The following is a 57,671-nucleotide window of genomic DNA, read 5'->3' as shown; positions in this document are numbered from 1 at the left end:
GCTCGCCGGATGTGCCCTTTGGTCGCTCCATCAACCCCTATCAGGGGTGTGAACATGGCTGTATCTACTGCTATGCCAGACCCAGTCACGCCTATCTGGAGCTCTCCCCCGGCCTCGATTTCGAGAGCAAGCTGTTTGCCAAACGCAATGCAGCCGATCTGCTGCGTCGGGAGTTTGCCAAACCGGCCTATCAACCACAGACCATCGTCATTGGCGCCAATACCGACCCCTATCAACCCATCGAGCAACGCTATCGCCTCACCCGCCAGTTGCTGGAAGTGATGCTGGCCCACCGCCATCCGGTCGGGCTCATTACCAAGAGCGCCATGATCTTGCGCGACCTTGATCTGTTGACCGAGCAGGCCAGAGAGGGACTGTGTCAGGTGATGGTGTCGGTGACGACCTTGAACGAAACCCTGCGCCGACAGCTGGAGCCCCGCGCCAGCACGGGCACCGGCCGCTTGAAAGTGATCGAGAAGCTGGCCAACGCTGGTGTACAGGTGGGGGTATTGGCCGCCCCCATGATCCCGCGGCTCAATGAGCCGGAGCTGGAGCAGATCATCAAATCGGCTGCCGAGGCAGGCGCCAGCTGCGCCGATTACATCCTGCTGCGGTTACCCCACGAGCTGGCGCCGCTATTTGGTGGCTGGCTCGATACCCACTATCCGGGCCAGAAGGAGGCTATTTTGAATCAGTTGCGAGCCAGCCGCGGTGACGGGCTCAACAGTACCGCCTTCGGCACCCGCATGCGCGGTGAGGGACACTTTGCCGATCTGCTGGCCCAGCGCTTTCGCCTGATCAGCAAGCGGCTTGGTATTGGCAAGCGCCATGTTCAACTAAGGGAGGATCTCTTTATCCGCCCGGGCGAGCAGCTGACACTCTTCTAAAAAGCCATGGACTGCGAGATGTATCTTGCAACCTTCAGGGTGCGCGATCATCCCTGCCCTGCTCCAACAGTTCTGCCGGGAGTCGTGATGGCTCATGGGCCACTTCCAGCGACTCTTCACCACGGGTTGGCAACTCTGCTTCACCCCATACCCGACTCCACCAGATCTCCCAGGTTATCCAACTGGTCATATGCAGCTCCTGTTCGGTCAATGTGAACCACGTTGAGTGTGATGTCAGGATCCATCACTCGCCGGACAAGATAACGCGCAGTGATGACAAGCCAGTGACAAACAAATTACTAAAAAACGTCACCTCGGCGGCATAACAACCAGAGCCATTGAAATCTGAAATTGCTCACAACTTCAGCGAACTCACCTTGAAATCCATCACAAATCCACCGGAATGCGATTGCGATTGACCCTGGTTGTGCCAAAGCTGCTCTGCCCATTCAGGCATCTATAAAAACAGGGACACAATAATGAAACACACAGCGGGAATATGGGCGATCGCAGGCATGCTGATCGCCCCCTTGGCGCACGCCGACGTCATACTGCACGCCTTTAACTGGAAGTACAGTGAAGTGACGGCCAAAGCCGACCTTATCAAGTCGGCCGGTTACAAACAGGTACTCATCTCACCACCCCTGAAGTCCTCAGGCAACGAGTGGTGGGCACGCTATCAACCGCAGGATCTGCGCCTTGTCGACTCCCCTCTTGGCAACAAGCAGGATCTCGAGCAGCTGATCGCCGCCATGAAAGCGCGCGGTATCGCTGTCTATGCCGATGTGGTGCTCAACCACATGGCCAATGAAAGCTGGAAACGCCAGGACCTCAACTATCCCGGCAACGAGCTGCTGCAAAGCTACGCCAGCAACCCGGCCTATTTCGAGCGCCAGAAACTGTTTGGCGATCTCGGGCAAAACTTCCTCTCCGGTCAGGATTTTCATCCCGAAGGGTGCATCAGCGACTGGAGCGATCCGGGTCATGTCCAGTACTGGCGACTCTGTGGCGGCGCGGGTGACAAGGGGCTACCGGATCTGGATCCCAACAACTGGGTGGTGAGCCAGCAGCAGGCCTATCTCAAGGCGCTCAAGGGGATGGGGATCAAAGGTTTTCGGGTCGATGCGGTCAAACACATGAGCGATTACCAGATCAATGCCGTGTTCACCCCCGAAATCAAACAAGGGATGCACGTGTTTGGCGAGGTGATCACCACAGGGGGCGCTGGCAGTACCGATTACGAGCGCTTCCTCAAACCCTACCTCGACAGCAGCGGCCAGGGAGCCTATGACTTTCCGCTCTTTGCTTCCCTGCGCGGCGCCTTCAGTTACGGTGGCAGCATGAACCTGCTGGCGGATCCGGGTGCTTATGGTCAGGCGCTGCCGGGCAGTCGTGCCGTCACCTTTGCCGTGACCCACGACATCCCCACCAACGACGGCTTCCGCTATCAGATCTTAAGCCAGACTGACGAGAAGCTGGCCTATGCCTATCTGCTCGGCCGCGATGGTGGCTCGCCACTGGTCTATTCGGATCACGGCGAGACCCAGGCCAAGGATGGACTGCGCTGGCAGGATTACTACCAGCGCTCCGATCTCAAGGGGATGATCCGCTTCCACAATGCGGTGCAGGGTCAACCGATGCAGCTGATCGGCAGCGGTGACTGCTTCGTGCTGTTCAAACGGGGCAAACAGGGGCTGGTCGGCATCAACAAGTGCGACTATGAGCAGGAGTATTGGCTCGATACCGCCAGGTTCGAGATGAACTGGTATCGCAACTATCGGGACGTGCTCGACCAAGGGGCCGTGGTCAACGTGCAGAGCCAGTGGGTACGGGTCGCCATTCCCGCCCGCAGCGCCAGAATGTGGCTGCAGGAGTGATCAGGCCAGCACCCTGCCCGACTTTCAGCTGCCTGTCATAAAAAGCAGACAAATAAAAAGAGCGACCACCAGGGTCGCTCTTTTTGCTCAGAGACGTAGCTCGGGTAACAGGTGACAATTTTACTCGTCGCCCGCGTCCCCTGCATCGACTGCATCAGTGCCGGTCGCGGTATCGGTACCTTCAACCTCACCGTCAACGGCCAGTGCGTCGTTCTCGTCTTCGTCGCTCTCAGCGATGCGCTGCAGGCCAACCACGGTCTCGTCTTCACCGGTACGGATCAGACGGACACCGCCGGTGTTACGGCCAATGACGCTCACCTCGGCAACACGGGTACGCACCAGGGTACCGCCGTTGGTGATCAGCATGATCTGGTCGGTATCTTCGACCTGGATCGCATCGATCACCTTGCCATTGCGCTCATCCACCTTGATGGAGATAACGCCCTGGGTACCACGGCTCTTGGTCGGGTATTCGGCCAACGCAGTCCGCTTGCCGTAACCGTTCTCGGTGGCGGTGAGGATGGCACCTTCGCCGCGCGGAACGATGAGGGAAACCACCTTGTCACCGGCGCCCAGCTTGATGCCGCGCACCCCGGCTGCGGTACGACCCATCGGACGCACGCCCTTGAAGGTGCCCTTGCTTTCGGTGCCTTCGCCGTTGTCGCTGCCATCATCGTCATTGCCGGCATCGTCGTCGGTTTCAACGTCATCGCTGACATCGGCATCGGCGCGACCGCTGCCTTCCGCGAAGCGAACGACTTTGCCCGCGTCGGAGAAGAGCATGATCTCGTTGCTGCCATCGGTGATATCCACCCCGATCAGCTCATCACCCTCTTTGAGGTTGATGGCACGAATACCGGAGGAGAGCGGACGGCTGAAGTCAGAGAGGCTGGTCTTCTTCACGGTACCGTTGGCGGTGGCGAAGAACACATACTTCTCGGCGTCATATTCCTTCACCGGCAGGATAGCGGTGATACGCTCACCCTCTTCCAGCGGCAGCAGGTTGATGATCGGACGACCACGGGCGCCACGGGACGCTTCCGGCAGCTGGTAAACCTTGAGCCAGTAGACCTTGCCACGGGTGGAGAAGCACAGAATGGTGTCGTGGGTGTTGGCCACCAGCAGACGCTCCACAAAGTCCTCTTCCTTGATCCGGGTGGCCGACTTGCCACGACCACCGCGGCGCTGGGCCTCGTAGTCGGAGAGCGGCTGATACTTCACATAGCCCTGGTGAGACAGGGTAACCACCACATCTTCCGGGGTGATCAGATCTTCGATATTGATCTCGGCACTGGACATGCTGATCTCGGTGCGACGCTCGTCGCCATACTGCTCGCGCACGGCCAGCAGCTCATCGCGGATCACTTCCATCAGGCGAACCGGGCTCGCCAGGATGTGCAGCAGCTCGGCGATCAGATCCAGCAGAGATTGGTACTCTTCCAGGATCTTCTCGTGCTCGAGGCCGGTCAGCTTGTGCAGACGCAGGTCAAGGATGGCCTGGGCTTGCTGTTCGGTCAGGAAGTATTGACCTTCACGGATACCGAACTCGGGCTCCAGCCACTCTGGCCGAGCTGCGTCGTCGCCCGCTTTCTCCAGCATGGACGCCACGTTGCCGAGTTCCCAGCCCTTGGCAACCAGGCCCGCTTTCGCGTCGGCCGGGGTCGCGCTGTGACGGATCAGCTCGATGATGGGATCGATGTTGGCCAGCGCAACCGCCAGACCTTCCAAAATGTGTGCCCGATCCCGCGCCTTGCGCAGTTCGAACACGGTCCGGCGAGTCACCACTTCACGGCGGTGCAGCAGGAACGCATCCAGGATCTCTTTAAGGTTCATCACCTTGGGCTGGTTGTTATCGAGCGCCACCATGTTGATGCCGAACGTGGTCTGCATCTGGGTGTGCTTGTAGAGATTGTTCAGCACAATCTCGCCGGACTCGCCGCGCTTGATCTCGATAACGATGCGCATGCCGTCTTTGTCAGACTCATCGCGCAGGGCACTGATGCCTTCGATCTTTTTGTCTTTGACCAGCTCGGCGATCTTCTCGATCAGACGAGCCTTGTTCACCTGATAGGGAATTTCGTGAACGATGATAGTCTCGCGACTGGTCTTCTCGTCCACTTCCACTTCAGCTTTGGCCCGCACATAAATGGAGCCACGACCGGTACGGTACGCCTGCACGATGCCGGAACGACCGTTGATAATGCCGCCGGTGGGGAAATCCGGGCCGGTAATGTAGGTCATCAGCTCGTCAATGGTGAGGTCGCCGTTTTCGATCAGCGCCAGGCAGCCATTGACAATCTCGGTGAGGTTGTGAGGCGGAATGTTGGTCGCCATGCCCACCGCGATACCGGAGGAGCCGTTGACCAGCAGGTTGGGAACCTTGGTAGGCATGACCGCCGGGATCATCTCGGTGCCGTCATAGTTCGGCACCCAGTCCACGGTCTCTTTGTCCAGATCAGCCAGCAGCTCGTGGGAGATGCGGGCCATCCGCACTTCGGTATAACGCATCGCCGCGGCGCTGTCGCCGTCGACTGAACCGAAGTTGCCCTGACCATCGACCAGCATGTAACGCATGGAGAAATCCTGCGCCATCCGGACAATGGTGTCATACACAGCGCTATCGCCGTGCGGGTGATATTTACCGATTACGTCACCGACCACACGGGCCGATTTTTTATAGGGCTTGTTCCAGTCGTTCCCCAACTCGTTCATAGCAAACAGAACGCGGCGGTGAACCGGTTTCAAGCCATCACGCACATCCGGCAGAGCTCGTCCTACGATCACGCTCATGGCGTAATCAAGATAGGAACTCTTGAGCTCTTCTTCGATGTTGACCGGCGTGATCTCTCTGGCCAGATCGCTCATAGAAAGCCTTATCCCTAATTAGTTGTTCTTTGGCTTAAACAGCGCGACATGGTAACACACTGAGCCAAATACCTTAAGCCACAAATCGGGTATCAGATCGGGCTGGTGTGACAAAGTCCGTCCGTTATAATGCCCGCCAGGACAATAGATTGCGCCCATGACTCAGAAGCGGGCGCCCTGCCACAGGATCTTCGAAAAATGAACAGTGATGCCAATGTCGATCTGACAGAAATCGCCAAGTTTGAAGCCATCGCCTCCCGCTGGTGGGACATGGAAGGTGAATTCAAACCCCTGCATCAAATCAATCCGGTACGCCTTGACTGGATCACCGACAAAAGTGGCGGTCTGTTTGGCAAGCGCATTCTCGATATCGGATGTGGTGGCGGCATTCTCTCCGAGAGCATGGCCCGCCGTGGTGCCAAGGTCACCGGCATCGACATGGGCAAGGAACCCCTCGGCGTCGCCCGCCTGCACGCCCTGGAGCAGGGTGTTGAGCTCGAATATCACCAGATCACTGCCGAAGCCCATGCCGCCGAAGTGCCGGGCCAGTATGACGTGGTCACCTGCATGGAGATGCTGGAGCATGTGCCGGACCCCGCCTCCGTGTTGCGCGCCATCGCGACTCTGGTACGCCCGGGCGGCCGGGTGTTCGTCTCCACCATCAACCGCAACCCCAAATCCTATCTGATGATGATCATCGGGGCCGAATACCTGATGAAGATGGTGCCCAAGGGTACCCACGACCACAAAAAGTTCATCACTCCGGCCGAACTGTGTCGCATAGGGGAAGCAGCTGGCCTGCTGGTGCGGGACATGAGCGGCGTCCACTATGCCCCCCTCACCAACCAGTTCAAGCTCGGCAAGAATGTCGACGTCAACTATATGGTGGAGTTTGTCCGCCCGGAGCACGGTTGATGAGCGCCTCTCACCCGCAGCCCCTCGGCTGCGTGCTGTTCGATCTGGATGGCACCCTGCTCGACACAGCCCCGGATCTGGGAGCCGCCGTCAACCATGTACTGATCAGCGAAGGCTTTGCGCCGCTCTCTGACGATATTATTCGTCAGACCACCTCCCACGGAGCGCTCGGGCTGCTGAAAGCGGGCCTCGGCGACGAATTGCTTGAGGAGCTGGGGGCCACCCGCCTGCGCAATGCCCTGCTCGACTACTACGCGGCCAACCTCTGTGTCGGGACCCGTCCCTATGAGGGAATGGTGGATCTCATCGAGTGGCTCGACGAGAAACAACTCCCCTGGGGCATAGTCACCAACAAGCCGGGCTTTCTCACCGAGCCGCTGCTGGCGGCTCTGCCACAGCTTGCCAGTTGCGGCGTAACGGTCAGTGCCGATACCCTGCCGGTACGCAAGCCCGACCCCGCTCCCATGTATTTTGCCTGCGAGAAGCTGGGGGTCGATGCGGCTCACTGCCTCTATGTGGGGGATCATGTGCGGGACATCGAAGCGGGCCGCAATGCGGGCATGCGCACTGCGGTCGCTGGCTGGGGCTATCTGAGCGATAACGAGGATCCCGCCGGGTGGGGCGCCGATCTGCACTTCGATACCGTGCAGGCCCTGCACCACTGGCTGCGCTATGAGCTGACGGCCAAGGTGTGACGCGCAGCCTGACCGGCTGACATCCGATAACGGGGCGGAGATAGACTCCCCGCCCCCTTGAACCTCTTCCTTTACGCTCTCACAACCTGCACCGCCATCACGCGTCCATTCATGGATAATAAAGGCAACTTACAACCAACTTGATACCCATTTGACAAGCACGCAGCCGTCACAGAGAGGCCACACACCGCCATCGTCAGATGCAAAGCCCTTGCCACGCTGAGCCCGCGGCAGCGACAACTGGACAGCTTTTGACCCTTGTTGCATAAGGGATAATCAGCCGCCGTTTGCTAGTAAAAAGCCCCCCGTTTCGCAAGCAAAAAAAAGTTATTTAAATTTTCCATCTTCGATCGGGAGACTTGCATTTAGCGGAGCGGACGAATGAAAACCCGCTCACTGTGAGCGGTCACTAACTGACGGAACAAGACTCACAATTTATCCACAGCTCGTCACTTATCCACACATTGCAATGGCGGGCTGACCTCACTATCTTGTAGCTCGAACTTAAAATAACACTACATCTTGTGATTCATCGCACAATCTCTACCCAAATCCCGCACACCGCCGGAGCCTGGGTGGCGCTATTGTGCGATGGTTTTTCGGGAATCAACTGAAGGTCATCAGCCAATGAACTTGTTTGTGACGAAGCGTAACGGACACAAAGAACCCATCGATCTGGATAAAATTCACCGCGTGCTGGACTGGGCCGCCGAGGGTCTCGACAACGTGTCGGTCTCTCAGGTAGAGCTCAAATCCCACATCCAGTTCTATGACGGTATCCGTACCGCCGACATTCACGAAACCATCATCAAGGCGACGGCTGACCTCATCTCCGAGCAGACCCCGGACTACCAGTACATGGCAGCCCGTCTGGCCATCTTCCACCTGCGCAAGAAAGCCTACGGCCAGTTCGAACCGCCCCACCTCTACCAGCACGTGGCTCGTCTGGTGGACATGGGCAAGTACGACAAGCACCTGCTGGAAGACTACACCCAAGCCGAATTCGAAGAGCTGAACACCCATCTGGATCACTGGCGCGACATGGATTTCTCCTACGCGGCAGTCAAACAGCTGGAAGGCAAATATCTGGTCCAGAACCGCGTTACCGGCGAGATCTACGAGAGCCCGCAGTTCCTCTATATGCTGGTTGCAGCCTGCCTCTTCTCCAAGTACCCGAAAGATACTCGTCTGGACTACATCAAGCGCTTCTATGATGCGGTCTCGACCTTCAAAATCTCCCTGCCGACCCCAATCATGAGCGGCGTGCGCACCCCGACCCGCCAGTTCAGCTCCTGCGTGCTGATCGAGTGCGATGACAGCCTGGACTCCATCAACGCCACCGCCAGCTCCATCGTGCGTTACGTTTCCCAGCGCGCCGGTATCGGCATCAACGCCGGGCGCATCCGCGGTCTGGGCAGCCCCATCCGTGGTGGCGAAGCATTCCACACCGGTTGCATCCCCTTCTACAAATACTTCCAGACTGCGGTTAAATGCTGCTCCCAGGGCGGCGTGCGCGGCGGTGCGGCTACCCTGTTCTACCCGCTGTGGCACACCGAAGTAGAAAGCCTGCTAGTACTGAAAAACAACCGCGGCGTGGAAGAGAACCGTGTTCGTCACATGGACTACGGCGTGCAGATCAACAAGCTGATGTACCAGCGCCTCATCAAGGGCGGTGACATCACCCTGTTCTCCCCGTCCGATGCGCCGGGCCTGTACGATGCCTTCTTCGCCGATCAGGACAAGTTCGAAGCGCTCTACGTCAAGTACGAGCAGGATCCGGCCATTCGCAAGAAGACCCTGAAAGCGGTAGATCTCTTCTCACTGATGATGCAAGAGCGTGCCGGTACCGGTCGCATCTACATCCAGAACGTGGATCACTGCAACACTCACAGCCCGTTCGACCCGAGCGTGGCGCCGGTACGCCAGTCCAACCTCTGCCTCGAAATTGCGCTGCCGACCAAGCCGCTCAACAACATCGACGACGAGAGTGGCGAAATCGCTCTGTGCACCCTCTCCGCCTTCAACCTCGGTGCCATCGAGAAGCTGGAAGATCTGGAAGAGATGGCCGATCTGGCCGTGCGTGCCCTCGACGCCCTGCTCGACTATCAGGACTACCCGATTGCCGCCGCCAAGAAGGGCAGCATGGGTCGTCGCACCCTGGGGATCGGCGTCATCAACTACGCCTACTACCTGGCCAAAAACGGCGCTCGTTACTCTGACGGCTCCGGTCTGGCCCTGACTCACCGCACCTTCGAGGCCATTCAGTACTATCTGCTGAAAGCCTCCGTGCAGCTGGCCCGCGAGTTCGGCCCCTGCCCGCTGTTTGGCGAGACCACCTACGCTCAGGGCATTTTGCCCATCGATACCTATAAAAAGGATCTGGACGTACTGTGCAACGAGCCGCTGCATCTGGATTGGGAAAGTCTGCGTGAAGAGATCAAGTCCGTGGGCTTGCGCAACTCAACCCTGACCGCCCTGATGCCGAGCGAAACCTCCAGCCAGATATCCAACGCCACCAACGGCATCGAGCCGCCACGCGGCCTGGTCTCGGTCAAGGCCTCCAAAGACGGCATTCTCAAACAGGTAGTGCCCGAGTATGATCGCCTGAAAGATCAATATGAATTGCTCTGGAAGCAACCGAGCGTTGACGGCTACCTGCAGCTGGTCGGTATCATGCAGAAGTTTGTGGATCAGGCGATCTCCGCCAATACCAACTACGACCCGGCCCGTTTCGAAGGCAACAAGGTGCCGATGAAACAGCTGCTGAAGGACTTGCTGACCGCCTACAAATACGGCCTCAAGACCCTGTACTATCACAACACCCGTGATGGTGCAGACGATGCCCAGACCGATCTGCAAGATGACGGTTGCGCTGGCGGGGCTTGCAAAATCTAAGTCACGGCAAGAACTGATAACCGGGCGGGAGCATGAAGCTCCCGCTCTCCTGTTTTCTCTATTCACATATTCTGGTAACCATGGCCTATTCAACTTTCTGCCAAACCCAAAACGACCAGCTCAAAGAGCCGATGTTTTTTGGCCAATCGGTCAACGTAGCCCGTTATGATCAACAAAAGCACGAAGTGTTCGAGCGGCTGATCGAGAAGCAGCTCTCCTTCTTCTGGCGCCCGGAAGAGGTGGATGTCTCCCGTGATCGCATCGACTATCAGGCCCTGCCGCCCCACGAGCAGCACATTTTCATCTCCAACCTGAAGTACCAGACCCTGCTGGACTCCATTCAGGGTCGCAGCCCCAACGTGGCGCTGCTGCCGCTGGTCTCCATTCCGGAGCTGGAAACCTGGATTGAGACCTGGGCCTTCTCCGAGACTATCCACTCTCGCTCCTACACCCACATCATCCGCAATATCGTCAACACCCCCTCCCAGGTGTTTGACGACATCGTGACCAACGAGCAGATCTTGAAGCGCGCCGGCTCCATCAGCCACTTCTACGACGACCTGATCGAAGCAACCGCCCTCTACAACCTGCATGGTGAAGGGACCCACACAGTCGCGGGCCGCGAGGTGACCATCACCTTGCGCGAGCTCAAGAAGAAGCTCTATCTCTGCATGATGAGCGTCAACGCACTGGAAGCAATCCGCTTCTACGTCAGCTTCGCCTGCTCCTTTGCCTTCGCCGAGCGTGAACTGATGGAAGGCAACGCCAAGATCATCAAGATGATCGCCCGCGACGAAGCGCTGCACCTCACCGGCACCCAGCACATGCTGAACCTGATGCGTACCGGCCAGGATGACCCGGAGATGGCCGAGATCGCCGCCGAGTACGAACAGGCCTGCTTCGAGATCTTCAAGGAAGCGGCCATTCAGGAGAAAGAGTGGGCCGAGTACCTGTTTCAGGACGGCTCCATGATCGGCTTGAACAAGGACATCCTCTGCCAGTACGTGGAGTACATCACCAACCTGCGCATGAGTGCGGTCGGCCTGCAGCCAGCCTTTGCCGGCACCAAGCAAAACCCGATCCCCTGGATCAACACCTGGCTGTCATCCGACAACGTGCAGGTCGCCCCGCAAGAGGTAGAGGTCAGCTCCTATCTGGTCGGTCAGATCGACAGCGAAGTCAATGCCGACGACCTGGGTGATTTCGAGCTGTGAGTCAGCGACCTGATATGCTGGTCGGCCAGATCGACAGTGAAGTGAATCCCAATGAGTTGGGTGACTTCGAGCTGTGAGTGACGCCACCAACACGCTGACCCCTGCCCCGCACGCAGCTGCCGAACAGCATGCGGTCGTGGCACCACGGGTACATACCCGGGATGGTGCCGTGCTGCACGCCCATCCCGGCGAAAGCGTGTTGGAGACCCTGGAGCGCCACGGTCATCATGTGGAGTTCCAGTGTCGCAGCGGCTATTGCGGCGCTTGCCGCACTCCGCTGATGGCTGGCAAGGTTCACTATCCTGCGGTGCCGCTGGCATTTGTCGCCCAGGGGGAGTGTCTCCCTTGCTGCTGCAAACCGGTCGGCGCCATCCGGCTGGATATCCAGAAGAGCTGACGCAGCCACAGACTGGCAACTCGCACAAAATAGAAAGCCGCCGGAGCAATCCGGCGGCTTTTTTTGTCTCTTCACATTACTCGGGCGCCCGATGACAGACGCCCACCCCCTCAGAGGATTACAACCAGGGGGCAGCGGTCGGCCCGTGGTGCAGGCCCAGCTTCCAGACCCGGCCAAAGTGCTTGTAGTGACCGGCCGCAACACCGGCCTTCTCACCCATGCCGTGGTAGAGATCGAGGTGGCCCTTCTTCACCGCCCCGCCCACATCCAGCGCAATCAACAGCCGCAGCTGGTGCTTGCCGGTCCAGTTGCCCTCTTTGTCGAGCAAAGGGACTTCGGCAAGGATCGGGGTGCCCATCGGCAGCAGGGTCTTGTCGGCAGCGACAGCCGCCATCGGCAGCAGCGGGATACCGGCGGCACCGATCACGTCATTGGTGGGTCGACGCTCGAAGAAGACATAGGAGGGGTTCTGCTCCACCAGCTCCTTGACGCTCTCCTCCGGCTGTCGGTTGGCCCACTCCTTGATGGCCTTCATCGACATCTGCTCTTTGGGCACTTCACCGCGGTCAATCAGTACCCGACCGATACTCACGTAACCGTGGCCGTTCTTGCCGCTGTAGCCCAGATATTGCAGCCGATCGTCATCCCCGTAGTGGACAAAGCCCGAGCCCTGCACATCCATCAGGAAGTTATCGATAAGGGATTTGCTGTAACCCAGCTCCAGCCCGCGGTTGGCCAGTGCTCCCTGATGGATCTCGGCCCGGGTCGGACAGCGACCGCCACATTTGGGCATGGCATAGATGGGATATTTATACTTGGCATCCGGGCGGTGGCGCACTTCCAGCACTGGCGAGTAGTAACCGGTAAAGAGCACGTTACCCATGCGATCAGCACCGCCCAGCTGAGCCAGGCTGATACCGTAACGGGTGATGTCGGCAGGATTGCCGCCACCCGCCACCCAGCGGGAGAGCTGATGATAGAGCTCGCCATAACGGCGGGTCATCTTGCCGGAGCGTTCCAATACCAGTCGGCTTTGCGGGCCAAACTTGCTGTAGTCGGCACGCGCACGGCTATTGACCCGATCTACCCTCACCAGATCCTCTGGCAAGGTCCCGTCCAGATACTGCTTGCCCAGATTTTCCGGCACCTCGCAGTTAAGAAAACATCTGTTGTCGGTCTGTTTTTTGGGCACTTCTGCTTTGTCAGAGTTGCCCGCACAACCGGCCAGTCCCAGCACTGCGGCGGTCAGCCAGTACGCGTGTTTGTTCATATGTCCTCATATAACGCCAAGAGCCATGCTCGGCGGGGAAGATGCCAAATTTGCAGGGGGAAAGCAAACGACATCAATCACTTGAAGCAGGATTTCTCCAAAGGGGATCCGCTGGGTTATAACAAGGTGACAGGATGTGCGAGGTGATGGATGGAACAGCTCGAAATATTCCCGCTTCAGAGCCCCTGCATCGGGGTCTGCGAGGTAAACAACAAGGGCTACTGCAAGGGGTGCCTGCGCAATCGCGAGGAGCGTTTCAACTGGCTCACCATGACCCCTGCCCAACAACAAGAGGTGATGCGCCTGTGCCGGGATCGCAAACGCCGGGTCGAGGCTGCCCGCCGCAAGGCTTATGAAAGCGATCAACCTGAACCGATGCCACAATCTGGCTGGGATTTCTGACCCGCTCCTAACATCCCTGCAAGCCATATTCCTGCGCTCACGAGACACGACCTATCCAGCATATAAAAAAAGCCGCCCGATCTTTCGACCGGGCGGCATTGTCATTGTGATGCGCGTTATGAACGCGGCAGATCAACCAAACAGATGGTGGCTGACGATAAACAGCCCGCCGGAGAGGAGCATGGTCAGCGGTAGGGTCAGCACCCAAGCCATCAGGATGGTCTTGATAGTCTGGCTCTGCAGGCCGGATTTATTGGCAATCATGGTACCCGCCACCGCAGAAGAGAGGATGTGGGTGGTGGAGACCGGCATACCGGTCAGACTGGCGACCCCGATGGAGGTTGCAGCCGTGATCTGGGCCGCGATACCCTGGCTGTAGGTCATGCCTGTGGTGCCGATCTTCTCGCCCACGGTATGGACTATACGACGCCAGCCCACCATGGTGCCACAACCGAGTGCCAGCGCGATGGAGACGATCACCCAAGTCGGTGCGTATTCAGCGGTCGCGGTCAGATCCTTGCGCCATTTGGCCAGATCAGTCAGCTCCTTGGCTGGCAGCGGCAGCTTGGCAGCCTTGCGGGCGGTGTCATCGATACAGAGCAGCAGACGACGCACTTCGCGGCGGTCGGTCAAGCTCATCTGATCATAAGTACGCACGGCACCCAGACGGGCATCCAGGGTGGCCATCGCCTGCAGCACGCCATCGGCGGAGCAGTGAGTCATCAGCTCTTCCTGAGCCGTTGCCGGTGCAGAGAAGTTGATGACGCCAGAGAGGGCGGACTGGTTGCGCTGGTAGATCTCCATGATGCGCTGGTTGGCATCCTGGGTCCGATCCAGGTCATAAGAGCGGCTGTTCATGTCCAGTGCGAAATAGGCGGGCGCCATGCAGATCAGCACCAGCATCACCAGACCAATGCCCTTCTGGCCATCGTTGGAACCGTGCACGAAGCTGACGCCCATGGCCGAGGCCACCAGGGTCAGACGCGCCCAGAATGGCGGGTGCTTCTTGCCATCGACCAGCTGACGCTCTTCCGGCGTTTTGTGGATCTTGTTGCTGGTCCAGATGCGCTTCATCGCCAGCAGCAGCAGCGCCGCGATGATGAAGCCGATGGTGGGAGAGATGATGAGGGACAGCATGATGTCGATCGCTTTGCCCACGTTGATCCCTTCTGTCACCGGTTTATGGGTGATCCAGGCATAGGCGCCGCCAACCCCCAGAATGGAACCGATCAAGGTATGTGAACTGGAGGCCGGGATCCCGAAGAACCAGGTGCCCAAGTTCCACACGATGGCGGAAAACAGCAAGGAGAAGACCATGATCAACCCTTGGGTGGAGTCCATCCCAAGCAGCAGGTCGATGGGCAGCAGATGGACAATGGCATAGGCCACCCCCAGACCGCCGAACATGACGCCAAAAAAGTTGAAGATCCCCGATGCAACGACCGCCAGGTGAGCTGGCATCGCCTTGGTATAGATAACCGTTGCTACCGCGTTGGCGGTATCGTGAAAGCCGTTGATAAATTCATAGGCAAGCACAAAAAAAACGGCCAATACCAAACCGATTGACCACCACAAACCCAAACCACTAAACATTTCAAACATAAAAAAAAGCCTGTTTATGAGTTGCGGCGGATTATGCCAGATGGCGGCCAACACCATAGCCACCATTGAAATATTTCAGCCATAAAAAAAAAGAGCTTTTTGGAAAAAAATATCCTAGAGCCAGTCCTCATGCGGCTTGCCATCGATTAATTAAAGCCACCAATGATTGCGGGAAAGGGCAAAAATAGCTGACAATTAAGCCAATAATTTCATGTTTATGACATTTTTATGACAAAAAACGGGCAGAAGTGGTGATAAAACGTCCCTGCCCCACCAATCTCATCCGACCAGCATCATCAACCCCATATCCGTTTGATTCCAGATGCAAAAAGGGAGCACCTTGTGCTCCCTTGGATCGTTGCCGAGTTGCCAGTTATCAGTCCTGATTGATACGGCTGGCAACGGCGCCCTGCTGGCTCTTGTACTTGGCATTTTCCCGCTTGTTGTAGGGACGGGCCGCGACGCCGGAGAGCATCTCGAAGTTCAAGGCGCCGATCTTCATCTTCGGACGCAACGCCAGCGGCAGTTTGCCGCCGTTGTAGAACTCCAGCACGATACGACCGGACCAACCCGGATCGATCCGGTGCGCCGTCACGTGCACCATCAGACCCAGGCGCGCCAATGAAGAGCGGCCATCCAGCCAGCCGACGATATCAGCAGGCAGGGTGACGGATTCGTAGGTCACCGCCAGCGCCAGCTGACCCGGGTGCAGGTAGAAGGCTTCACCATCGGGGATGTGGATCTCGTCACTCATCACCCGATCGATGGCATCGGCCATCTCGCTGCTCGGGCCGCTCAGGTCAATATAGGGCGCGGTATGATCGCGAAACACCCGAAACTCGTTACCCAGCAGCACATCGACACTGACACCACTGATCCGCTCTACCCCGGGCCGTGGCTCAATGACGATCTTGCCTTCATCCAGATGGCGTTCAATATCGGTATCACACAGACGCATTGGGCGACTCTCCTGACAAATTGTGCTTTTAAAAAAGCCGGGCATCACCCGGCTTGTTTCATCTTAACCGATCAACATGTGGCGGATACGCGCCTTGAGCATGTCGATGGCGATGCGGTTCTTGCCACCACGGGGCACGATCACATCGGCATACTGTTTGGACGGCTCTATAAACTGCAGGAACATCGGACGCACCGTCTTCTGATACTGCTTGAGCACGGAATCCATGGTACGGCCACGCTCCTGCACATCACGCACCAGACGGCGCAACAGGCAGATGTCGAGCGGGGTATCCATGAAGATGGAGGCATCCATCAGATCCCGCAGACGGCTGTCGGTCAACAGCAGGATCCCTTCCAGAATGATCACCCGGCGCGGCGCAAACGGGGTCACTTCGCTCATCCGGGTATGTTCGGTGTAGGAGTACTGGGGAATGGCGACCGCATCACCTTTGACCAGCTGGCTCAGGTGCTGTACCAGCAGGTCATGGTCCAGCGCATTGGGGTGGTCATAGTTGGTTTTTACCCGCTCTTCCATGGTCAGGTGGGTCTGATCACGGTAGTAGCAATCTTCGGTGATCACACCAATCTGACCTGCGCCCAGTTCGGCCACCAGCTCTTCATAAATGGTCTGGGCGATAAGACTTTTGCCAGACGCAGATGCGCCCGCAATACCGATGATCACACACGAATGTTGAGTATCAGACATGACAAATACCTAAAAGAGAAGAGCAGTGGGGATGGTTTAAACCGATCCATTATATAAAAAAGGGTGGGTCATGCCCACCCTCAATTCCCTTTCAAGTGACCGATAGCCGATTATTCATCCAGCGCCATGGCATAGAGGGGGGTCGCAATCGGTTTTGCGCTGAAAAAGAGTTCAGCCCCTACCCTACGCGCCAGTTTCAAATAGGCCTGAGCCAGGCTCCCTTCCGGTGCGCCGAACACCGTCGGGCAGCCATCATCCATGTGCTGGCGGATATCGATGTGTAACGGCAACTGGCCAAGCAGCGCCACTTGATACTGCTCTGCCATCTTCTGGCCGCCGCCGGTACCAAACAGCGGCTCATGGTGACCGCAGGCGCTGCAGACGTGGTAACTCATGTTCTCGATGATGCCGAGCACCGGCACATTCACCTTGTTGAACATGGCGATCCCCTTGCGGGCATCGGCCAGCGCCACATCTTGCGGCGTGGTGACGATCACCGCCGCCGAGGTGGGCACCTGCTGGGCCATGGTGAGCTGGATGTCGCCAGTACCCGGCGGCATGTCCACCACCAGATAATCCACTTCACCCCAGCGGGTCTCATGGAGGATCTGCGCCAGCGCCTTGCTCGCCATCGGGCCACGCCAGATGGTGGCATCCTGCTCGGAGACCAGATAGCCGATGCTGTTGCTCTTGAGGCCACAAGCCATCACCGGCTCCATCAGCTTGCCGTCATGACTGACCGGGCGCTCCTTGAGGGTGCCCATCATGGTGGGAATGGAGGGACCATAGATATCGGCGTCGAGAATGGCGACCCGCGCACCCTCTTTTTGCAGGGCCAGCGCCAGGTTGACCGCGGTGGTGGATTTACCCACCCCCCCCTTGCCGGAGGCAACCACGATGATGTTGCGAATGCCCTGCACGGCGCTGAGCCCTTGCGCACGCGGCATGCTGGCGACGTCAATCTCCAGTGCCCAGTCGATACGGGCGGCGCCGATGGCGCTGCGCAGCCTGGCATCGTAGTTCTCTTTGAGCTGATCGAGCAACGAGAGACCGGCAAACGGCAATACCAGCCGGATAGTGAGCCCCTGACCCTGATTGATGATCTCGCGAACGAACCCGGCATCCACCAGATCCTTGTGCCAGCCTGCTGGCTTAAATTCGGCGAGGATCTGTTTTACTGAATCAATCACCATTAACTCCTCATTATCTTGTCTTTATCTTGAGGTGAACGGTTACCGCACACAAATCAGTGGCTTGCCTGCCATCGTAACAGCAGGTGCTGCCAAGGTTGGCACAGCCACAACCCTAGGCAGGCTACCCCCAATTCGGGTAACATGCACGGCACTCTATCATCCCAACAAGCACATCAAGAACGTAATATGGCAACTGATCCTCGTAAAATGCTGGTAACCTGCGCCCTCCCCTATGCCAATGGCTCCATCCATCTTGGCCACATGCTGGAACATATCCAGGCCGATATCTGGGTTCGTTATCAGCGAATGCGCGGTCATCAGGTTCACTTCATCTGTGCCGATGATGCCCACGGCACCCCGATCATGCTCAAAGCGCAACAGATGGGGATCACCCCGGAAGAGATGATTGCGGCCGTTTCCAAAGAGCACCAGACTGATTTCGCCGGTTTCAATATCAGCTTTGACAACTATCACTCCACCCACAGCGACGAGAACCGCGAGCTGGCGGAGCTGATCTACGGCCGTTTGAAAAATGGTGGTTTTATCAAGAGCCGCACCATCTCCCAGCTGTTCGATCCGGAAAAATCGATGTTCCTGCCGGACCGCTTTGTCAAAGGCACCTGCCCCAAGTGCAAATCACCGGAGCAGTACGGTGACAACTGCGACAGCTGCGGCGCCACCTACAGCCCGACCGAGCTGATTGACCCGAAATCCGCAGTTTCCGGCGCCACACCGGTGATGAAGGACTCCGAGCACTTCTTCTTCGATTTGCCGCAATTTGAAAAATGGCTCTCAGAGTGGGTGCGCGGCTCCGGCGCCATTCAGGAAGAGATGGCCAACAAGATGCAGGAATGGTTCGAGAGCGGCCTGCAGCAGTGGGACATCACCCGTGACGCTCCCTATTTCGGTTTCGAAATCCCCGGCGCCCCGGGCAAGTTCTTCTACGTCTGGCTTGATGCCCCCATCGGCTACATGGCCTCCTTCAAGAACCTGTGCGACAAGCGCGGCGACATCGACTTTGACAGCTACTGGAGCAAAGACTCCAGCGCCGAGCTTTACCACTTCATCGGTAAAGATATCGCCTACTTCCACTGCCTGTTCTGGCCATCCATGCTGGAAGGGGCCAACTTCCGCAAGCCGACCAAGGTCAACGTACACGGCTATGTGACCGTCAACGGCGCCAAGATGTCCAAGTCCAAGGGCACCTTCATCAAGGCATCCACCTACCTGAACCACCTGGATCCGGAGTGCCTGCGTTACTACTATGCCGCCAAGCTCAACAGCCGCATCGACGATCTGGACCTGAACCTCGATGACTTCGTGGCTCGCGTCAACGCCGACGTGGTCAACAAGCTGGTCAACCTTGCCTCCCGCAACGCCGGCTTTATCGCCAAGCGTTTCGACGGCAAGCTGGCGGCCACCTGCGCCGAGCCAGAGCTCTACGCCGAATTCGCCAACGCCCGCACCACCATCGCCGAAGCCTATGAGGCACGCGAATTCAGCCGCGCCATCCGCGAAATCATGGCGCTGGCCGACAAAGCCAACCGCTACGTGGATGACAAGGCCCCCTGGGTCATCGCCAAGCAGGAAGGGGCTGACGTCCAATTGCAGGAAGTCTGCTCCGTCGGTATCAACCTGTTCCGCGTGCTGATGGCTTACCTCAAGCCGGTGATGCCGCTGCTGGCCGAACGTGCCGAAGCCTTCCTGGCCGAAACCCTCAGCTGGGATGGCATCGAGATGCCGCTGGTCGATCACACCGTTGCACCGTTCAAGGCCCTCTTCTCCCGCATTGAGCCGGCCAAAATTGAAGCCATGATCGAGGCATCCAAGGAAGATTTGGCCAAGGAGCAGGCACCGAAAGTGACCGGCCCGTTGGCAGACGATCCCATCAGCGAGACCATCAGCTATGACGACTTTGCCAAGATTGACCTGCGCGTCGCGCTAATCAAGAAGGCCGAAGCGGTACCGGAAGCTGAGAAGCTGCTCAAGCTGCAACTGGATATTGGCGGCGAAACCCGTCAGGTGTTTGCCGGCATCAAGTCCGCCTACAACCCGGAAGATCTGGAAGGCAAGCTGACCGTGATGGTGGCCAACCTGGCGCCACGCAAAATGCGTTTCGGCATGTCCGAAGGCATGGTGCTGGCCGCAGGCCCTGGCGGCAAGGACCTCTGGATCCTGGAGCCGCAAGAAGGTGCCCAGCCTGGCATGCGCGTCAAGTAAGCGTATCGCTGACTGCGACCACAGCCAGATAGAGAAGAGAGGCCAAACGGCCTCTCTTTTTATGTCTCGCATTTGTGGCTTGGAGAATTTTTGTAGATGCTGGTCGTGGATAGCTGCCGCAGATTGCGGTCTCGGGGCTATCCACCGCTTGACTTGGCGGGCGATATATTTTGTTCTGAATACCTGATCACCCGACTTGGCATGTCATTCATGTTGTGGCCTGCCTGCATCGCCAGTTTGAGCGCCACCAGCTCCGCCTGCTGGCAGTCCAGTTGACGCAATCGGGCGGTGATCTTTCCCTTCAACTGCGGCCGCAGTTTCGTCTGCTTGTGGGTGCGTCCCTTCTCTGCTCGCAACGCCCGCCGCCATTGACGCCAATCCTGCAACTGGCCGAGTCGCTCCTGCCAGTGAGTCAGAGTGCTCAACCAACCGGGATCCCCACTCCCCAGATCCAGCAACAGTTCCACGCCATAACGGGCCTGCTTGATCTCGAGGCGCAGTCGATGCCAGCGGCGCAACTGTTGCTGACGGGAGCTGGCAGATTTCCCAACGCAGGGAATAGGTTCATCGAGAGCGCTCTGCGCCTCATCAAGGCACAGGGCCAGATGCTGCTGATAGAGGAACGCCAATGCCCGCGTATTCTGCACCTGCACCACCGCCGCGAGCCAGCGGGCCAGTCGCCGTGACAACAGGGGTACGCGACAGGCAGATTTGTGAGTATTGCCCGTGCTGGCAGGCGGCTTGCCAAAACGCTCGGCGTAGACCTGCGCATCCCGCAGCGCCGAAAGCCGCCCGACCGAGCGCAGCAGACGCCGCTCCAGCTCGGGATGATAGGTGAGTGGCCGCCACAGGGCGAGCAGCGCCAGCAAGCGGCGCGCTGCGATACGGTAGCCATGCACGGCCGGTTCACTGGCCTCTTCGCGCACCGCCCGCGCCGCCTCCTGATAACGGGCGACCCAGCTTGTTGCCTGAGTCAGCAACAGACCTTCCTTGTCAGCGTCCATCTCGTCCCCGCACCTTCAGTTGGTGTGAAAGCCCTGACCGGTGGGCGGCAGCGCCTCTCCATACTCCATCCGGGTCACCCGAGCGGTGCGCGGGCCATGCTCCAACCAACCCAGCATCATCTGCACACCCTGCGCAGGGCCGCTGATGAGGATCTCCACCGAGCCATCCTCCAGGTTGTAGGCATGGCCCCGCAAACCCAGTTGCAGCGCCCGCTCACGGGTGAAATAGCGAAATCCCACCCCCTGCACCTGCCCCCACACCCGAATGACAAACGATTGCTCTCCCATTTCTCACACCTTCCGCTTAAGAAAAAATTTCCCGAGACGATAATGTGCCCGACACTCTATCTCTGCAGGATGCAGCTCCATTATGAAAGAAGTTAAATTCCGGTGGGTTGACCGCTATCTCATTCACCTCACCATCAGTGAAAAATTCCATATCGCGTTCTGGTTACCTCTCTTCATCATCGCCTTTCTCAGCTGGTATATGCTGGCGGCCAGCCATCAGCAGGAGATCTCCCTGCGGGTAGCGCAGTTGCAGCAACAGGTCGAAACCACGGCGCAGCTGGTCAGCCAGCAGCCCACTCTGGTATTGCCTGCTGATCTGCGCCTGACCCGGCAAGGCAGCAGCGGGTTGCAGCAGCAAGGGGAGCACTACCTCTTTACCGCACCAGCGGGTCAGGCGGGCTACGTCACCGGTGATCTCGACACGAGCAACCTCTCCATGTGGGAGGGTCAGGGCTCGACCCTGCTCCTGATCGGCGCGCTGGCCGCCCTGATGGCGCTGGTGATCCACTACATGATGACCTTTGTCTCCGGTGCGCTCTACTCCACCAACAAGGCGCTGCAAACCGTGGCGGACGGGGATCTCACCTTCCGTCTCAACTTCTTCCCGGTGCGGGACGAGTTCTCCACCCTGGCGGGCAGCATTGACCGATTTACCGACCGCCAGCACCAGATCGTCAAACTGGTGGAGGAGTCTGCCGAAGCGCTGACCATGGCCGCCGACGAGTTTCGTGACCATGCCCGCGAAGGCGAGAGCATGGCGCGTTCCCAGCGCCAGCACATGGATTCACTGGCCACCGCCATGGAACAGATGTCGGCAGCGATCCACGAAGTAGCACGCAATGCCAACGACACCCTGCAGCAGACCCGCCAGTCGAGCGAAGAGGCGGCCAATGGTGCCCACCGGGTAGCCCGTACCATAGAGGCGATCCGTACCCTGGCCGACGAGATTGGCAACGCCTCCGGCGCGGTCGAGCGTCTGACCCACAACGCCAACCGGATCAACGAGGTGGTCAACGTCATCAACGCCATCTCCCAGCAGACCAACTTGCTGGCCCTTAACGCCGCCATCGAAGCGGCACGGGCCGGTGAGCAGGGTCGCGGCTTTGCAGTGGTAGCGGATGAGGTGCGTACCCTCGCCAGCCGTACCCAGCAGGCAACGGTCGAAATCCAGAAGATGATCGAAGAGCTGCAAGCCGGCACCGGCGCCCTGAACGACATCATGGAGAAAACCGTGGGTCGCGCCGCCAGCAGCCAGCAACTCATCAGCGAGGTGGGGCTCGATATCGAGAAGCTGAGCAACCACAGCGATGCGGTGTTGGAGATGAGTACCCAGATCGCCACTTCCAGCGAGGAGCAGAGCTCGGTGGCCGCCGAGATCACCCACAATCTCGATCAAGTGCGCCATGAGGCGGCGCAGGTGGAGGAGTCTGCAAGCGCCTCGGTGGCTGGCACGCAGGGGCTGAAAGCCACCGCCAGCGAGCTGACCCGGGCACTCAAGGGGATTAAGCTCTGACCGTATGAGGTGTCAGATCAGGGCAGCCCCATCCATTACACAGGGTTGTTTGAGTTTTACCTGCGGGCCACATAGAATGTGGCCCCTTTTCTTTCTACCATCGGCAAACATCCATGAGCGCTTCCATCTATCTCGTCAAAGGCCGCGAAAAATCCCTGCTGCGTCGCCACCCCTGGATCTTCTCCAAGGGGATTGAGCGGGTTCAGGGCAACCCCATTGACGGCGATACCGTCGAGATCTATGCCAACGATGGCAAGTGGCTCGCCCGTGGCGCCTGGTCAGGCAGCTCCCAGATCCGTGCCCGGGTCTGGACCTTCGACAAGGATGAAACCGTCGATCTCGACTTCTTTATTCGTCGTCTCAAATATGCGCAGGAGTCTCGCGATCCGCTGATCAAGCGTCAGGGCCTCACCGGCTATCGCCTCTGCGCCGCCGAATCCGACGGCCTGCCGGGTCTGACCATCGACCGTTATGCCGATTTTCTGGTGTGCCAGATCCTCTCTGCCGGTGCCGAGTTCCAGCGTGAGCTGATAACGCAAGCACTGCGTACCCTCTACCCAGAATGCAGCATCTATGAGCGCTCCGACGTGGCGGTACGCAAGAAGGAAGGGCTGAAAGAGCGCACCGGCGTTATCTATGGCGAGACCCCGAACGAGCCGGTCGTCATCGAGGAGAATGGCGGCGTCAAGATCCTGGTGGATATTCGCAACGGCCACAAAACCGGTTTCTATCTGGATCAGCGGGACAACCGTCAGGCTGCCGCCAAGTACACCGAAGGCAAGCGGGTGCTTAACTGCTTCTGCTACACCGGTGGTTTTGGCGTCTATGCCCTCAAGGGCGGCGCCAAGGAAGTGGTCAACGTCGATCTCTCCCAGAATGCGCTGGATATTGCCCGCCAGAATGCCGAGCTGAACGGGCTGGATACCAGCAACACCCAGTTTGTCCGTCACGACGTGTTCAAGCTGCTGCGGGAATATCGCGAGAAGGGCGAGAAGTTCGATGTCATCGTGCTGGATCCACCCAAGTTCGCCGAGAGCAAGGCCCAGCTGCTGGGTGCCTGCCGTGGCTACAAGGACATCAACATGTTGGCGTTCCAGCTGCTGGCGCCGGGTGGCGTGCTGTTGACCTACTCCTGCTCCGGCCTGATGGAACAGAGCCTGTTCCAGAAGATCGTCGCCGATGCAGCGCTCGATGCCGGTCGCGATGCCCAGATCCTGGAGCTGCTCTCCCAGGCCTCCGATCACCCCATCGGTACCGCCTATCCGGAAGGCTTCTACCTCAAGGGCCTGGTGGTACGCGCCCGCTGATCGGCAACCACCCTCCCCTTGTGATCAATCAGGCCCCTTGCGGGCCTGATTGTTTTGCGTCGCGCCCTATAGGCCTGAGCCTGACGCTCGCCCCGATGACGCGCCCCTCTCTGCTTTATGGGTGTTCTCTCTCCCCCTCTTTCCCTGCCAGCATCCATGTTTTATCTGTTTAAATTTTTTTGCACAATAACTGCACATTCATGATTTAAATCACACCCGTATGGCTCTCTTTTCCGTAGTGTGATCCCGCCTGCGGCAGCCAAGCCTAGGCAACCGTCCCATCAGGATTGATGGACGGTACAACAACAAAAATCGATGTCAGGCCAAGCTGAACATCACAAGGGATCCCGTTATGAATCAATCATTGCCGCTGTTAACGCCGCTGCGGGGTATCGCTGCCCTGATGGTGGTGCTGTTCCATGCCCGCTTGCTGCTCTTTCCCCAGTGGATGGAGTCGATCGCAGGCCACTCCCAGCTCATCGAGAATGGCTACCTCTGGGTCGACCTGTTCTTTATTTTGAGCGGCGTGGTACTGGCCCATGTCTATGGCGAGGCCTTCACCCGCACGCCACGCACCGTAGGCTATGGCCGCTTTCTCTGGTTGCGGCTGACCCGCGTCTACCCCCTCTACCTGGTAACCCTGCTGCTGCTGGTCGGCTGGGAGCTTTACAAAGCGCAGCACGGGGTGGGCTTCTATGCAGGCCCCTTGTTCAAGATGTGGGAGTGGGAAGGGATGCCCCCCTTCGGTTCCCCCTTCACCCCGGCCGAGGCACTGCCGAGCGCCTTCCTGCTGCTGCAGGTGGTGACCGATCACGGGCTGACCTGGAACTTCGCCGCCTGGTCCCTCAGCGTGGAGTGGATCAGTTACCTGCTGTTCCCGCTGCTGATTCCGCTGGCGGTGACCCGCAGTCGCTGGAGCCATCTCGCCCCCCTGCTGGCACTGACGGTGCTGGCCTTTATCGTGCACAGTCGCGGCACCCTGGATGTCACCAGCGGCGCGCTGGCGGTGGGGCGCGGGGTGAGTGAATTTGTGCTCGGCCTCTGGCTGCTGCCGAGGGTCAAGGCTGCGAAAAACTTCCCCATGATGAAGCGGGATCTGCCGCTCTTGATCGCCTTTGTGCTGCCCTTCGCGCTGATGCAGTTCACCATGACGCCACAGCTGACACTGCTGCTGATCGGCTCCTACGTGCTGCTGATCTGGATTGCCGCCTGCCAGGGCGATCGCCAAAGCCCGCTGCTGCGCCTTTTGGATAACCGCTTCACCAACTGGCTGGGGGATCTCTCCTACTCCATCTACCTGCTCCATGCGCTGGTACTGCTCACCGGCTGCGAGCTCATCCACTATCTGGCGCCGGGGCTCACCGAGTGGTGGTATGGCCAGACCAACCCGCTGTTGGGGGTAGTGGCCACCTTGCTGATGCTGGCGGTGCTGATCGGGCTCTCGGCGCTGAGCTACAACCTGCTGGAGCGACCACTGCAACGCCGCCTGCGCCGCTGGGGCAAGTCACGGCAACCGGCGCTGGAGCGGGCCGGATAAGTTAATCTCGCCCTGCCTGGATGAGTTGACGGTTTTATGCCAACTCATCCAGTACCAGTTCATCCAGACTGCTCATCACCCAGGCGCTCGGGTGCTGGCTAAATCCGAGCTTGGGGTAGTACGCCACCGCCTGCGGCGCGGCCAGCAGGATCAGCTTGCAGCCGGGCTGCAATTGCAAAAACGTCTCGCGAATAAGGGCTTTGCCAATCCCCTGCCCCTGCACCGACTCGGCCACCGCCAGATCAGAGAGGTAGCAGCAAAAATGAAAATCGGTCACTGAACGGGCCACACCGACCAAGGTCTCGCCCTGCCAGGCGGTGACCAGCAAATTGGCGTTATCCAGCATGCCCTGCAGGATGGCCGGATGGTCCAGCGGCCGTCTTGCCCCCAACGAGGTCTGCGCCAACAACTCCGCAAACTGTAAAACAGTCACTTTTTTATTAGCGAAGTAGCTAATTGTCATATATAAACAACCTTATTATTAAGTTGCATATGGTATGGAAATATAATTATTGATTGGAGGGGGCTCACTTAAGCTTGGTATGAGATAGAAATAACTTACAATAGTAAATATCATACCGATGATTATGAAAAACTTAATTATTGACATAACTCTAATCTGAGAAAAAAGACGTTCGTCTATTTCATCAAAATCTAAATTAAATTTACTAGATAATGATTTGAATTTCATGTCCACTGCTTTGCGTTGATTTTCCACATCTTTTTTTAAGACATTTAGAGTCATTATTTGATTCCGAACAAGAAACCAAACCATTATTGCAAAAATAAAGCTACCTATAAGAATAGATGTATTGATAATAAAATTATACTCAACGAAGGACTGAGATGACTTCATCTGTGTTGTAGATATAACTGTTGCTATAGGTATACCTAAAACTTGATTTTGAATATCGGTTAGTGCTTTATGTATTTTCTGAGTAAAGTCTACTTTAGCTGCATCTATCTCATCACGTATTTTTTATAGGAAAAATCAGAACTAAAAATGGAATACCCTTCTGATAATTTATTATATAAGTCTCCAAGGTGAGATAACATATAATTGAATCGTTCCAGAAGATCAACACCCTTAGTCATCTCTATGATACAGGTAGAAAATATTGCAAGTTTTTGTTCTCGGTGCAAGTCATGGGTAAAGCTTTCTTTTATTTTATCAAGATAAAACAAATCCAAACCTAATAAATCAGACTGGGAGTAATGTATAGGTATAGAGAACTTGCCTTCATATAAAAAGAGCAGTTCAGATTTATCTTGGTCTAAATACAATGCGGACTCTTTCAAAAGCTCAATTAAACCCAGAACTGACCTATACACCAATATATTATCTGGAGGATTTTCATCACCACTATAGTAATCCTCTGACACAATATAATACTGTCTCGGTTCTTTTATCCTAGCCTTGGTGACTCCTAATAATATATCAATATTATGAGCAAGAACCCCTAACCCAATTCTTGGAGGCGATATAGTCAACTCAATTGAGTCACCTATTTTTATTTCGTCAATATCTATAGGATGCTTTGTATTTAAACCAGAATCGTTTACATTATCTTCACTTAGAAGAAGATTTTTAATGGAAGCTTTTAAAGCTTCCGACTCAATAAAAAGAGAGCCACTAGCGCCATCACTATCGAATGATAGAGCTTTATAAACTTCTTTAAGTTGTTGAAATGTTACTTTACTCATCATCATCAACTTCTGTTTCTGCGCGAAGCTTATCTCTTAATTCTGCAGGTAAGTTTGTGATTGTTAGCGTTTCATCGTCATTGAATCTTATAAGGCCATGGGTGAGCGCACTCCTATTGAACTCTAACTTCCAAGAGGGAGTCTTGCCATAAAACGTAACTAAACGCCTCAAAGATCTTGCATCAGGAATAAAACCATCACTTAGCTTTAAGTCAGGGTCACACAACACTGACAACAGATACTGAGGATCTTCAGGATAAAGCTCATTTGCAAAGACTTGGGCATCAAAAGGAACATCGTCTTTTGACATTCTAAATCCAATATCTTTTGCTCTATTCATGAACACATTTTTACCTTCTGGAGATAAACCCAAATCTCCAACAAAAGATTCTATTGCATCAATTAGCACGTTAGTTGCTACTGCTGCCGCAACTCGACTATTGCAACCTAAAAAATTCTGAAAGTAATCTGAAACGACTCTTTGCCCACGGCCTATTGTGAGCCACCACTATTCCAACTTGACAAATCAATTCTGCCAGCAACACGAAAACCTTTAATATCAAGGTATGTATTATCTGTAACCTCCATATTATTTGTTATCGCAGCACCCAGCTCATCAGTGATGATTGCGACAATAAAGTAGTCATTGCCACTTCTGTTGATATGAGCAAAAAAAACATGCCCACCAGTCGAAGCAGTTCCTTTGACATGATGACATAAGTTATACATCATTTGTCTAGTTGTTTCCTGAAACGATAAGGTGGTAGTCACATAGTATTGCTTCAAGTATCTTTGTATTGGATATTCATCCTCATTATCTTCAAAATGACCATGTGACTTACCAGAGCGTTTTTTATACTCATCTAATATCTGACCAACCAACCTCTCAATAGTAGAGGTTATTTTCAACGGTTCCTCCCTCTCTTTAACACGAAAACTATCACTGCCTTTAATTAGATCATGTAAAGTAACAAACTTAATGTCTACTGGTTTAGCATCCAATTCTTTATTTTTAGTCACTTTAACCTCAAAAATTTCATGTAATAGTTTTATTATTATCAATATTACAACCCTTTCATTACTTGTTAAAGTAACAAAAAATGAAAACGTAGGGTAACTCAAGAAAAATTTCCTCACACATTAGCTCCCCTCATTCACATTAACTTTATCGCAACAAGCTTGTGGGTGAAGCGATAGATAAAAGATGAGCAAAAGCAATGTAAATTCTTTTATGTGAATTCCTGTTCGAACCCCAAGGGGCAAATGTGGCATAATGCCCCGTCCTGTGGCCCTTGGCGGGGCTGCGCTGGCGCACCTTGTCGCCCTTTTCTTCCCCGTCCGGCCTGGCGGTTCTCCATGACTGCCAGTCATCGCTGCCCCTGTTGGCACCGAGGCCACCCATATTTGCGGCTTCTTGTCTTCCAATCTACAAGGCCGCCCATTGACCAAGACGGCTCCACAGAGCCTCTGCTCTGTTTGCAAATAAAAGGGGTAAGTATGTCTTCCATTCGTCTGACCCAATACAGCCACGGCGCTGGCTGCGGCTGCAAAATCTCTCCCAAGGTACTCGACACCATCCTCAAGAGCCAGATCCCGGGCTTCAACGACCCGACCCTGATCGTTGGCAACAGCAGCAAGGATGACGCGGCCGTGGTCGATATCGGCAACGGTCAGGGCATTGTCTCCACCACCGACTTCTTCATGCCCATCGTCGATGACCCCTTCACCTTTGGCCGCATCGCCGCCACCAATGCCATCAGCGATATCTACGCCATGGGCGGCAAGCCTATCGTTGCCATCGCCATCCTCGGCTGGCCCATCAATACCCTGGCGCCGGAAGTAGCCCAGCAGGTGATCGATGGCGGCCGTCAGGTGTGCCATGAAGCGGGTATCTCGCTCGCAGGTGGTCACAGTATCGATGCCCCCGAGCCCATCTTCGGCCTTGCGGTCACCGGTATCGTGCCTCTGGATGCCATCAAACAGAACGACACCGCCAAGGTGGGTGACACCCTCTATCTGACCAAGCCTATCGGTATCGGCATCCTCACCACCGCCCAGAAGAAGGGCAAGCTCAAGCCTGAACACGAGCAGCTAGCTCCCAACGCCATGTGCACCCTCAACAAGATCGGTCAGCGTTTTGCCGAGCTGCCGGGTGTCCACGCCATGACCGACGTCACCGGCTTTGGTCTGGCCGGTCACCTGCTGGAGATGTGTGAAGGCTCTGGCGTCAGCGCCCGCCTCGACTTCAAGGCGCTGCCACTGCTGGACGAGGTGGATTACTACCTCGCCGAGGGTTGCGTACCGGGTGGTACCCTGCGCAACCACGACTCCTACGGCCACAAGCTCGATGCCATGGACGATCGCACCCGCAACATTATGTGTGATCCGCAAACCAGCGGCGGCCTGCTGGTCGCAGTGAGTAAAGAGAGCGAAGCCGAGCTGCTCGCCATCGCGTGCGAAGCTGGCCTTGCGCTCTCGCCCATCGGCCAGATCAAGCCCCTTGAGGGCTCCCGCTTTATCGAGATTGTCCAATGAGTGAATTGCCACTGGCCACGGACTACGCCCAGATTTTTTTAGGCGATGTGCCGTTGATTGATGTGCGCGCACCCATCGAGTTCAAGGAGGGGGCCTTCCCCTGCTCGACCAATCTGCCCTTGATGACAGACGATGAGCGCGCCCAGGTGGGGACCTGCTTCAAGAAGCAGGGTCAGGCCGCCGCCATTGAGCTTGGACACAAGCTGGTGGGGGGAGCAGTACGTGCCGAGCGACTCGAAGGCTGGCTGGCGCAGTTGCGCCAGCAGCCCGATGCAGTGCTCTACTGCTTTCGCGGCGGCCTGCGCTCGCAAACCGTACAACAGTGGCTGGCTGAAGCGGGGGTGACTCGCCCCCGCGTCGCCGGTGGCTACAAGGAGCTGCGCCGTTTTCTGATCGACACCCAGGACAAGGCCTCTGTCGAGTGCCACTGGACTGTGCTGACCGGCATGACCGGATCTGGCAAGACCCACATGCTCGATCAGGTGTCCCAAGCGGTAGATCTTGAGGGGCATGCCCATCACAGGGGCTCCTCTTTTGGTCAGCTGCCCGGCGGCCAGCCCAGCAACATCAACTTTGAAAACAACCTCGCCATCGAACTGCTCAAGCGCCGCCATCAGGGCGAACACGCCTTCGTGGTCGAGGATGAGAGCCGGCTGATCGGCCGCTGCTGCCTGCCCCTCTCCCTCCATGAGTCCATGAGTCAGGCACCGCTGGTGGTGGTGGATGTGCCGCAAATCGATCGGGCCGAGCAGATCCGCGAAGATTACGTGCACGATCTCTGGCTGCGCTATCAAGCCATGTATGGCCAGGAAGCCGGTTGGCCGCTGTTTGCTGCCTACCTCACCGATGCGCTGGCCCGCCTCAAGCGCCGTCTTGGCGATCAGGCCCACCGCGAGCTGGATGCCCTGATGCAGACCGCCCTCACCGAGCAGGAAAAGAGCGGCGATACCGCGCTGCATCTGGCCTGGATCACCTTGCTGCTAACCCGCTACTACGACCCCATGTATCTCTATCAGCTTGGCAACAAGCAGGAGCGCATCGTGTTTCGCGGTGACAAGCAGGCCTGCCTCGACTATTTCGCCGAGCAGCATGCCAACGCGCTGCGCGGCTGACCCATCCCAAGAGAGGAACTCTATGTTGAAATTCGAGGTGATCCCGGTCACCCAGTTCGCCCAGAACTGCTCCCTCATCTGGTGTGACGAGACTCATCAGGCGGCCCTGATCGACCCGGGCGGCGAAGCGGACAAGCTGCTGGCGGTCATAGCCAAACGCGGCCTGACCCTGACCCACATCCTGCTGACCCACGGTCATCTGGATCATGTGGGTGCCGCGGCCGAGCTGCGGGAAAAAACTGGCGTCGCCATTACTGGCCCCCACAAGGAGGACGCCTTCTGGCTCGACATGCTGCCCCAGCAGAGCCAGATGTTCGGCTTCGCCCATACCCCCGCCTTCACGCCGGATCGCTGGCTGGAGCAGGGTGACAAGGTGCAGCTTGGCCAGTGCGAGCTGGATGTCTACTTCTGCCCCGGCCACACCCCGGGGCATATCGTGCTGCTCTCCCAAGCCGAAAAACTCGCCTGGGTTGGCGACGTGCTGTTTGCCGGCAGCATCGGCCGCACCGACTTCCCCCGTGGCGATCACGCTACCCTGATCAAGTCGATCACCGAGACCCTGCTGCCGCTGGGCGACGAAGTCGTCTTTATCCCGGGCCACGGCCCAAGCTCCACCTTCGGCCGCGAGAAGGCGAGCAACCCCTATCTGACCCAGCCTATCTGGTGATCAAAAAAGGCAGCGGTGTTCCGCTGCCTTTTCTTCTCTGCTCTCTTTTTCATTCTCGACTCCTGCCATCCGGCCAGCCATGTCCCCTCTGCGTTCTCCAGTTCAGCATGCCTGTTTGTTTTTCTCGCCCAATAAAAATCCCCACCCGAGGGTGAGGATTGATTTATAGGTGCAACCGTCTGGTGGCTTATTGTGCCAGCAGATGCCCTACCAGCTCATGACGCCACCCTTGCAGCAGCATCGGCTTGTCGCTGCGGGCCCGCTCTTCGTCGTTCATCCGCCAGCTCCAGGTGAAGTACTGGTGAATGGTCTTCTTGCTGGCGATCAGCTCGGGCGGAATATTGCTCGCCTTGGCCTTCTCTTCCACCATGCCCTTGATGCGCTTGAGCTCGGCCTTGTACTGGGGAAAGTCCACCAGCCGGCGAATGGGCTCGGGCCAGCTGTCAGGATCGCTCTGCTGCGCCTTGGCGACGATATCGAGCATCCGCTTGCCGTGGATCTTGATCTCGATGGGCGAGAGACCCAACTCGTTGAGATCCCGCATGGAGGTCGGACGGCGCTCCGCCACCTTGAACAGGTGCAGCTCTTTGACCACAAAGTTGAGGGCCAGATCGCGGCGTACCGCCTCTTGCTGGCGCCACGCGGCCAGCTCGCGCAGAATGGCGAGCTCGCGGCGACCCAGTTGCCAGGCGTTGACGATGTCAAGATAAGCCTGACGGGGATCGCTACCCTGGGTCTTGCGGGCAGAGTGGTTCTGACACTCCTGCTCGAACCAGGCAAACTTGCCGCTTTCTCGCAGTTTGGCCATCACCTTCTCGTAGAGCGGCATCAGGTAGAAGACATCCGCTGCCGCGTATTCGAGCTGACGTGGTGTAAGCGGGCGGGCCAGCCAGTCGGTGCGCGCCTGATCTTTTTCCAGCTCAACCCCGAGGAATTCATTCACCAGCGCACCAAAACCGACCGAGACGCCGTAACCGAGAAAGGCGGTAGCCAGCTGGGTATCGTGCATCTGATTGGGCAGGTGGCCGGCCTGATGCTGGATCAGCTCCAGATCTTCGCCAGAGGCGTGCAGGATGGCGATCTGCCCTTCCCTGCCCAGTCGCTGCCAGAGGGCTGAGAGATCCAGCGTCAGCGGATCCAGCAGCGCCAGATGCTCGCCGTCATAGATCTGGAACAGGCCAAGCTGGGGGTAGTAGGTACGGGTGCGAACGAATTCAGTATCGATAGCCAGGGGAACGTCGGCCAGAGAAGCGAGATACTGCTCAAGTTCGTCTTGCTGAGTGATAAGTTGATAGTGCATCTGTGCCTGCGCGGTTGATCAGGGCCAAAAAGAAAAAACCGTGGGATGACCCACGGTTTTGCATAACGACGGTGCTGGTTTGCAGAGGCTTCTGCAGCCGCAGTCCGGTTATTGCTTGGCAATCTCCTCGTCGCGCAGTACGCGGCGCAGGATCTTGCCCACATTGGTCTTGGGAAGTTCGTCACGAAATTCTACCAGTTTCGGCACCTTATAGGCAGTCAGATGTTTGCGGCAGTGGGCAATAATCTCGTCCTCCTGCAATTTTGCATCTTTCTTGACCACAAAGATCTTCACCAGCTCACCGGAGACCTTGTGCGGCACACCGACGGCGGCCACTTCCAGCACTTTCGGGTGCAGGGCAACAACATCTTCGATCTCGTTCGGATAGACGTTGAAACCGGAGACCAGGATCATGTCCTTCTTGCGGTCAACGATCTTGAAGAAGCCCTGCTCGTCGCACACGGCGATGTCACCGGTACAGAGCCAGCCATCCTGCATCACTTCGGCGGTCGCCTCGGGGCGCTGCCAGTAGCCCACCATCACCTGCGGGCCGCGAACCTGCATTTCGCCCGGGGTGCCGAGGGCGTGGATCACCTGACCGTTGTCATCCACCAGACGGATCTCGGTAGAACAGACCGGCAAACCGATGGAGCCGTTGTAGTCGGTCAGATCGTAGGGGCAGACACTCACCAGTGGCGAACACTCAGTCAGGCCATAGCCTTCCAGCAGCGGGGTGTCGGTCAGTGTCTTCCACTTCTCCGCAACCGCGCGCAGCACCGCCATGCCGCCACCGATGGTCAGCTTGAGCTTGTCAAAGGCGATCCCCTGAAACTCTTCATTGTTGACCAGCGCATTGAACAGGGTGTTGACCCCGGTAATGCAGGTAAAGGGGTACTTCTTGATCTCTTTTACAAAACCCGGGATGTCGCGCGGGTTGCTGATCAGCAGGTTGTAACCGCCGATACGCATAAAGAGCAGGCAGTTCACGGTCAGGGCAAAGACGTGGTAGAGCGGCAGCGCGGTGACCACGAACTCCTTGCCGCGCTCCAGCATGGGGCCGTAGACGCCGAGGCACTGTTCAACGTTGGCAATCATGTTGCGATGAGTCAGCATGGCCCCTTTGGAGAGGCCGGTGGTGCCACCGGTGTACTGCAGGAAGGCGAGATCATCGTTGGTGATCTCCGGCTTGATGTACTGCAGGAAACGCCCCTTGGAGAGGGCCTGACGCATGGTGGTGGCGTGGGGCAGATTGTATTTCGGCACCAGCTTCTTGACGTACTTGACCACGAAGTTGACCAGAGTGCCCTTAGCCAGCCCCAGATTGTCCCCCATCCGGGTCAGGATAACGTGCTTGATCGGGGTGTCGTAGACCACCTTTTCCAGGGTATGGGCGAAGTTGGAGACGATGACGATGGCTTTGGCACCGGAATCTTTGAGCTGATGCTCCAGCTCGCGCGGGGTATAGAGCGGGTTGACGTTGACCACGATCATGCCGGCGCGCAGGATGCCGAACACGGCGATGGGGTATTGCAGCAGGTTAGGCATCATCACCGCGACCCGATCACCCTTCTCCAGCTTCAGCTCGTTTTGCAGGTAGGCAGCAAAGGCGCGGGACTGCTCTTCCAGCCGGCGGTAGGTGATGGTTTGGCCCATGTTGACGAAGGCGGGCTGATCGGCAAACTGGGTCACCGAGGATTCGAACATCTCGACCAGGGAGCTGTATTGGTCTGGATTGATCTCGGCGGGGACCCCTTCCGGATAACGTTTCAGCCAGACTTTTTCCACGAACTTCTCCTGCATAACTAGCACCTGTGCGCTCACTGTGTTGCCTCCGTCCCGGTTCACATCCATTTTAATCGGTTGTTTTAAGTTGATGCTCTAATGCCGTTCATATTTACACAGCGCAACATCGATTAACAGCAAATTAACAACAGAAAAATGTGAGAGAGAAAACAAACCTGGAATTATTGAAAGCTGGCGATTCTACCGAACTTGACAAAATTTTACGATACAAACGGCCGTATCAACCGAATTTTCCATATGAAAATGGTGGTTTCCACCCAATATGACCCGCTCGATCTGCTGGAAGGCATCCTGACGGGCCTGCCATTGAGCTTCCAGTGCAGCAAAGCCCTGCTCCCCCTGAATCAACAGCACAGGACAACAGATAGCCGCCATTAGCGCACGAGCTTGTCCTTCGCTCATTCTCAGGGGTGAAAGATCCCGCAAACGGGGGTCGCTGCGCCAGTACCAGCGCCCTGCCCGCTCTTCAAGCTGCCGCTCACAGATAAGGCGCGCCGACTGCGGCGTGATATCCGCCACTTTGCGACGGGCGGCGACAGCTTCATCGATGGAGGCAAAGCCGTTGGCACTGCGCTCCCGGGTGCGACTGCGGTTTAAAATCGCACGTCGCAGCTGGGCAGGAACCTCCTCATCGGGCTGGCTCAGCGGCCCCAGCCCCTCCAGCATGATCAGCCGCTCCACCTGTTCGGGAAAGACTCCGGCATAGGCCGAGGCGATCAACGCCCCGAGGGAGTGACCGAGCAGAGTGAAGCGCGACCACCCTGCCGCCTGCACGATCTGGTAGAGATCGTCCAGCCAGTCGACAAAGACATAAGGGGTGGTTTTGTGATCGGAGTGACCGTGCCCCGGCAGATCGACACAGATGAGGTGAAAATCCCCCAGATGCGGCGCCAGCGGCAAGAAGCTGGCACTGTTGTCGAGCCAGCCGTGCAGGGCAATCAGCAGGGGTTTGCCCTGCTGAGCCTGATCCGCGAGTTGATTCTCAAGCAGGGCCACCTGCCGACCATCTGCCAAGGTGAGCAGACGTTCGTGCAGAGTGCTTTTGATGCTGTTGATCATGGCAAGCCTTAGCGACGCAGCGGCCGTCTCGGCCAGAAGGGATCATAGAAGGGGTCATAGAAGTAGGGGTCCATATAGCGCACCTCCACCTCCTTGACTGGCGGCCACAGCTTGCTGCCCGTCACATTGAGCACCGAGAAGCGGTACTTGTGCTCGCCAATCTGGCTATCAACTGGTTTGCCTATGGTGCCAAGCACCGTCAGGCTACGCCCCTTGGCGTAGAGGGTCGGATCGACAAAGCCCTTCATGATGGCCAGAAAACGGCCCGGGCTCTGTTCGGTCTGCTCCGGCACACCGTTGGATTTAAGCGGCAGATAGACCACTTCAATCACGCTCTGATCCGCCTTGTTGTGAACCGCCGAGATAACGCCGCTCCAGCGGGCCGGTTTGCCCTCCATCCCGCCAAGGGCGGGCTGATAGGCCACCAGCTGGTTTTCAGGCTCATAGGCCAGCTCCTTGGGGACCGAGCTGCAGGCCCCGAGCAGAAGAGCCAGCGCCCCGACCACCATCCCGCGTTTCAGCATGTCGCTTCTGGTATTACGCATCATGTCACTCTCCTGTTGCCAGCGTGGCCCGTCGGGCCACCCGCTTGTGTTGCAGCTGATGAGCGGCAAGAGCGACATGACGTCAGTGCTCCTGCCCTTATTCGCGACCCGGCAGTTTTTTCCAGGTCACCTTGTCACGCAAATAGACGGGGGTTGCCTTCTCAACCGCTACCGCCTCCCCAGCCAACCAGGCCGCGCGGGCCAGCGGCAACATGTCTTCTGCCGCCGGGAAGCGTACCTGGCTCACCGCCAGCTCATCGGCCAGACCACTCAGGGTTTCGCCATAGGTTTCAAAACCGGTGCCGACGCAGGTCACAGGGCCCGCCTGCTTGCCACGGGCGTCAACCAGTGCCGCGGGTTCGCTCACCACCTCGTCGCCCACCAGTTGCATGCGGCCATCAATTAGCTCATAGCGGCCGAAATAGACCTCGTTCATCCGCGCATCGATGGCGGTCAGCACCTGCTCGGCGCCATCCAGTCGATAGGCGCCTTGCGCCATGGCGGCCAGGGTCGAGATGCCAATCAGCGGCACACCCGCACCAAACGCCAGACCTTGCGCCACACTGATGCCGATCCGCACGCCGGTAAAGGAGCCCGGGCCGCGACCGAACGCAATGGCATCAAGGTCACTCAAACTTATCCCGGCATCCTCTAACACAGCCTGAACCATGGGCAGGATTTTTCGGGTGTGATCCCGTGGAGCCTCCTCCCAGCGGGAGAACAGCTTGTCACCCACCAGCAAGGCGGCGGAGCAGGCTTCGGTGGCGGTATCAACGGCCAGGATCTTCAACTCGTTCATGCTTTCCAATCTCTATAAAATCAGTCAATTACATAACCGGCAAGCGAGATATGCTCACCCGTTGTTCAAATCTGTTAGCTGGCGGCACACTTATTCACCACGTTCAGTACGATCGAAAAAACTCCCCAACGTTCCCAACTCCCGGGTACGTGGGATGGCCGGCAGACTCTTGATAAAGGTGGCGCCGTAAGGCTTGTTGACCATTCGTGGATCACAGATCACCAAAACCCCGTGATCACTGCGATCACGAATAAGCCGCCCCACCCCCTGTTTGAGGGCAATCACCGCCTTGGGCAACTGCAGCTCGGCGAAGGGATCCCCCCCCTTGAGCTTACAATCATCCACCCGCGCCTTGAGCTGCGGATCATCGGGGCTGGCAAACGGCAGTTTGTCGATGATAACACACGACAACGCGGCCCCCCGCACGTCTATCCCCTCCCAGAAGCTGCTGGTCGCCACCAGCACGGCACGGCCATTCTCGACAAACTCCTTGAGCAGCCGCTGCTTGTTGTCCTCCCCCTGCAACAAGACGGTGCGACCAATTTCCCGGCGCAGCACCTCGGCCACCTGACGCATCACCTGATGGCTGGTGCAGAGGAAGAAACAGCCACCCGGTGTCTTGTTGATGAGCGGGATCATCAGATTGGCCAGCTGCTCGCCGCGACCAAAGGCGTTGGGCTCCGGCAGATAGCGGGGCACACAGAGCCGCGCCTGCTCGCCATAGTCGAACGGGCTGTCGAGGATCAGCTCGGCGCTGCCCGCCAGCCCCAGCTCGGCCTTGAAGTGATCAAACCGCATATCCACCGTCAGGGTTGCCGAGGTAAAGACCCATGCCACTTCCGGTCTTTGCACCTCGGCACTGAATCTCTCGGCCACCGAGAGCGGCGTCAGATTAAGGGTAAAGTGCAGCCGTGAGCAGTCATACCAGTAGGAGAATCCGGTCTGATTGACCGCCAGCACCTCGCCAAGACGGGTGCGCAGTTCACTGATGCGCTCGAAGGCGTGATCCAGCTGCTCGCCCCGCCCGAGCGCCAGTTTGAGCACCTCGTAGCAAAGCCCGATGGCATCGTTAAGACGAGCCAAGGCCTGCCCCCAGAGTGGCTGGCGCAACATGTCGCGGGTATTGCCGCGACCGCCATCAACCCCGAAGGCGAGACGCAGATCCTGACTGGCGATAGCGAGCCGGTCCGCCGCCTTGCCGAGCTGGGCCATGTCGTGGGCCTCGGCCCGATAGGCCAGCTGGATATCCTGCGCCAGATCCTGAATCGTTCGGCTGCCCACTGACTTGCCGAAGTAGTTGGTAGCGATCTCCGGCAGCTGGTGCGCCTCGTCAAACACATAGACTTGCGCTTCTGGCACCAACTCGCCAAATCCGGTGTCTTTCACCGCCATATCAGCGAAGAAGAGGTGATGATTGATCACCACCACCTGGGCATCCATGGCGCGGCGTCGGGCCACCACCAGATGGCAGTCGTCGTAATAGGGGCAGTCGCGACCGAGGCAGTTGTCGTTGGTGCTGGTGACGTGGGCGAGGATCTCGGCGTTCTCCTGCAATCCCGGAATATCCCCCACATCGCCGTTATCAGTGGCGGTGGACCAGGATTTTACCTTCACCAGATCGTTCAGGATTTCAGGCTTTTGCAGATGGGATTCGCTCAAGAGCCGGTTCATCCGCTCGATGCAGAGATAGTTGCTGCGACCCTTGAGCAGGGCCACCGGCGGGGTGTAGGAGAGCGCCCCTGTGATGGTCGGGAGATCCCGATAGAAGAGTTGCTCCTGCAGGTTCTTGGAGCCGGTGCTGATCACCACCCGTTTGCCGGACTCCAGCGCAGGCACCAGATAGGCGTAGGTCTTGCCGGTACCGGTTCCTGCCTCAACCAGCAGACGGCCACCACTCTTGATGGCGCGCGCGACCGCTTCGGCCATCTCCAACTGGGGAGCGCGGGCTTTGAAACCGTCGATATGGCTGGCCAGAGGGCCATCTGGCTTGAACAGGGTCTGGATGGTCAAAAGGGCGTCCCGCAGCAAAAGCGGCCATTATGCCAAAAGCGGGGCAAAAGCGGGACAGATAATCTGCCTAGACGAACAGATCGATCTGATGTTCGGGGTCCGGCTTGTGATCGTCCTCCTCCGCCTTATGCTGATCACGTTTGGCTGGCGTGTTATACGCCTGCTGGCGCTGCTGGGAGTCACTGTTGTCAGTGCCGGTCTTGCGCAGCTGGTGCTTTTTGCTGATCTGATTCACTTCCCGCTTGATCTCTTCGCTGCCGGGCGCGGCGGGCGCCCGGGGCAAAATGGGGAACAACAGGTCCTGGCTGGGCATGATGGCGACTCCTGCAAGGGGTTATTGTCTAGTTATCGGCCAGAAAACCGTTTTCGCCACTTTAATCGATCAAATCACAATTTCGGGTTGCATTTTCTGTCAAGGCAGGTAGTTTAAATCAGGCGTCAATTACGACATCTTATTTTGTAAAGGATTGATTACATGAAGTTCACCACCCTGAAGACTCATCATCACCATCATCATCCCGACTAGTCTTTCAGGAGGTTGACTGCTGGAAGACACGTAACAGGTGACTTCCAAAAGGACCGCAAGATTCATAAACCCTCGGAAGCACCCACTTCCGAGGGTTTTTTCGTTTTTGACTAGAAGGAAATCGAGCAATGGAAACACAACGTCTGCGTATTGCCATGCAAAAGTCCGGTCGTCTGAGCCAGGACTCCCAAGCCCTGTTCAAGAGCTGTGGCCTCAAGATCAACCTGCGCGAGCAGCGCCTTATCGCCCATGTCGAGAACATGCCCATCGATATCCTGCGGGTGCGTGATGACGATATCCCGGGGCTGGTGATGGAAGGGGTGGTTGACCTTGGCATCATCGGCGAGAACGTGCTGGAAGAGGTGCAGCTTATTCGCGCCTCTCAGGGTCAGCCCTTTGCGGTCAAAACCCTCAAGCAGCTGGACTTTGGTGGCTGCCGCCTCTCGCTGGCGGTACCGGAAGATGTGACCTATACAGGGCCACAGAGTCTGGCGGGCAAGCGCATCGCCACCTCCTACCCTGGGCTGCTCAAGCGCTTCTTTGACGAAAAGGGTCTCGGCTTCAAAAGCGTGATGCTGGGCGGCTCGGTAGAAGTGGCACCCCGTGCGGGTCTGGCCGATGCTATCTGCGATCTGGTCTCCACCGGCGCGACCCTGGAAGCTAACGGCCTCAAAGAGGTGGAGGTGATCTACCGCTCCAAGGCGGTACTGGTACAGGCCCCCAACCCCTTGTCCGATGCCAAACAGAAACTCATCGACAAACTGCTGCCCCGCATTCAGGGGATGCAGCAGGCCCGCGAGAGCAAGTACATCATGCTGCACGCTCCCAAAGACAAGCTCGATGCCATCACTGATCTGCTACCGGGTACCGAGCGCCCCACCATCATGCAGCTGGCCGGTGATACCAATCAGGTGGCGCTGCACGTCGTCTCCAGCGAGACCCTGTTCTGGGAGACCATGGAGCAGCTCAAGGCCCTCGGTGCCAGCTCCATTCTGGTGCTGCCCATCGAAAAAATGATGGAATAAGGAAGGGACATCATGCAGACCCTGATCTGGAAGACCCTCTCCCCCGCCCAGCAGGCCGACGTGCTGACGCGACCGGCCTTGAGTGACGAGGCCGATATCGGTGCCGTGGTGCGGGATATCATTGCAGCGGTACGCAGCCGGGGCGATGAGGCCCTGCGCGAGCTGAGCCTGCGCTTCGAGCGCGCCCCCCGTGAGCAGCTGCGCGTCAGCGAGGCCGAGATTGAAGCTGCCTGCGCGCGGCTGGATGACGGCATCAAAAGCGCCATCGAAGCGGCGATTGCCAATATTCGCACCTTCCACGCCGCGCAAGTGCAGCCAGTGGTACGGGTAGAAACCCAGCTCGGGGTGGTGTGCGAGCTGCGCACCCAGCCCATCAGTCGGGTTGGCCTCTATGTGCCGGGGGGCAGCGCGCCGCTCCCCTCCACCGTGATGATGCTGGCCATTCCGGCCGCCATCGCCGGTTGCCGTGAAGTGGTGCTCTGCACACCGTCTCCGGCCAGCGACGAGATCCTGTTTGCCGCCCGCGCCTGCGGGGTCGAGAAGGTGTTCGCCATCGGCGGCGCCCAGGCCATCGCCGCCATGGCGTACGGCACAGAAAGCATTCCCAAGTTGGACAAGATCTTCGGCCCGGGCAACGCCTATGTGACCGAAGCCAAGGGACAGGTTTCCCGCGACTGGCGCGGCGCCGCCATCGATATGCCCGCCGGCCCCTCCGAGGTGCTGGTCATTGCCGACGAGAGCGCCAACCCCGCCTTCGTGGCGGCAGATCTGCTCTCCCAGGCCGAGCACGGCCCCGACAGCCAGGTGGTGCTGGTGACCACCTCGCCGCTGCTGGCCGATGCCATCGCTGGCGAAATCAAGAGCCAGCTGGCCAAATTGAGCCGCCGCGATATCGCCGCGCAGGCGCTCGGTAGCAGTCTGGTGATCCTCTGTGACGATCTGGCCGAGGCGTGTGCCATCTCCAACGCCTACGCGCCGGAGCACCTGATTGTGCAGACCCGCGATCCCCGTGATCTGCTGGATAAGCTCGAGAACGCCGGTTCCATCTTCCTGGGAGCATGGACGCCGGAATCGGTCGGCGATTACGCCAGCGGCACCAACCACACCTTGCCTACCTATGGCTATGCCCGCACCTGTTCCAGCCTTGGCCTCGCCGATTATCAGCGCCGCTACACGGTGCAGGAGCTGAGCGCCGAAGGCATTCGCGGCCTTGGCCCCATTGTCGAGCGCATCGCAGAGGCCGAAGGGCTCGATGGCCACAAAAATGCCGTGACGCTGAGATTGAATGCACTGCAAAAGGAGCGGATATGAAAAGCACCGCACCAAGAGGGCTCGATGCCCCCGCCAATAACGCCGTCACCCTCAGGTTGAACGCCCTGGCCGCCGCGCCCCAACCAACAGCACAGCAGAAGGATTTGTCATGAGCATTGCCAATCTGGCGCGCCGCGTGGTGCGGGCCCTCACCCCTTATCAATCTGCCCGCCGTATCGGCGGCAAGGGCCACGTCTGGCTCAACGCCAACGAGGCGCCACAGGCCTATCCCTTTACCATCGAGGGGAGCCGCCTCAACCGCTACCCCGAGTGCCAACCGACCGAGGTGGTGAACGGCTATGCCGCCTATGCCGGGGTTAATCCCGCTCAGGTGCTGGTGAGCCGCGGCGCCGACGAGGCCATCGAGCTCTTGATCCGCACCTTCTGCGAAGCGGGTGAAGATCAGATCCTCATCTGCCCGCCCACCTACGGCATGTACGCCATCAGCGCCGAGACCTGTGGCGTTGGCATCGTCGAGCAGCCGCTGACCGCCAGCCGCCAACCGGACTGGCCCGCCATTGCCGATCGCCTGTCCGACGTGAAACTGGTGTTTCTCTGCTCCCCCAACAACCCCACCGGGGATCTGGTGGGTCGCGACGGCCTCATCGCCCTGCTGGAAAAAGCTCGGGATCGCGCCATCGTGGTGGTGGACGAGGCCTATATCGAGTTCTGCCCGGAAGCATCCGTGGTAGACCTGCTGGCCCGCCTCCCCAATCTGGTGGTGACCCGCACCCTCTCCAAGGCTTTTGCGCTGGCGGGGATCCGCTGCGGCTTTACGCTGGCAAGCCCCGAGGTGATCGCCATGCTGGCCAAGGTGATCGCCCCCTACCCCATCCCCGAGCCCATCGCCCAGATCGCGGCGCAGGCCCTCTCCCCCATGGGGCTGGAGTTGATGCAGGAGCGAGTGATAGAGCTCAACAAGCAAAAAGCCACCTTCAAGGCAGAGCTGACAACGCTTGCCTGCGTGAATGAAGTGTTCGAAGACAAGGGCAACTTCGTGCTGGTGCGCTTTGTGGATGGCGCCGCCGTCTTTGCCGCCATGAAGGCCGCCGGCATCATACTGCGGGATTTCTCCAGCAAGCCGAGCCTGGATAACAGCATTCGCGTCACCATCGGCTATCAGGGCGAGATGGATGCCGTGCTGGCGGTATTGCGTGATCTGCCCTCTCCCACTTTGTAAGACAAGGATGTAGCGATGAAGACCCCGTTTTTGTTTATCGACCGCGACGGCACCCTGATTGAAGAGCCGGTGACCGACAAGCAGGTGGATAGCCTCGCCAAGCTGCGCTTCGAGCCCATGGTCATTCCGGTGCTGCGCGAGTTGCAGGCCGCCGGTTACGTGCTGGTGATGGTGACCAATCAGGATGGGCTGGGCACCGCCAGCCTGCCGCTGGAGAACTTCCAGCCGCCCCACGACCTGATGATGCACCTGTTCGAATCGCAAGGGGTGAAGTGGGAGCAGGTGCTGATTTGCCCCCACTTCCCCACCGACGGCTGCAGCTGCCGCAAGCCCCACCTCGGGCTGGTGAAGGCGTATCTCGCCTCGGGTCGCATCGACTTTGCCAACTCCTTCGTGATTGGCGATCGCCAGACCGATCTGCAGCTTGCCGAGAACATGGGCATTGGCGGTATTCGCTACCACCCGCAGGATCACGACTGGCTCGCCATCCGTGATCAGCTGTTGTCCAAGGGGCGCGTAGCCTCGGTGGAACGCTACACAAAAGAGACCCGCATTCAGGTGGCCGTTGATCTGGACAAAAGCAGCGGCAACCAGATTGAAACCGGCATCGGCTTTTTTGATCACATGCTGGATCAAATTGCCACCCACGCCGGTTTCCAGCTCAAGCTGAACGTCAGCGGCGATCTGCATATCGACGATCACCACACGGTGGAAGATGTTGGGCTAGCGCTGGGTCAGGCGCTGCGTCAGGCCCTTGGCAACAAGCGCGGTATCGGCCGTTTCGGCTTCGTGCTGGCAATGGACGAGGTGCAAGCGGTGATCGATGCGCGTCCGCTGACCAAGCAGGAAGTGAGCACAGCACTGGATCTTAGCGGTCGCCCCTACTTCGTGTTTGACTGCCCGAGCGGCTTTGGCCGCGACAAGGTGGGCGAGATGGCCACCGAGATGGTGCCTCACTTCTTCCGCTCCCTCTCGGACGCCATGGCAATCACATTGCAGATGAAGGTGGGCAGCGGCAACACCCACCATCAGGTGGAGGCGCTGTTCAAAGGCTTTGGCCGCGCCCTGCGTCAGGCCATTCGGGTGGAAGGGAGCGAACTTCCCTCCAGCAAGGGAGTGCTGTGATGGATGTGAGCAAGCAGAAGCTGGTCATTATCGATACCGGCTGTGCCAATCTGGCCTCGGTCAGGATGGCGTTCGAGCGCCTCGGCGTGCAGCCGCTGGTCTCCAGCCTAGCTGCCGATATCGAGCAGGCGGACAAGCTGATCCTGCCCGGTGTCGGCACCGCGGTGGCCGCCATGAAGAACCTCAACGAGCGCGGGCTGGTGCCCCTTATTCGCGCCGCCAAGCAGCCGCTGCTGGGCTTTTGCCTCGGCATGCAGATGCTGGCGGAGGCCTCCGAAGAGAGCATGAGTGCCGATGGCAGTGAAGGCGATCTCATCGACTGCCTTGGCATAGTGCCGGGCAAGGTCCGGTTGATGGAAGTCGGCAATCTGCGCCTGCCCCATATGGGCTGGAACCAGATTGAGCATGATGAGAGCCATCCTCTGCTCAAGGGGATCCCGAGCGGCAGCTACTTCTACTTCGTGCACTCCTATGCGCTGGAGGTGACCGAAGCGACGCTGGCGACCTGCGACTACGGCAAGCCATTTACCGCCATCGTCGGTGGAGTTGCAGAGCACAGCAACTTCTTCGGCGCCCAATTCCACCCGGAGCGCTCAGGCGCGGCCGGTGCCCGTTTGCTGCAAAATTTTCTGGAGCTGTGACTAGCATGATCATTCCCGCAATTGACCTTATCAACGGTCAGGTAGTTCGCCTCTATCAGGGGGACTACGAGCAGAAGACCGAATACAGCAGCAGCCCGCAAGCCCGCTTCGATGAATATGTCTCCCAGGGGGCGGTGCAGCTCCATCTGGTGGATCTGGACGGTGCCAAGGATGCCAAGGCGCGCCAGCTGCCCCTGCTGACCCAACTGCTGTCGGCCACCGAAGCGCCGGTGCAGGTCGGCGGCGGCGTGCGCACCGAACAGGATGTGGCAGATCTGCTGGCCGCCGGCGCCAGCCGGGTGGTGATTGGCTCCACCGCCGTAAAATCCCCGGATCTGGTGGCGAGCTGGATGGAGAGATATGGCCCCGAGCAGATCGTGCTGGCGCTGGACGTCAATATAGATGAGCAGGGCAATCGCCATATCGCGGTGGCGGGCTGGCAGGAGAACAGCGGCGTGACCATCGAAGCGCTGATCGAACGCTTCCTCCCCGCCGGGCTCAAGCATGTGCTCTGCACCGACATCAGCCGTGACGGCACCCTGGCTGGCACCAACGTCGAGCTCTATCGGGATCTCTGCGCCCGCTACCCGAGCGTCGCCTTTCAGGCCTCCGGCGGCATTGGCGGCATCGCGGATATAGAGGCGCTCAAGGGCTCCGGCGTCAAGGGGATCATCCTTGGCCGCGCCCTGCTGGAGGGCAAGTTCTCGTTGGGTGACGCCATCGCCTGCTGGCAAGCCCCCGCTGCCGATACCAGAGGAGGCAACTGATGCTGGCAAGACGCATTATTCCCTGCCTCGACGTGAAAGATGGCGTGGTGGTCAAGGGGGTGCAGTTTCGCAACCACGAGGTGATGGGCGGCATAGTCGAGCTGGCGCGCCGCTATGCCGAGGAAGGGGCAGACGAGCTGGTGTTCTATGACATCACCGCATCCAGTGATGCGCGGGTGGTGGACAAGAGCTGGGTGAGCCGGGTAGCGGAGGTGATCGATATCCCCTTCTGCGTCGCCGGTGGCATCAAAAGCGTGGAAGACGCCCGCCAGATCCTCGAATTTGGCGCCGATAAGGTCTCCATCAACTCTCCGGCACTGGCCGACCCGACCCTCATCAGTCGACTGGCCGAGCGCTTTGGCGTGCAGTGCGTGGTGGTGGGCATTGACTCCTACTTCGACGCCGACACGGGCCACTATCAGGTCAAACAGTTTACTGGTGACGAGAGTCGCACCCGCACCACCGCCTGGCACACCCTCGACTGGGTGCAAGAAGTGCAAAAGCGCGGCGCGGGCGAAATCGTGCTGAACGTGATGAATCAGGACGGCATGCGTCAGGGCTATGATCTCGATCAGCTCAAGCTGGTGCGCGGCGTCTGCAAGGTGCCGCTGATCGCCTCCGGCGGCGCCGGTGCCATGACACACTTTCGCGATGCCTTTACCCTCGCCGATGTGGACGGGGCGCTGGCCGCCTCTGTGTTCCACAAAGGCCTTATCCCCATTCCCGAATTGAAACGCTGGCTGAAAACCGAAGGAGTCGCCATCCGTGAATAACTTCTCAGATAACACACAAACCACCACCAGCACGCGCCCCCTTGCCGATCAGCTCGATTGGGCAAAATGTAAATGCGCCATGATCCCCCGCCCTGAGTGCCGGTCTGATAATAGAGGAGCCGATACCCGTGCATAATTCCAACTTATTAATTGAAGAGCTCGACTGGGAAAAATGTGACGGCATGATCCCCGCCATCGTCCAGCACGCCGCCAGCGGCGAGGTGCTGATGCAGGGCTTTATGACCCGCGAAGCGCTGGAGAAGACCCAGACCACCGGTCAGGTCACCTTCTTTAGCCGCAGCAAACAGCGGCTCTGGACCAAGGGTGAAAGCTCGGGCAATGTGCTCCAACTCGTCGCCATCAGCACCGACTGCGATCAGGACTCTCTGCTGATCGCCGCCAACCCCGTCGGCCCCACCTGCCACAAGGGCACAACCTCCTGCTTTGACGGCCACCCGGTGCCACCGCTCGGTTTTCTGGCTGAGCTGGAACAGGTGCTGGCCGCCCGCAAAGGGGCCGATCCGGCCACCAGCTACACCGCCAGCCTCTATGGCAAAGGGACCAAGCGCATCGCCCAGAAGGTCGGTGAGGAAGGTGTTGAAGTGGCGCTGGCCGCCATGGCCAAGGATCGGGAGGAGCTCATCAACGAATCCGCCGATCTGCTCTACCACCTGACCGTGCTGCTGCAAAACGAAGGGTTGGGATTACAAGATGTCGTGCAGCGGCTTTATGAGCGGCACAACAAATAAACTAATAATAAAGCCGGGATTTCCCGGCTTTATTTAGTCAAGATGTGTAGTGATGTGATGGACGCCCCCACTCAGCTCGGTCAGTTTCATACTTAGGCTGACTGCGTTCAACTTGGGGGAGCACCACATGAACACGATCAAAGTAGTTGGAATCGATATTGCCAAGTCTGTTTTTCAGGTGTCTGTATGGATGGCTGATGGTTCTGTTGCCTGGAATCGTAAAATATCTCGCCAGAAAATGCTCCACACATTGCGCCAGTTTCCACGTTTTGCAATATGTTTTTTTTAATAGTGTAGTGGCATAGTGAGCCTCTTATCATCCCTGCAATGGAATCGTTCCGGGCTAACCATTCACTGAGCGGCTCAATGCATCCCATCGCAACAACCCTTCCCACTGATCCAGTGTGCTTTGGTAGGTATCCGCCGCGTTGTAATGGGCCATGGCATGCAGGCGGGCATGATGGCCAAGTCGCTTGACCACGTCGGGCATGGCATTGAGGCTGGCCAGCACCCGCGCCAGATCGCCGGGATCATTTGGCTGATATTTGCGGCAATTCACGTCATCGGTGAGGTGTCGATCCCACCAGGCGCCATCGGCCGGGATCACCACGCACAATCCTGCCGCCATGGCCTCCAGAATGGTGAGACCAAACGGTTCCTGGTGACTGGTGGAGACAAAAATGCCGCATTGAGATCGGATCTCGTCAAGATTGGCGGGGTTGGCATACCAATGGGTATCTGGCAGCTGTGGCTGAGGCTGACTACATGGCTGCAGCGTGCCCTTGGGCTGCAGATAGCACACCATCAGCTCGGGGCGAGCATCTGGGATCAGTTGATGGGCGGCCAGCATGGTCTCCAGCCCCTTCCAGCGCAGCAACGAGGCCGCCCACAAAATGTGGGTACCACCCAGGGTCGCTTTGGGCCAATCAATCTCGCTCAAGCCGTTGGTAAATGGCTGCCAGTGTGACGGGAACTCGGTCTCGCCAAGCCGGGCCAGCAGCGCCGCCAGGGAGCTGCGAGTTGATTCGAGATAAAAGACAAAACTCGCCCGTTGCAAGGCTCTGGCAGAGAGCCCCGAGCACCCAACAGGGCCATGGATCAGCTGAACCACCCGGCACCGCAACCAGCGGGCAGCCCAGTAACAGCAGAGGTCCACCCCCGGCCCGGACGCCGCCACCAGGCACTTCACCTGCCCCAGACGCAACACCAGCCAGAGGATCAGCAGGGTCTGCCATCCCTGTTTGAGCAGATAGCCGATGCCGGACTCCCGCCCCTTCAATATGTGGGGCAGCCAAAGGGGGTGATGCTGGCAACGGGGCCAGGAGTCGGGATCCTGGGTCAGCACATGGCATGTGAGCCCGGGCATCCGCTTGGCCAACTCATCGAGCAGCACTTCGGTCGCAACCTTGGAGCCACCGCGAAACGGGATGGGATCCACAACGATGACCTTTCCAAACACCGGCTCAGTTTGCATGCTCATCTTGCTGCTCCCTTACTCTGGTACCTTGCGGCGGCCAAACCCCAGCTGCACTTTTTGCGCCACTTTGGCCATCCCACTCGCCAGCATATTGCGACCTCTGGCAAGGAGTCGTTGCCCCACCCAATGAATGAGTGGTCGGAAGGGGGTGGGGGCCGCGGCGTGCCAACGACCAGCCAGCGCGGCGTCCCACACCGCCGTGACCCCGTCAACGTAGCGCGCCACCGTGAACAGTTGCGCGGCACGCAGCTGAGCGGCCCGCCCCATCGCACATTGGCGTTGAGGATTACTCAATTGCCGCCAGTGATCAGCCATCTCGGCCCAATCCCCCGGGGTTGCCAGCAAGCCGGTCCCCCCCTCCTCCACCACTTCAGGGATGCCGCCCACCCGATAGGCACTGACCGGGAGCCCCAGCATGCCGGCCTCCGCCAACGTCAGACCAAACACCTCCTCACGGGCTCCGGAGACCAGCAGATCCACCCCGCCCCGCAAGATAGCCGCGCTGTCCGGCCGCTCGCCGAGAAAGTGGACCCGCTCGGCCACCCCGAGCTCGACAGCCAGCGCCACCAATGCTTCCCGTTCCGGACCGCTGCCAATAATCAGCAACTGGGCCTCCTCCCCCGATGCCATCAGGGCAGCCAGCGAGCGGATCAGCAGATCAATCCCCTTGCGTTTGATCAGGGAGCCGACGGTTGCGATGATCATATCCCCCGGGGGCAAGCCCAGCATGCCGACGACCGGCCAGCGAGCACCGCCATTCAGGCGAGCGGCATCCACCCCGTTGGGAACCCGGATCAACCGTTCGGCCGCGCAGCCATCCTGGCGCCAACCGGTCAATACCGGCTCGCTCACCCCAATCATTACGCTTGCCTGATGGACCCGCAGGCTGAATCTGTCTCTGGGCTGATAACGGGCATGGAGGTGGCACACCAGCGGTACCTGCAACGCCCGACAGACCGCCGCCAGCCACTGACAAGGGGCCGCGCTGTTGGCATGCACCAGCCCAATCTGCCACTCGGTGATGAGCTCTCTGGCTCGCCGGGAGAGGCGCCGATGGGCAGCAAGATCAAAGCGGGGCGCCTGCCATCCCAGCAGCAGGCTGAACGGCTCGACCATGGTTTCTACCCCGAGGGTGGCCGCCTCTGCTGCCAGCATCGGGCTATTGCACCAGAGCAGCGGCGTAAACCGGCTGCGATCGAGGTGGGCCAGCAGATCCAGCAGGCAGCGTTCGCTGCCGCGGATCCAGTCCTCTCCGTAGTGAACCAGCAAAACAGGGGTTGCGTTCATCCTCTTGCTCCCTTTGGTGGCACTGCCGGCAACCGGGTTGCCTTCTGATGATCCTCAGCGGTGGCCTTCACCTCTGTGGCCGCCTGCTGCACGTACTTGATCGCGGCGACGGCCAGCGCCAGCTCCAGATAGATGGGCCAGGTAAAGCCCTGGGTCAGGAAGGATCCCGAAATCACAAACCCCACCATGCTGGCCATCACCCCCTGCATTGCCGTGATCACTGCAGGAGGCATGCCAGCAAGCTGGCAACGCCAGCAACTGCGCAGGGCCACCGTCACCATGCCGATAAACAGCGCCAGCCCGACAAAGCCGGTTTCAGCCAGCACCCCGAACCAGGTGGAGTGCACCGCATGATTGAGCCCATCCCAATGGGGGCTGTAGAAGAAGTAGTTGTAATAGAAATTGGACAAGCCCACCCCCACCAGCGGATGGCCCAGTGCCATACCCCAGGCCGCTTGCCAGGCGTAGATCCGCCCCATGGCCGAGGCATCGACCCCGCTCTCGGCGGCGCCGCCAGATGCCCGGTCACTGATCCCGGCGGCGGCAAACAGCACCACCAGCGCGACCATCCCCATCGAGATCAACAGGGTTTTCGACTTCACCCGCTGCCAGGCAAACAGGCCGCTGACCGCACACACGCCAAGCAAACCACCGCGGCTCTGGGTGGCGATAATGGCGGCGGCGGTCAGCGCAAAGCCAAGCCCCCCCAGCAAACGCCCCCCCACCCCATTGCCCTGATTGAGCAGCAAGCTCAGCGAAAAGCCGGCAGGAAAGAGCAGCACCAGCGCCAGATCGTTGGGATCCCCCAGCACAGAGCCCAGCTCGCGCCCTATGGTCACCCGGGTCCCCTCCACCAGCCCGATCCCGCTCGCCTTGTTGTAGAGGGCCACCAGCGCCACCAGACAGCCCGCCACAACAAAGGTACGCACCGCCAGCGCAAAATCCCCCGGGGTGCGCACCAGCCAGGCGGTCGCCAGGGTCATCAGATAGATCTTGCTGTAGCTGCCGGTCCAGGTGGCGATCGCCTCGCCCCGGTTGCTGGCAAACAGCACACCGATGGAGACCATCACAAAGAAGGCCGTCAGCCAGCTCAGGGCTGGACTCCAGTAGGGCTTGATCCGGCCGGTCAGAAAAATGTGCCAGACCAGCGCGCCGATGGCGGCCAGCGAGAAGAGCAACGGGATCTTGAGGGGATAGAGCTGGGGGAACACCTCATGCAGTCGAAAGAAGGAAAAGGTGACAAACCCCAGCACCATCAAGAAGGGCCAGCGCAGGGCAAACCAGATGGCGGGAATGGCAAGGCCGAGCACCGGCAACAGCAAGGGATGGGGCAGCCGCCACCAGAGCAGTGCCAGCACCAGACAGATGGCGCTTGCCCAGATGGCTGGCGTTAGACGAGCCATGATCCTGCCCACCATTGGCCGAGCCAGACCATCGCCAGCGCCCCAAGCGAACTGGCCCAGAGGGTCGAGAGGCGATACGGCAGCGGCAGCAACCGCTGGCTCACCAGATAAAAGGCGAGCGCCCGTACCAGATAGACCAGCAGCAGGGTCCAGATCACCCCGGCAACCCCGAAGGGGGGGATGGCGAGCAGAAAGCCTGCGACCCCAAGGGCGCTGCAGCCCAGATTGATCACCATCTGGGCATTGCTCTTCTCGCCACTAAAGCAGCCGACATTGAGCAAGTCCGAAACATTGCGCACCGCCATGCCCAGCACCAGCAGCGGAATATAGGCGATCGCCCCGTGATAGCTCTCCGGGGTCAGCCAGCGAATAAGCAAGGGGGCGGTAAGCCCGACAATCCCCGCGGTGACAAACCCCAGCACCGACCCCATCACGCTGTAGTGGGCATTGAGTCGCAGTCCATCCGGCTCGCGCAGCAGCATGAAACGGCGGGGATACCACCAGAGGGCAAAGGGTTGCAGCAACAACCCCACCGCCAGCGCCAGCTTGCCCGCTACGGCGTAGTAGGCGAGCAGCGCCTCCCCCACCACATCGGCCAGCAGCCAGCGATCCAGTCCGCTCAGGGCAAAGCCTGCCAGCCCGCTCACCACCAGGGGCAATCCATAGCGCAGCAGCGATCGATAGTGCTGCCAGTCAAAGCGGATCCCGCTATCTCGCCACTGCCAGAGGCTCAGCAGCAGCGCCAGTGCAACACAGGTCAGGGTGCCGGAGGCCAGCACCCCGCTCACGCCCCAGCCGAGCCAGAGCCACCAGCCGGTCAGCACCGACTGGATCACCGCCTTGCCTGCGGTCGCCACGAAAAAGAGCCGGGCCTGATTGCGCATCCGCAGCCATGCCAACGGCACACCGATCACCCCTTCAAACGGCAGGGCACAGAGCACCCAGCGCACATCCGCAAGACGGGTTTTAACTGGTAGCCAGGCTTGCACCACAGGTGCCAGCAGCCAGAGCAGCACCAGACTGGCCAGGGCGATCAGCCAGACCAGCCCAAACATGCGGGCCACTACCTGCTGGCGCTCCTGCTCATCTTTCGCCAGTCCGGCAAAACGGTAGAGGGCATCCACCAGCCCGAAGCCGAGAATGAGGGAGCCCAGATTGATGAGGGTCAGCAGCACCTCCAGCTGGCCGTATTCACGAGGCAGCAGCTGATGGGTCAGCACCGGCAGCATCAACAGGGAGATCCCCTTCATCAGGAGCAAGCCGCCGGCGTAATAGAGCATGGCAATCTGGTTCACACCAAGTTTCATAGGGCCTCCCAGCCACCCGAAGCATCCCGTTTCGGGTCAGCTACCGCTAATGCAAAGCCCACGCCACTCACTCCCGCCCTGAAGCAATAGCCACTCTGTGTGGCTTAACCGTCCAGAACAGGCCCAGAATGAGACTGGCATTTGCGTTTTGCACAACGCTGGCTGCAAATTGCACCGACCGGCGCAATCTGCCCCTCCTCTTAGCCCCATTTGGCCCGTTCTAGCTGGGGTCGTCCTGTTGGCCCGATCCCTGCTTTCTGCATAGCGAGCAATGGACTGCACCAGAGGGAGAGGTCGCCATGAACACCATCAACCTGCACCGGATGAAAAGCTGGGCCAAACAGGGGGAAACGCCACTGGCCCGCCGGGTATGGCGACTGGCCAAAAGCGCCCGCCACTGGTCACTCCCCGTGATCCCTCCCCTGCATCGGTTGCTTTATCGGCTCTATTTGCTCGGCAGCAACGCGCTGGCGACCCTGACCCGCACCCTCTGGTGGACCCCCTTGTTTCAATCTCGCCTCACAGCCCCCGCGCCACGCCTCTATCTCTATGGCGGCATCCCCTATATCAGCGGTCCGGTCACCATCGATATCGGTGCCGACTGCCGCCTCAGCGCCGCCATGACCATCAGCGGCCGGGCATCGAGCCAGACACCAAGGCTGGTCATTGGCAGCAATGTCGGCATTGGCTGGCAGACCACCCTGGCGGTGGGCAGCAAGATAGTGCTGGGGGATAACGTCAGAATTGCTGGCCGTGCCTTTCTGGCGGGCTACCCGGGGCACCCGGTCAACGCCCGCGACCGCGCTCTTGGCAAACCGGATCGCGATGAACAGGTGGGGGCCATTGTGCTTGAGCAGGATGTCTGGCTCGGCACCGGGGTGATGGTGATGGCCGGTGTCACCATAGGCGCCGGTACCATTGTCGCCGCAGGCAGCGTCGTCACGCGGGATCTGCCTGCAGGTGTGCTGGCAGCGGGTGTACCGGCCACAGTACTGCGCCCGTTGCAGCCACAAGATCACAGCGACCTCGCACACGCTTCGGAGACCTTTGCATGAAACCACACTCATTGCCGCAACTGGTGGTATTAGGAGAGGATTGGGGCCAGCACCCCTCCAGCACCCAACACCTGATCAAGCGTCTGTTGCCCGATTATCAAGTGCTCTGGGTCAACTCCATCGGCATGCGCTGCCCCCGCTTTACCCTTCATGATCTCACCCGCATCGTCCGCAAACTGGGGGCCGTGCTGCGCGGCACGCGCCATTCTGGTGGCCAGTCGGTTGCGCCATCCGAAGCCAGCAGCCCCCGGGGACTGCCGCCGCTCGCCTTGCCGCTGCCGGGCAGTCGGCTGGCGGGCAAGATCAATGGCCACTGGCTGGCGGCGCAGATCCGGCGCCAGTTGCCCGAGCTGGATCGCCCCTTGCTCTGGATCTCCCTGCCCAGCGCCGTCGATCTGATTGGCAAGCTCGAAGAGCGGGCGGTGATCTACTACTGCGGCGATGACTTCTCGGCGCTGGCGGGGGTGGATCATCAGGCCATCGCTCACTGCGAGGCCCGACTGGTGGAAAAAGCCGATCTCATTCTGGCCGCCAGCCCCGCGCTGGCCAGCCGCTTTCCCCCCCATAAAACCCGACTCCTCAGCCACGGCGTGGATCTCGAGCTGTTTATGCCCCCCAGAGAGCGTCCGGCGGATCTCCCCTCCGGCCGCCCCATTGCCGGATTTTACGGCAGCCTGAGCGACTGGATTGATATCCCCCTGCTGGCAGAGACGGCGGCCGCCCTGCCCCACTGGGATCTGGTGCTGATTGGCCCGGTCCAGACCGATATCTCCCCCCTCAAGGGGCTCCCCAATATCCATCTGCTGGGGCCCCGTCCCCATCACACGCTGGCAGCCTATGCCCAGCACTGGCAGGTGAGTCTGCTGCCCTTTGTCGACAACGCCCAGATCCGTGCCTGCAATCCATTGAAATTGCGCGAGTATCTGGCCGCAGGGCGGCCCATCGTCAGCACCGATTTTCCGGCCCTCGATGGCTATCGGGATCAGATCCAGCTCCCCCGCAGCGGGGAGAGCCTGGCCCAGGCCATCAACCGGGCCGCCTTTGATCAACCCAATCCGGGCTGGTTTCAGGAGAGTGGCTGGGAGGGGCTCACCCGCAGCGAAGGGCGCCACACTCGCCAGCAGCAGGTGGCCCTGCAAAGCTGGGATCACAAGGCTGCCGAGCTGAATAACTGGTTGAAAGGGCTGGCCGGATGAGCAGAGGGCTCTGGCTGGTTATCCTGCTCTGCGCCAATGCAGCGATGGGCGCTACCCGGCTGGAGGGGCAGACCCCGCTGCCCCTGACGGGTAACCAGACACCCCAGCGGCTCGATCTGCGCACCCACAACTGGCCAATAGGCAGCGATGATGAACTGGTGATCGAGGGCCATAACTCCAGCGCCCGCCCGCAAACCCTGATCCTGCGTATCGACGACGAGGCCTCGGTCAACTACCGCAGCCGGGTCAATCTGGAGCGGATTGTCGCCCCCGGCCCCTTCACCCAGCGCTTTGCCTTGAGCGAGTGGCGCACCAGCCAGCCCAAAGCGCTGGCGCTGGACAAACTCACCAAGCTCTATCTCTTTATGGCCGATAACGCCCCCTCGCTGACCATTCACCGCTGGTACTGGGAGCCCGGTCTGACTCTGCCTGCGGGCACCATTGCGCTGGATCTGGGGGCGGCGGCTGCGCCCCGCTTTACCGGCTTTGAGCCCCTGAGCCCGGGGGATCCCCGGCTGATTGGCCATCCCACCCCCATCTTACGCCCCTCCGGCGATGCCCTGGTTCGCGATGGACTCCGTAATCTCGACGGCGTACGGCTGGATGTCGCCAAGGGACGCTACCAGCTCACCCTCTGGCTGGATGATCCCGGCGAGTGGGAGTACCTGCCCCACCCCTTCGAGCGCAGCGTGCTGGTCAATGGTGAGCCCATCTGGGCCGAGCAGTGGCAACCGCAGGCATGGCTAACGCAGCGCTATCTGGCGGGACAATCTCGCGAGGCACTGCCAAATCCGGATCCCTGGCAGCTGTTCGGGGCACGACAGGGCGGCCCCGTTCATGTCACCCTGAACCACCCAGGCGGCCCGCTCACTATCACACTGGTGGGCCACTCACCGGATGCCAAATACCTGGCGGGGCTGCTGCTTGCCCCCTATCCGGCCCCCACCAGCAAAGAGGCTCTCCCGAATAGTGGAAAAGATCTCGCCGTATTGGCCGACGCTACCGCAAGCGTGCTGACCAAGCAGCGCCAGCTGTTTTTGGAAAAGTGGACTCTGGCCCCCTATTCCCCAGCCCCAGCCCCTGCTTCGCAGCAACTGAGCCTCACGCCGATTACGGATGCCGCCCCAACCCTGCAGATCGCCCCGCTATCTGCGGCCGATGCGTTGCAGCAGGCTGCACAACCGGTGCTGGCCGCCCGTGGCAGCCAGCTGCTGCTGGAGTTTGCCATCCACGCCGCCACCGACGATCCGGCCCCCTTGCTGGTGATCCAGCCCCCCGAGCAGGCAGGATCGCAGCTGGCGCTGACCCCCTATTACGGCAAGTGGCATCTGGTTCGCCCGCAGGCGAGCGGCACCCTGCTGGCTCCCTCGGATCAGGAACTGGTCGAGGGGATCGCCGGGCTCACCCTGCTGGCAGGCGTACCTCGGCGTCTGGTGCTGCAGATCACCGTCCCACGCTATGCGCCTGCCGGTCGCTATCTGGGCAATATTCAGCTGCTCAGCCAACAGCAACTGGTGCAGTTGCCACTGACCATCGAGGTGCTGCCGCTGACCCTGCCCGCGGCCAGCAAGCCGGTCGGCATCTATGTCGAAGCGCCCCCCTATCTGAACTGGCTGAGCCCCGACCCCGAGGCGCTAAAAGAGCAGATCGCCGCGGCCAGTCGCTGCGATCTGCAGCGGCTCGCCAAACTCGGGATCAGCGGCCTCTCGCCCGCCCTGCCACAGGATGAAGCGGGGATGCGGGAGATCTTGGGAGAAGCGGCCGGGCTCGGCTTTGTGCCGCCCCTGCTGGCCTATACCCCGCTCAAGCGCTGGGGGGGCGACCCTGCCAGCCAGCTCGAACAGTGGCAGGCGCGGCAACAGGCGCTGACCGCCAGCGGCTTGCCACCGCTGGCATGGAGCTTGTTTGATGAGCCCGATCTCGCCACCCTGCCCGCCATCACCACCCTGGCGCGGGAGATGAAACGGCGGGAGCCGGCGGTGATCCGCGCAGGTCACTTCAATCATCCGGGTCAGGTTGGTCTGCTGGCAGAGGTGGAGATTGCCCTGATCAACGCAGGCTTTGGCGCCGACAAGGCCGATGTGGCCCGGGTGCGCCAGCACAAGGTCACCCCCTGGTTTTACAATCTGGGCACCCCGAGAGCCGCCGGGTTCTATCTGTGGCAGAGCGGCGCCGAGGGCTATTTGCAGTGGCATGGCCGCATGCCCACCGCCCTGCCTTATGACCCCACCGACGGGCGGGAGAGCGACTTTATGCTGCTCGGCCCGCAAGCCTGCGAGACGCACCGCCTCTCCCACGATCTGTTGCTGTTGCAGCAAGCCATCGAGGATCTGCGCTGGCTCGCTTGGCTGGAGCAGGAAGCCCGCTATCAGGTGGATGCCGCCCTGCTGCTGGAGCGCCTGCGGGATCAGCTGCCGACCCGCTGGCAGGTGGCAGAGCAACTGCCCTCTGCCGCCTGGATCCAGTGGCGCCGCGAGTGAGGTGTCCTGACAAGATCGGACAGTCCCGGATCAAGCAGCCTGAGCAGTTCTCCAATACCTCTTGTTAAACTCCGCCGGGCTGACATTG

At 59.0% G+C, this 57,671-nt stretch carries 50 protein-coding genes, 1 pseudogene and 1 other annotated feature (1 of these 52 running past the window's edge); of the genes and pseudogenes, 27 read left to right on the top strand and 24 right to left on the bottom strand.

Features of this window, described 5'->3' with window-relative positions:
* Positions 1–887 carry the 3' portion of a PA0069 family radical SAM protein gene (locus ACW5W8_RS02510; RefSeq protein WP_498626253.1) on the top strand. Its footprint begins 169 nt before the window's first position, so the window shows 887 of its 1,056 coding nt (coding positions 170–1,056); its start codon lies beyond the left edge, outside the window; its stop codon occupies positions 885–887.
* Positions 888–921: 34 nt separating this feature from the next.
* On the opposite strand, the gene ACW5W8_RS02505 is transcribed toward ACW5W8_RS02510, so the two are convergent.
* Positions 922–1,077, bottom strand: coding sequence for a hypothetical protein (locus ACW5W8_RS02505; RefSeq protein ID WP_498626252.1), 156 nt, complete (start codon positions 1,075–1,077; stop codon positions 922–924).
* Between the two features lie 289 nt (positions 1,078–1,366).
* Here ACW5W8_RS02505 and ACW5W8_RS02500 point away from each other — a divergent pair, with 289 nt between their 5' ends.
* Positions 1,367–2,764 (top strand): alpha-amylase family protein, encoded by a 1,398-nt coding sequence (locus ACW5W8_RS02500; RefSeq protein ID WP_498626251.1) that lies wholly within the window; start codon positions 1,367–1,369, stop codon positions 2,762–2,764.
* Positions 2,765–2,884: 120 nt separating this feature from the next.
* Here the strand turns inward: ACW5W8_RS02500 and gyrA are convergent, their stop codons facing one another.
* Complete coding sequence (gene gyrA / locus ACW5W8_RS02495) at positions 2,885–5,629, bottom strand: DNA topoisomerase (ATP-hydrolyzing) subunit A (RefSeq protein WP_498626250.1); 2,745 nt, start codon at positions 5,627–5,629, stop codon at positions 2,885–2,887.
* Positions 5,630–5,827: 198 nt separating this feature from the next.
* Between gyrA and ubiG the strand changes: the two genes are divergently transcribed.
* From ubiG to yfaE, 5 genes are all read left to right on the top strand, one after another.
* Complete coding sequence (ubiG, locus tag ACW5W8_RS02490; RefSeq protein WP_498626249.1) at positions 5,828–6,544, top strand: bifunctional 2-polyprenyl-6-hydroxyphenol methylase/3-demethylubiquinol 3-O-methyltransferase UbiG; 717 nt, start codon at positions 5,828–5,830, stop codon at positions 6,542–6,544.
* Complete coding sequence (locus ACW5W8_RS02485; protein ID WP_498626248.1) at positions 6,544–7,239, top strand: HAD family hydrolase; 696 nt, start codon at positions 6,544–6,546, stop codon at positions 7,237–7,239. The genes ubiG and ACW5W8_RS02485 overlap by 1 nt, the downstream gene beginning before the upstream one ends.
* 627 nt (positions 7,240–7,866) lie before the next feature.
* On the top strand, positions 7,867–10,134 hold the full coding sequence (nrdA, locus tag ACW5W8_RS02480) for a class 1a ribonucleoside-diphosphate reductase subunit alpha (RefSeq protein ID WP_498626247.1): 2,268 nt from the start codon (positions 7,867–7,869) through the stop codon (positions 10,132–10,134).
* Between the two features lie 80 nt (positions 10,135–10,214).
* Positions 10,215–11,348 (top strand): class Ia ribonucleoside-diphosphate reductase subunit beta, encoded by a 1,134-nt coding sequence (nrdB, locus tag ACW5W8_RS02475; protein ID WP_498626245.1) that lies wholly within the window; start codon positions 10,215–10,217, stop codon positions 11,346–11,348.
* A gap of 73 nt (positions 11,349–11,421) precedes the next feature.
* Positions 11,422–11,745 (top strand): class I ribonucleotide reductase maintenance protein YfaE, encoded by a 324-nt coding sequence (yfaE, locus tag ACW5W8_RS02470; RefSeq protein ID WP_498626244.1) that lies wholly within the window; start codon positions 11,422–11,424, stop codon positions 11,743–11,745.
* Between the two features lie 118 nt (positions 11,746–11,863).
* On the opposite strand, the gene mltA is transcribed toward yfaE, so the two are convergent.
* A complete protein-coding gene (mltA, locus tag ACW5W8_RS02465; protein WP_498626243.1) occupies positions 11,864–13,015 on the bottom strand; it encodes a murein transglycosylase A in 1,152 nt (383 codons plus the stop codon).
* Between the two features lie 150 nt (positions 13,016–13,165).
* On the opposite strand from mltA, the gene ACW5W8_RS02460 reads away from it, so the two are divergent.
* The gene (locus ACW5W8_RS02460) at positions 13,166–13,417 is read left to right on the top strand and encodes a DUF1289 domain-containing protein (RefSeq protein ID WP_498626242.1); all 252 of its coding nucleotides are present in this window, start codon (positions 13,166–13,168) and stop codon (positions 13,415–13,417) included.
* A 132-nt stretch (positions 13,418–13,549) separates the two neighbouring features.
* On the opposite strand, the gene ACW5W8_RS02455 is transcribed toward ACW5W8_RS02460, so the two are convergent.
* From ACW5W8_RS02455 to apbC, 4 genes are all read right to left on the bottom strand, one after another.
* Positions 13,550–15,019, bottom strand: coding sequence for an inorganic phosphate transporter (locus ACW5W8_RS02455; RefSeq protein WP_019445142.1), 1,470 nt, complete (start codon positions 15,017–15,019; stop codon positions 13,550–13,552).
* Between the two features lie 376 nt (positions 15,020–15,395).
* Complete coding sequence (dcd, locus tag ACW5W8_RS02450; protein WP_005336719.1) at positions 15,396–15,977, bottom strand: dCTP deaminase; 582 nt, start codon at positions 15,975–15,977, stop codon at positions 15,396–15,398.
* A 63-nt stretch (positions 15,978–16,040) separates the two neighbouring features.
* Entirely contained in the window at positions 16,041–16,685 is a 645-nt protein-coding gene (gene udk, locus ACW5W8_RS02445; protein ID WP_005345570.1) for a uridine kinase, read from the bottom strand.
* 110 nt (positions 16,686–16,795) lie between these two features.
* On the bottom strand, positions 16,796–17,878 hold the full coding sequence (gene apbC / locus ACW5W8_RS02440; protein ID WP_498626240.1) for an iron-sulfur cluster carrier protein ApbC: 1,083 nt from the start codon (positions 17,876–17,878) through the stop codon (positions 16,796–16,798).
* A gap of 186 nt (positions 17,879–18,064) precedes the next feature.
* On the opposite strand from apbC, the gene metG reads away from it, so the two are divergent.
* A complete protein-coding gene (gene metG / locus ACW5W8_RS02435; protein ID WP_498626239.1) occupies positions 18,065–20,098 on the top strand; it encodes a methionine--tRNA ligase in 2,034 nt (677 codons plus the stop codon).
* 137 nt (positions 20,099–20,235) lie between these two features.
* Here the strand turns inward: metG and ACW5W8_RS02430 are convergent, their stop codons facing one another.
* Positions 20,236–21,102: a CHAD domain-containing protein gene (locus ACW5W8_RS02430; RefSeq protein WP_498626238.1), complete on the bottom strand. Its 867-nt coding sequence runs from the start codon at positions 21,100–21,102 to the stop codon at positions 20,236–20,238.
* Positions 21,103–21,117: 15 nt separating this feature from the next.
* A complete protein-coding gene (locus tag ACW5W8_RS02425) occupies positions 21,118–21,390 on the bottom strand; it encodes an acylphosphatase (protein ID WP_498626237.1) in 273 nt (90 codons plus the stop codon).
* Positions 21,391–21,472: 82 nt separating this feature from the next.
* Between ACW5W8_RS02425 and ACW5W8_RS02420 the strand changes: the two genes are divergently transcribed.
* From ACW5W8_RS02420 to ACW5W8_RS02410, 3 genes are all read left to right on the top strand, one after another.
* The gene (locus ACW5W8_RS02420) at positions 21,473–22,903 is read left to right on the top strand and encodes a methyl-accepting chemotaxis protein (RefSeq protein ID WP_498626236.1); all 1,431 of its coding nucleotides are present in this window, start codon (positions 21,473–21,475) and stop codon (positions 22,901–22,903) included.
* A 113-nt stretch (positions 22,904–23,016) separates the two neighbouring features.
* The gene (locus ACW5W8_RS02415) at positions 23,017–24,210 is read left to right on the top strand and encodes a class I SAM-dependent methyltransferase (protein WP_005336736.1); all 1,194 of its coding nucleotides are present in this window, start codon (positions 23,017–23,019) and stop codon (positions 24,208–24,210) included.
* A 352-nt stretch (positions 24,211–24,562) separates the two neighbouring features.
* Positions 24,563–25,747, top strand: coding sequence for an acyltransferase family protein (locus ACW5W8_RS02410; RefSeq protein WP_498626235.1), 1,185 nt, complete (start codon positions 24,563–24,565; stop codon positions 25,745–25,747).
* 34 nt (positions 25,748–25,781) lie between these two features.
* Here ACW5W8_RS02410 and ACW5W8_RS02405 read toward each other — a convergent pair whose 3' ends face one another.
* The 4 genes from ACW5W8_RS02405 to ACW5W8_RS02390 all read right to left on the bottom strand — a co-directional run bounded on the left by ACW5W8_RS02405 (position 25,782) and on the right by ACW5W8_RS02390 (position 28,573).
* A complete protein-coding gene (locus tag ACW5W8_RS02405; protein ID WP_498626234.1) occupies positions 25,782–26,210 on the bottom strand; it encodes a GNAT family N-acetyltransferase in 429 nt (142 codons plus the stop codon).
* A 497-nt stretch (positions 26,211–26,707) separates the two neighbouring features.
* A complete protein-coding gene (locus ACW5W8_RS02400) occupies positions 26,708–27,457 on the bottom strand; it encodes a hypothetical protein (RefSeq protein ID WP_498626233.1) in 750 nt (249 codons plus the stop codon).
* A complete protein-coding gene (locus tag ACW5W8_RS02395) occupies positions 27,444–27,947 on the bottom strand; it encodes a nucleoid-associated protein (RefSeq protein WP_498626308.1) in 504 nt (167 codons plus the stop codon). Before ACW5W8_RS02395 ends, ACW5W8_RS02400 begins: the two co-directional genes overlap by 14 nt.
* Positions 27,944–28,573 carry a nucleoid-associated protein gene (locus ACW5W8_RS02390; RefSeq protein ID WP_498626232.1) on the bottom strand — a complete coding sequence of 210 codons (630 nt, stop codon included), beginning with the start codon at positions 28,571–28,573 and terminating at the stop codon, positions 27,944–27,946. The genes ACW5W8_RS02395 and ACW5W8_RS02390 overlap by 4 nt, the downstream gene beginning before the upstream one ends.
* A 375-nt stretch (positions 28,574–28,948) precedes the next feature.
* Here ACW5W8_RS02390 and selD point away from each other — a divergent pair, with 375 nt between their 5' ends.
* Genes selD through ACW5W8_RS02375 form a run of 3 tightly spaced genes read left to right on the top strand, consistent with a single transcriptional unit; the run spans position 28,949 to position 31,765 of the window.
* Positions 28,949–29,986 (top strand): selenide, water dikinase SelD, encoded by a 1,038-nt coding sequence (gene selD, locus ACW5W8_RS02385; protein ID WP_498626231.1) that lies wholly within the window; start codon positions 28,949–28,951, stop codon positions 29,984–29,986.
* Positions 29,983–31,098 (top strand): tRNA 2-selenouridine(34) synthase MnmH, encoded by a 1,116-nt coding sequence (mnmH, locus tag ACW5W8_RS02380; RefSeq protein WP_498626230.1) that lies wholly within the window; start codon positions 29,983–29,985, stop codon positions 31,096–31,098. The genes selD and mnmH overlap by 4 nt, the downstream gene beginning before the upstream one ends.
* Positions 31,099–31,120: 22 nt before the next feature.
* Positions 31,121–31,765, top strand: coding sequence for an MBL fold metallo-hydrolase (locus tag ACW5W8_RS02375; RefSeq protein ID WP_498626229.1), 645 nt, complete (start codon positions 31,121–31,123; stop codon positions 31,763–31,765).
* Positions 31,766–31,952: 187 nt separating this feature from the next.
* On the opposite strand, the gene rnd is transcribed toward ACW5W8_RS02375, so the two are convergent.
* The 7 genes from rnd to ACW5W8_RS02340 form a co-directional block, all read right to left on the bottom strand.
* On the bottom strand, positions 31,953–33,065 hold the full coding sequence (gene rnd / locus ACW5W8_RS02370; protein ID WP_498626228.1) for a ribonuclease D: 1,113 nt from the start codon (positions 33,063–33,065) through the stop codon (positions 31,953–31,955).
* Positions 33,066–33,173: 108 nt separating this feature from the next.
* On the bottom strand, positions 33,174–34,850 hold the full coding sequence (gene fadD, locus ACW5W8_RS02365; protein WP_498626307.1) for a long-chain-fatty-acid--CoA ligase FadD: 1,677 nt from the start codon (positions 34,848–34,850) through the stop codon (positions 33,174–33,176).
* A 198-nt stretch (positions 34,851–35,048) separates the two neighbouring features.
* Entirely contained in the window at positions 35,049–35,927 is an 879-nt protein-coding gene (locus ACW5W8_RS02360; protein WP_498626226.1) for an alpha/beta fold hydrolase, read from the bottom strand.
* 8 nt (positions 35,928–35,935) lie between these two features.
* On the bottom strand, positions 35,936–36,451 hold the full coding sequence (locus ACW5W8_RS02355) for a Slp family lipoprotein (protein ID WP_265783369.1): 516 nt from the start codon (positions 36,449–36,451) through the stop codon (positions 35,936–35,938).
* A 118-nt stretch (positions 36,452–36,569) separates the two neighbouring features.
* Positions 36,570–37,271 carry a tRNA (adenosine(37)-N6)-threonylcarbamoyltransferase complex dimerization subunit type 1 TsaB gene (gene tsaB, locus ACW5W8_RS02350; protein ID WP_498626225.1) on the bottom strand — a complete coding sequence of 234 codons (702 nt, stop codon included), beginning with the start codon at positions 37,269–37,271 and terminating at the stop codon, positions 36,570–36,572.
* A gap of 90 nt (positions 37,272–37,361) precedes the next feature.
* A complete protein-coding gene (yoaA, locus tag ACW5W8_RS02345; protein ID WP_498626223.1) occupies positions 37,362–39,281 on the bottom strand; it encodes a DNA repair helicase YoaA in 1,920 nt (639 codons plus the stop codon).
* A 67-nt stretch (positions 39,282–39,348) separates the two neighbouring features.
* On the bottom strand, positions 39,349–39,594 hold the full coding sequence (locus ACW5W8_RS02340) for a hypothetical protein (protein WP_498626222.1): 246 nt from the start codon (positions 39,592–39,594) through the stop codon (positions 39,349–39,351).
* Positions 39,595–39,782: 188 nt separating this feature from the next.
* Positions 39,783–39,911, top strand: a sequence feature (His leader region).
* A gap of 24 nt (positions 39,912–39,935) precedes the next feature.
* On the opposite strand from ACW5W8_RS02340, the gene hisG reads away from it, so the two are divergent.
* The 9 genes and pseudogenes from hisG (at position 39,936) to ACW5W8_RS02295 (ending at position 47,667) form a co-directional block, all read left to right on the top strand.
* Positions 39,936–40,832 (top strand): ATP phosphoribosyltransferase, encoded by an 897-nt coding sequence (hisG, locus tag ACW5W8_RS02335; RefSeq protein ID WP_498626221.1) that lies wholly within the window; start codon positions 39,936–39,938, stop codon positions 40,830–40,832.
* Between the two features lie 12 nt (positions 40,833–40,844).
* Positions 40,845–42,256: pseudogene (gene hisD / locus ACW5W8_RS02330) on the top strand (histidinol dehydrogenase).
* Entirely contained in the window at positions 42,253–43,323 is a 1,071-nt protein-coding gene (hisC, locus tag ACW5W8_RS02325; RefSeq protein ID WP_498626220.1) for a histidinol-phosphate transaminase, read from the top strand. Before hisD ends, hisC begins: the two are co-directional and overlap by 4 nt.
* 15 nt (positions 43,324–43,338) lie before the next feature.
* A complete protein-coding gene (gene hisB / locus ACW5W8_RS02320; protein WP_498626219.1) occupies positions 43,339–44,448 on the top strand; it encodes a bifunctional histidinol-phosphatase/imidazoleglycerol-phosphate dehydratase HisB in 1,110 nt (369 codons plus the stop codon).
* The gene (hisH, locus tag ACW5W8_RS02315) at positions 44,448–45,089 is read left to right on the top strand and encodes an imidazole glycerol phosphate synthase subunit HisH (RefSeq protein ID WP_498626218.1); all 642 of its coding nucleotides are present in this window, start codon (positions 44,448–44,450) and stop codon (positions 45,087–45,089) included. Before hisB ends, hisH begins: the two co-directional genes overlap by 1 nt.
* Positions 45,090–45,094: 5 nt before the next feature.
* Positions 45,095–45,856 carry a 1-(5-phosphoribosyl)-5-[(5-phosphoribosylamino)methylideneamino]imidazole-4-carboxamide isomerase gene (gene hisA / locus ACW5W8_RS02310; protein WP_498626217.1) on the top strand — a complete coding sequence of 254 codons (762 nt, stop codon included), beginning with the start codon at positions 45,095–45,097 and terminating at the stop codon, positions 45,854–45,856.
* Positions 45,856–46,629 (top strand): imidazole glycerol phosphate synthase subunit HisF, encoded by a 774-nt coding sequence (gene hisF / locus ACW5W8_RS02305; protein ID WP_156852744.1) that lies wholly within the window; start codon positions 45,856–45,858, stop codon positions 46,627–46,629. Before hisA ends, hisF begins: the two co-directional genes overlap by 1 nt.
* Positions 46,630–46,757: 128 nt before the next feature.
* On the top strand, positions 46,758–47,378 hold the full coding sequence (hisIE, locus tag ACW5W8_RS02300; protein WP_498626216.1) for a bifunctional phosphoribosyl-AMP cyclohydrolase/phosphoribosyl-ATP diphosphatase HisIE: 621 nt from the start codon (positions 46,758–46,760) through the stop codon (positions 47,376–47,378).
* Positions 47,379–47,505: 127 nt separating this feature from the next.
* Positions 47,506–47,667, top strand: coding sequence for a hypothetical protein (locus ACW5W8_RS02295; protein WP_498626215.1), 162 nt, complete (start codon positions 47,506–47,508; stop codon positions 47,665–47,667).
* Between the two features lie 54 nt (positions 47,668–47,721).
* Here the strand turns inward: ACW5W8_RS02295 and ACW5W8_RS02290 are convergent, their stop codons facing one another.
* From ACW5W8_RS02290 to ACW5W8_RS02275, 4 genes are read right to left on the bottom strand one after another with little or no spacing between them, the layout of a single operon-like run.
* On the bottom strand, positions 47,722–48,858 hold the full coding sequence (locus ACW5W8_RS02290; RefSeq protein ID WP_498626214.1) for a glycosyltransferase family 4 protein: 1,137 nt from the start codon (positions 48,856–48,858) through the stop codon (positions 47,722–47,724).
* Between the two features lie 12 nt (positions 48,859–48,870).
* Positions 48,871–50,142 (bottom strand): glycosyltransferase family 4 protein, encoded by a 1,272-nt coding sequence (locus ACW5W8_RS02285; RefSeq protein WP_498626213.1) that lies wholly within the window; start codon positions 50,140–50,142, stop codon positions 48,871–48,873.
* Positions 50,139–51,545, bottom strand: a complete 1,407-nt coding sequence (locus ACW5W8_RS02280) for an O-antigen ligase family protein (protein WP_498626211.1) — start codon at positions 51,543–51,545, stop codon at positions 50,139–50,141. Before ACW5W8_RS02280 ends, ACW5W8_RS02285 begins: the two co-directional genes overlap by 4 nt.
* Positions 51,533–52,852 (bottom strand): lipopolysaccharide biosynthesis protein, encoded by a 1,320-nt coding sequence (locus ACW5W8_RS02275; protein WP_498626210.1) that lies wholly within the window; start codon positions 52,850–52,852, stop codon positions 51,533–51,535. Before ACW5W8_RS02275 ends, ACW5W8_RS02280 begins: the two co-directional genes overlap by 13 nt.
* A 299-nt stretch (positions 52,853–53,151) precedes the next feature.
* Here ACW5W8_RS02275 and ACW5W8_RS02270 point away from each other — a divergent pair, with 299 nt between their 5' ends.
* From ACW5W8_RS02270 to ACW5W8_RS02260, 3 genes are read left to right on the top strand one after another with little or no spacing between them, the layout of a single operon-like run.
* Positions 53,152–53,907 carry an acyltransferase gene (locus tag ACW5W8_RS02270; RefSeq protein WP_498626209.1) on the top strand — a complete coding sequence of 252 codons (756 nt, stop codon included), beginning with the start codon at positions 53,152–53,154 and terminating at the stop codon, positions 53,905–53,907.
* Positions 53,904–55,103 carry a glycosyltransferase gene (locus ACW5W8_RS02265; RefSeq protein WP_498626208.1) on the top strand — a complete coding sequence of 400 codons (1,200 nt, stop codon included), beginning with the start codon at positions 53,904–53,906 and terminating at the stop codon, positions 55,101–55,103. The genes ACW5W8_RS02270 and ACW5W8_RS02265 overlap by 4 nt, the downstream gene beginning before the upstream one ends.
* On the top strand, positions 55,100–57,583 hold the full coding sequence (locus tag ACW5W8_RS02260; protein ID WP_498626207.1) for a hypothetical protein: 2,484 nt from the start codon (positions 55,100–55,102) through the stop codon (positions 57,581–57,583). The genes ACW5W8_RS02265 and ACW5W8_RS02260 overlap by 4 nt, the downstream gene beginning before the upstream one ends.
* Positions 57,584–57,671: the final 88 nt, after the last annotated feature.

It is taken from the genome of Aeromonas aquatilis, assembly GCF_054052405.1.
Note: the sequence above shows the minus strand (reverse complement) of the source record. Positions and strands in the feature narration are given on the sequence as shown.

Coding starts and splice junctions, on each gene's coding strand:
- hisG (WP_498626221.1), top strand. CDS start 39,936: ATGGAAACACAACGTCTGCGTATTGCCATGCAAAAGTCCGGTCGTCTG.
- udk (WP_005345570.1), bottom strand. CDS start 16,685: ATGTCTGATACTCAACATTCGTGTGTGATCATCGGTATTGCGGGCGCA.
- ACW5W8_RS02500 (WP_498626251.1), top strand. CDS start 1,367: ATGAAACACACAGCGGGAATATGGGCGATCGCAGGCATGCTGATCGCC.
- dcd (WP_005336719.1), bottom strand. CDS start 15,977: ATGCGTCTGTGTGATACCGATATTGAACGCCATCTGGATGAAGGCAAG.
- ACW5W8_RS02285 (WP_498626213.1), bottom strand. CDS start 50,142: ATGAACGCAACCCCTGTTTTGCTGGTTCACTACGGAGAGGACTGGATC.
- ACW5W8_RS02505 (WP_498626252.1), bottom strand. CDS start 1,077: ATGACCAGTTGGATAACCTGGGAGATCTGGTGGAGTCGGGTATGGGGT.
- ACW5W8_RS02295 (WP_498626215.1), top strand. CDS start 47,506: ATGAACACGATCAAAGTAGTTGGAATCGATATTGCCAAGTCTGTTTTT.
- mnmH (WP_498626230.1), top strand. CDS start 29,983: ATGAGTGAATTGCCACTGGCCACGGACTACGCCCAGATTTTTTTAGGC.
- nrdB (WP_498626245.1), top strand. CDS start 10,215: ATGGCCTATTCAACTTTCTGCCAAACCCAAAACGACCAGCTCAAAGAG.
- ACW5W8_RS02375 (WP_498626229.1), top strand. CDS start 31,121: ATGTTGAAATTCGAGGTGATCCCGGTCACCCAGTTCGCCCAGAACTGC.
- gyrA (WP_498626250.1), bottom strand. CDS start 5,629: ATGAGCGATCTGGCCAGAGAGATCACGCCGGTCAACATCGAAGAAGAG.
- hisA (WP_498626217.1), top strand. CDS start 45,095: ATGATCATTCCCGCAATTGACCTTATCAACGGTCAGGTAGTTCGCCTC.
- ACW5W8_RS02430 (WP_498626238.1), bottom strand. CDS start 21,102: ATGGACGCTGACAAGGAAGGTCTGTTGCTGACTCAGGCAACAAGCTGG.
- ACW5W8_RS02455 (WP_019445142.1), bottom strand. CDS start 15,019: ATGTTTGAAATGTTTAGTGGTTTGGGTTTGTGGTGGTCAATCGGTTTG.
- ACW5W8_RS02425 (WP_498626237.1), bottom strand. CDS start 21,390: ATGGGAGAGCAATCGTTTGTCATTCGGGTGTGGGGGCAGGTGCAGGGG.
- hisH (WP_498626218.1), top strand. CDS start 44,448: ATGGATGTGAGCAAGCAGAAGCTGGTCATTATCGATACCGGCTGTGCC.
- selD (WP_498626231.1), top strand. CDS start 28,949: ATGTCTTCCATTCGTCTGACCCAATACAGCCACGGCGCTGGCTGCGGC.
- tsaB (WP_498626225.1), bottom strand. CDS start 37,271: ATGAACGAGTTGAAGATCCTGGCCGTTGATACCGCCACCGAAGCCTGC.
- ACW5W8_RS02355 (WP_265783369.1), bottom strand. CDS start 36,451: ATGCTGAAACGCGGGATGGTGGTCGGGGCGCTGGCTCTTCTGCTCGGG.
- nrdA (WP_498626247.1), top strand. CDS start 7,867: ATGAACTTGTTTGTGACGAAGCGTAACGGACACAAAGAACCCATCGAT.
- ACW5W8_RS02265 (WP_498626208.1), top strand. CDS start 53,904: ATGAAACCACACTCATTGCCGCAACTGGTGGTATTAGGAGAGGATTGG.
- hisB (WP_498626219.1), top strand. CDS start 43,339: ATGAAGACCCCGTTTTTGTTTATCGACCGCGACGGCACCCTGATTGAA.
- ACW5W8_RS02410 (WP_498626235.1), top strand. CDS start 24,563: ATGAATCAATCATTGCCGCTGTTAACGCCGCTGCGGGGTATCGCTGCC.
- hisF (WP_156852744.1), top strand. CDS start 45,856: ATGCTGGCAAGACGCATTATTCCCTGCCTCGACGTGAAAGATGGCGTG.
- metG (WP_498626239.1), top strand. CDS start 18,065: ATGGCAACTGATCCTCGTAAAATGCTGGTAACCTGCGCCCTCCCCTAT.
- ubiG (WP_498626249.1), top strand. CDS start 5,828: ATGAACAGTGATGCCAATGTCGATCTGACAGAAATCGCCAAGTTTGAA.
- ACW5W8_RS02405 (WP_498626234.1), bottom strand. CDS start 26,210: ATGACAATTAGCTACTTCGCTAATAAAAAAGTGACTGTTTTACAGTTT.
- ACW5W8_RS02270 (WP_498626209.1), top strand. CDS start 53,152: ATGAACACCATCAACCTGCACCGGATGAAAAGCTGGGCCAAACAGGGG.
- ACW5W8_RS02420 (WP_498626236.1), top strand. CDS start 21,473: ATGAAAGAAGTTAAATTCCGGTGGGTTGACCGCTATCTCATTCACCTC.
- ACW5W8_RS02360 (WP_498626226.1), bottom strand. CDS start 35,927: ATGATCAACAGCATCAAAAGCACTCTGCACGAACGTCTGCTCACCTTG.
- ACW5W8_RS02415 (WP_005336736.1), top strand. CDS start 23,017: ATGAGCGCTTCCATCTATCTCGTCAAAGGCCGCGAAAAATCCCTGCTG.
- apbC (WP_498626240.1), bottom strand. CDS start 17,878: ATGGTGATTGATTCAGTAAAACAGATCCTCGCCGAATTTAAGCCAGCA.
- hisC (WP_498626220.1), top strand. CDS start 42,253: ATGAGCATTGCCAATCTGGCGCGCCGCGTGGTGCGGGCCCTCACCCCT.
- ACW5W8_RS02485 (WP_498626248.1), top strand. CDS start 6,544: ATGAGCGCCTCTCACCCGCAGCCCCTCGGCTGCGTGCTGTTCGATCTG.
- ACW5W8_RS02400 (WP_498626233.1), bottom strand. CDS start 27,457: ATGATGATGAGTAAAGTAACATTTCAACAACTTAAAGAAGTTTATAAA.
- ACW5W8_RS02340 (WP_498626222.1), bottom strand. CDS start 39,594: ATGCCCAGCCAGGACCTGTTGTTCCCCATTTTGCCCCGGGCGCCCGCC.
- ACW5W8_RS02290 (WP_498626214.1), bottom strand. CDS start 48,858: ATGAGCATGCAAACTGAGCCGGTGTTTGGAAAGGTCATCGTTGTGGAT.
- rnd (WP_498626228.1), bottom strand. CDS start 33,065: ATGCACTATCAACTTATCACTCAGCAAGACGAACTTGAGCAGTATCTC.
- ACW5W8_RS02280 (WP_498626211.1), bottom strand. CDS start 51,545: ATGGCTCGTCTAACGCCAGCCATCTGGGCAAGCGCCATCTGTCTGGTG.
- ACW5W8_RS02460 (WP_498626242.1), top strand. CDS start 13,166: ATGGAACAGCTCGAAATATTCCCGCTTCAGAGCCCCTGCATCGGGGTC.
- ACW5W8_RS02275 (WP_498626210.1), bottom strand. CDS start 52,852: ATGAAACTTGGTGTGAACCAGATTGCCATGCTCTATTACGCCGGCGGC.
- mltA (WP_498626243.1), bottom strand. CDS start 13,015: ATGAACAAACACGCGTACTGGCTGACCGCCGCAGTGCTGGGACTGGCC.
- ACW5W8_RS02260 (WP_498626207.1), top strand. CDS start 55,100: ATGAGCAGAGGGCTCTGGCTGGTTATCCTGCTCTGCGCCAATGCAGCG.